The 57073-nt window shown below is 61.5% G+C and carries 54 protein-coding genes (2 of these 54 only partly in view); 44 read left to right on the top strand and 10 right to left on the bottom strand.

Annotated features, from left to right (window positions below; translation table 11 throughout):
- Positions 1–264, bottom strand: the 5' end (the start) of a protein-coding gene (locus tag ACWNZ3_RS20990) for a GntR family transcriptional regulator (RefSeq protein ID WP_496902500.1). It extends 492 nt beyond the left edge of the window; only the first 264 of its 756 coding nucleotides appear in the window; its start codon is at positions 262–264; the stop codon falls past the left edge of the window.
- 192 nt (positions 265–456) lie between these two features.
- Here ACWNZ3_RS20990 and ACWNZ3_RS20995 point away from each other — a divergent pair, with 192 nt between their 5' ends.
- From ACWNZ3_RS20995 to queF, 10 genes are all read left to right on the top strand, one after another.
- Positions 457–1644 (top strand): ABC transporter substrate-binding protein, encoded by a 1188-nt coding sequence (locus ACWNZ3_RS20995; protein ID WP_496902501.1) that lies wholly within the window; start codon positions 457–459, stop codon positions 1642–1644.
- A gap of 87 nt (positions 1645–1731) precedes the next feature.
- Positions 1732–2601, top strand: coding sequence for a branched-chain amino acid ABC transporter permease (locus ACWNZ3_RS21000; protein ID WP_114274340.1), 870 nt, complete (start codon positions 1732–1734; stop codon positions 2599–2601).
- A 4-nt stretch (positions 2602–2605) separates the two neighbouring features.
- The gene (locus ACWNZ3_RS21005) at positions 2606–3586 is read left to right on the top strand and encodes a branched-chain amino acid ABC transporter permease (RefSeq protein ID WP_496902502.1); all 981 of its coding nucleotides are present in this window, start codon (positions 2606–2608) and stop codon (positions 3584–3586) included.
- Positions 3583–4365 carry an ABC transporter ATP-binding protein gene (locus ACWNZ3_RS21010; RefSeq protein ID WP_269362921.1) on the top strand — a complete coding sequence of 261 codons (783 nt, stop codon included), beginning with the start codon at positions 3583–3585 and terminating at the stop codon, positions 4363–4365. The genes ACWNZ3_RS21005 and ACWNZ3_RS21010 overlap by 4 nt, the downstream gene beginning before the upstream one ends.
- A gap of 3 nt (positions 4366–4368) precedes the next feature.
- Positions 4369–5091 carry an ABC transporter ATP-binding protein gene (locus ACWNZ3_RS21015; protein WP_269362923.1) on the top strand — a complete coding sequence of 241 codons (723 nt, stop codon included), beginning with the start codon at positions 4369–4371 and terminating at the stop codon, positions 5089–5091.
- A gap of 6 nt (positions 5092–5097) precedes the next feature.
- Positions 5098–5781 (top strand): aspartate/glutamate racemase family protein, encoded by a 684-nt coding sequence (locus ACWNZ3_RS21020; protein ID WP_269362925.1) that lies wholly within the window; start codon positions 5098–5100, stop codon positions 5779–5781.
- Positions 5782–6072: 291 nt separating this feature from the next.
- On the top strand, positions 6073–6774 hold the full coding sequence (gene queC, locus ACWNZ3_RS21025) for a 7-cyano-7-deazaguanine synthase QueC (protein WP_496902503.1): 702 nt from the start codon (positions 6073–6075) through the stop codon (positions 6772–6774).
- Positions 6774–7127, top strand: coding sequence for a 6-carboxytetrahydropterin synthase QueD (gene queD, locus ACWNZ3_RS21030; protein WP_496902504.1), 354 nt, complete (start codon positions 6774–6776; stop codon positions 7125–7127). The genes queC and queD overlap by 1 nt, the downstream gene beginning before the upstream one ends.
- The gene (gene queE, locus ACWNZ3_RS21035; RefSeq protein ID WP_496902505.1) at positions 7124–7831 is read left to right on the top strand and encodes a 7-carboxy-7-deazaguanine synthase QueE; all 708 of its coding nucleotides are present in this window, start codon (positions 7124–7126) and stop codon (positions 7829–7831) included. The genes queD and queE overlap by 4 nt, the downstream gene beginning before the upstream one ends.
- A gap of 16 nt (positions 7832–7847) precedes the next feature.
- Complete coding sequence (gene queF, locus ACWNZ3_RS21040) at positions 7848–8312, top strand: preQ(1) synthase (protein WP_496902506.1); 465 nt, start codon at positions 7848–7850, stop codon at positions 8310–8312.
- 55 nt (positions 8313–8367) lie between these two features.
- On the opposite strand, the gene ACWNZ3_RS21045 is transcribed toward queF, so the two are convergent.
- Positions 8368–8763 carry a c-type cytochrome gene (locus tag ACWNZ3_RS21045; RefSeq protein WP_496902507.1) on the bottom strand — a complete coding sequence of 132 codons (396 nt, stop codon included), beginning with the start codon at positions 8761–8763 and terminating at the stop codon, positions 8368–8370.
- A gap of 167 nt (positions 8764–8930) precedes the next feature.
- Between ACWNZ3_RS21045 and pqqA the strand changes: the two genes are divergently transcribed.
- From pqqA to ACWNZ3_RS21085, 8 genes are all read left to right on the top strand, one after another.
- A complete protein-coding gene (gene pqqA / locus ACWNZ3_RS21050; RefSeq protein ID WP_114274330.1) occupies positions 8931–9038 on the top strand; it encodes a pyrroloquinoline quinone precursor peptide PqqA in 108 nt (35 codons plus the stop codon).
- A 13-nt stretch (positions 9039–9051) separates the two neighbouring features.
- Positions 9052–9939 (top strand): pyrroloquinoline quinone biosynthesis protein PqqB, encoded by an 888-nt coding sequence (pqqB, locus tag ACWNZ3_RS21055; protein ID WP_269362933.1) that lies wholly within the window; start codon positions 9052–9054, stop codon positions 9937–9939.
- Positions 9936–10679, top strand: coding sequence for a pyrroloquinoline-quinone synthase PqqC (gene pqqC / locus ACWNZ3_RS21060; protein WP_496902508.1), 744 nt, complete (start codon positions 9936–9938; stop codon positions 10677–10679). The genes pqqB and pqqC overlap by 4 nt, the downstream gene beginning before the upstream one ends.
- Complete coding sequence (pqqD, locus tag ACWNZ3_RS21065) at positions 10679–10957, top strand: pyrroloquinoline quinone biosynthesis peptide chaperone PqqD (RefSeq protein WP_496902509.1); 279 nt, start codon at positions 10679–10681, stop codon at positions 10955–10957. Before pqqC ends, pqqD begins: the two co-directional genes overlap by 1 nt.
- A complete protein-coding gene (gene pqqE / locus ACWNZ3_RS21070; protein WP_496902510.1) occupies positions 10941–12026 on the top strand; it encodes a pyrroloquinoline quinone biosynthesis protein PqqE in 1086 nt (361 codons plus the stop codon). The genes pqqD and pqqE overlap by 17 nt, the downstream gene beginning before the upstream one ends.
- A gap of 15 nt (positions 12027–12041) precedes the next feature.
- Positions 12042–12746 (top strand): vWA domain-containing protein, encoded by a 705-nt coding sequence (locus tag ACWNZ3_RS21075; protein ID WP_496902511.1) that lies wholly within the window; start codon positions 12042–12044, stop codon positions 12744–12746.
- A gap of 712 nt (positions 12747–13458) precedes the next feature.
- A complete protein-coding gene (locus ACWNZ3_RS21080) occupies positions 13459–15537 on the top strand; it encodes a 4Fe-4S binding protein (protein WP_496902601.1) in 2079 nt (692 codons plus the stop codon).
- Positions 15534–16406, top strand: coding sequence for an FAD:protein FMN transferase (locus ACWNZ3_RS21085; RefSeq protein WP_496902512.1), 873 nt, complete (start codon positions 15534–15536; stop codon positions 16404–16406). Before ACWNZ3_RS21080 ends, ACWNZ3_RS21085 begins: the two co-directional genes overlap by 4 nt.
- Positions 16407–16451: 45 nt before the next feature.
- On the opposite strand, the gene ACWNZ3_RS21090 is transcribed toward ACWNZ3_RS21085, so the two are convergent.
- Positions 16452–17327, bottom strand: a complete 876-nt coding sequence (locus tag ACWNZ3_RS21090) for a substrate-binding periplasmic protein (RefSeq protein ID WP_496902602.1) — start codon at positions 17325–17327, stop codon at positions 16452–16454.
- Positions 17328–17358: 31 nt separating this feature from the next.
- The gene (gene pedF, locus ACWNZ3_RS21095) at positions 17359–18057 is read right to left on the bottom strand and encodes a cytochrome c-550 PedF (RefSeq protein ID WP_496902513.1); all 699 of its coding nucleotides are present in this window, start codon (positions 18055–18057) and stop codon (positions 17359–17361) included.
- A gap of 140 nt (positions 18058–18197) precedes the next feature.
- Between pedF and ACWNZ3_RS21100 the strand changes: the two genes are divergently transcribed.
- The 6 genes from ACWNZ3_RS21100 to ACWNZ3_RS21125 all read left to right on the top strand — a co-directional run bounded on the left by ACWNZ3_RS21100 (position 18198) and on the right by ACWNZ3_RS21125 (position 24401).
- Positions 18198–19376: an ABC transporter substrate-binding protein gene (locus ACWNZ3_RS21100; protein WP_496902514.1), complete on the top strand. Its 1179-nt coding sequence runs from the start codon at positions 18198–18200 to the stop codon at positions 19374–19376.
- The gene (locus ACWNZ3_RS21105; protein WP_496902515.1) at positions 19373–20332 is read left to right on the top strand and encodes a YVTN family beta-propeller repeat protein; all 960 of its coding nucleotides are present in this window, start codon (positions 19373–19375) and stop codon (positions 20330–20332) included. Before ACWNZ3_RS21100 ends, ACWNZ3_RS21105 begins: the two co-directional genes overlap by 4 nt.
- 17 nt (positions 20333–20349) lie before the next feature.
- Complete coding sequence (locus ACWNZ3_RS21110; RefSeq protein WP_496902516.1) at positions 20350–20799, top strand: cupredoxin domain-containing protein; 450 nt, start codon at positions 20350–20352, stop codon at positions 20797–20799.
- Positions 20796–21512, top strand: coding sequence for an ATP-binding cassette domain-containing protein (locus ACWNZ3_RS21115; RefSeq protein WP_496902517.1), 717 nt, complete (start codon positions 20796–20798; stop codon positions 21510–21512). Before ACWNZ3_RS21110 ends, ACWNZ3_RS21115 begins: the two co-directional genes overlap by 4 nt.
- Complete coding sequence (locus ACWNZ3_RS21120; protein ID WP_269362955.1) at positions 21509–22300, top strand: ABC transporter permease; 792 nt, start codon at positions 21509–21511, stop codon at positions 22298–22300. Before ACWNZ3_RS21115 ends, ACWNZ3_RS21120 begins: the two co-directional genes overlap by 4 nt.
- A 325-nt stretch (positions 22301–22625) precedes the next feature.
- Entirely contained in the window at positions 22626–24401 is a 1776-nt protein-coding gene (locus tag ACWNZ3_RS21125) for a PQQ-dependent methanol/ethanol family dehydrogenase (RefSeq protein ID WP_496902518.1), read from the top strand.
- Between the two features lie 85 nt (positions 24402–24486).
- Here the strand turns inward: ACWNZ3_RS21125 and ACWNZ3_RS21130 are convergent, their stop codons facing one another.
- Entirely contained in the window at positions 24487–26829 is a 2343-nt protein-coding gene (locus ACWNZ3_RS21130) for a caspase family protein (RefSeq protein WP_496902519.1), read from the bottom strand.
- 509 nt (positions 26830–27338) lie between these two features.
- Positions 27339–28820 (bottom strand): caspase family protein, encoded by a 1482-nt coding sequence (locus ACWNZ3_RS21135; RefSeq protein ID WP_496902520.1) that lies wholly within the window; start codon positions 28818–28820, stop codon positions 27339–27341.
- A 21-nt stretch (positions 28821–28841) separates the two neighbouring features.
- Between ACWNZ3_RS21135 and ACWNZ3_RS21140 the strand changes: the two genes are divergently transcribed.
- Both ACWNZ3_RS21140 and ACWNZ3_RS21145 read left to right on the top strand, forming a co-directional pair.
- A complete protein-coding gene (locus tag ACWNZ3_RS21140; protein WP_269362961.1) occupies positions 28842–29045 on the top strand; it encodes a hypothetical protein in 204 nt (67 codons plus the stop codon).
- A 111-nt stretch (positions 29046–29156) separates the two neighbouring features.
- The gene (locus ACWNZ3_RS21145) at positions 29157–29783 is read left to right on the top strand and encodes a hypothetical protein (protein WP_496902521.1); all 627 of its coding nucleotides are present in this window, start codon (positions 29157–29159) and stop codon (positions 29781–29783) included.
- A gap of 291 nt (positions 29784–30074) precedes the next feature.
- Here ACWNZ3_RS21145 and ACWNZ3_RS21150 read toward each other — a convergent pair whose 3' ends face one another.
- Positions 30075–32177, bottom strand: coding sequence for a serine/threonine-protein kinase (locus ACWNZ3_RS21150; RefSeq protein WP_496902522.1), 2103 nt, complete (start codon positions 32175–32177; stop codon positions 30075–30077).
- Positions 32178–32317: 140 nt separating this feature from the next.
- Between ACWNZ3_RS21150 and tssH the strand changes: the two genes are divergently transcribed.
- The 5 genes from tssH to ACWNZ3_RS21175 are packed head-to-tail and all read left to right on the top strand — an operon-like array spanning position 32318 to position 39445.
- Positions 32318–35056 carry a type VI secretion system ATPase TssH gene (gene tssH / locus ACWNZ3_RS21155; protein ID WP_496902523.1) on the top strand — a complete coding sequence of 913 codons (2739 nt, stop codon included), beginning with the start codon at positions 32318–32320 and terminating at the stop codon, positions 35054–35056.
- Positions 35057–35070: 14 nt separating this feature from the next.
- Positions 35071–36186 (top strand): DUF2169 family type VI secretion system accessory protein, encoded by a 1116-nt coding sequence (locus ACWNZ3_RS21160; protein WP_496902524.1) that lies wholly within the window; start codon positions 35071–35073, stop codon positions 36184–36186.
- Positions 36183–37238 (top strand): 3-oxoacyl-ACP synthase, encoded by a 1056-nt coding sequence (locus ACWNZ3_RS21165; protein ID WP_496902525.1) that lies wholly within the window; start codon positions 36183–36185, stop codon positions 37236–37238. Before ACWNZ3_RS21160 ends, ACWNZ3_RS21165 begins: the two co-directional genes overlap by 4 nt.
- On the top strand, positions 37187–38521 hold the full coding sequence (locus tag ACWNZ3_RS21170) for a PAAR-like domain-containing protein (protein ID WP_496902526.1): 1335 nt from the start codon (positions 37187–37189) through the stop codon (positions 38519–38521). The genes ACWNZ3_RS21165 and ACWNZ3_RS21170 overlap by 52 nt, the downstream gene beginning before the upstream one ends.
- A 21-nt stretch (positions 38522–38542) precedes the next feature.
- Complete coding sequence (locus ACWNZ3_RS21175) at positions 38543–39445, top strand: beta propeller repeat protein (protein ID WP_496902527.1); 903 nt, start codon at positions 38543–38545, stop codon at positions 39443–39445.
- 310 nt (positions 39446–39755) lie between these two features.
- On the opposite strand, the gene ACWNZ3_RS21180 is transcribed toward ACWNZ3_RS21175, so the two are convergent.
- Together ACWNZ3_RS21180 and ACWNZ3_RS21185 are read right to left on the bottom strand one after the other, a co-directional pair.
- On the bottom strand, positions 39756–40106 hold the full coding sequence (locus tag ACWNZ3_RS21180) for a hypothetical protein (RefSeq protein WP_496902603.1): 351 nt from the start codon (positions 40104–40106) through the stop codon (positions 39756–39758).
- Positions 40103–40531, bottom strand: a complete 429-nt coding sequence (locus ACWNZ3_RS21185; RefSeq protein WP_114274305.1) for a DUF6484 domain-containing protein — start codon at positions 40529–40531, stop codon at positions 40103–40105. The genes ACWNZ3_RS21180 and ACWNZ3_RS21185 overlap by 4 nt, the downstream gene beginning before the upstream one ends.
- A 233-nt stretch (positions 40532–40764) precedes the next feature.
- On the opposite strand from ACWNZ3_RS21185, the gene tssA reads away from it, so the two are divergent.
- From tssA to ACWNZ3_RS21250, 13 genes are all read left to right on the top strand, one after another.
- On the top strand, positions 40765–41919 hold the full coding sequence (tssA, locus tag ACWNZ3_RS21190; RefSeq protein ID WP_496902528.1) for a type VI secretion system protein TssA: 1155 nt from the start codon (positions 40765–40767) through the stop codon (positions 41917–41919).
- 24 nt (positions 41920–41943) lie between these two features.
- The gene (gene tssB / locus ACWNZ3_RS21195; RefSeq protein ID WP_269362980.1) at positions 41944–42489 is read left to right on the top strand and encodes a type VI secretion system contractile sheath small subunit; all 546 of its coding nucleotides are present in this window, start codon (positions 41944–41946) and stop codon (positions 42487–42489) included.
- Between the two features lie 2 nt (positions 42490–42491).
- Positions 42492–44000: a type VI secretion system contractile sheath large subunit gene (gene tssC, locus ACWNZ3_RS21200; protein WP_269362982.1), complete on the top strand. Its 1509-nt coding sequence runs from the start codon at positions 42492–42494 to the stop codon at positions 43998–44000.
- A 29-nt stretch (positions 44001–44029) separates the two neighbouring features.
- Positions 44030–44515, top strand: coding sequence for an Hcp family type VI secretion system effector (locus ACWNZ3_RS21205; protein WP_496902529.1), 486 nt, complete (start codon positions 44030–44032; stop codon positions 44513–44515).
- A gap of 21 nt (positions 44516–44536) precedes the next feature.
- Entirely contained in the window at positions 44537–45262 is a 726-nt protein-coding gene (locus ACWNZ3_RS21210; RefSeq protein ID WP_269362986.1) for a type VI secretion system baseplate subunit TssE, read from the top strand.
- Positions 45262–47139 (top strand): type VI secretion system baseplate subunit TssF, encoded by a 1878-nt coding sequence (gene tssF, locus ACWNZ3_RS21215; protein ID WP_496902530.1) that lies wholly within the window; start codon positions 45262–45264, stop codon positions 47137–47139. The genes ACWNZ3_RS21210 and tssF overlap by 1 nt, the downstream gene beginning before the upstream one ends.
- A 26-nt stretch (positions 47140–47165) precedes the next feature.
- The gene (gene tssG / locus ACWNZ3_RS21220) at positions 47166–48164 is read left to right on the top strand and encodes a type VI secretion system baseplate subunit TssG (protein ID WP_496902531.1); all 999 of its coding nucleotides are present in this window, start codon (positions 47166–47168) and stop codon (positions 48162–48164) included.
- Positions 48161–49588 (top strand): type VI secretion system-associated FHA domain protein TagH, encoded by a 1428-nt coding sequence (gene tagH / locus ACWNZ3_RS21225; protein ID WP_496902532.1) that lies wholly within the window; start codon positions 48161–48163, stop codon positions 49586–49588. Before tssG ends, tagH begins: the two co-directional genes overlap by 4 nt.
- Position 49589: 1 nt before the next feature.
- Positions 49590–50048 (top strand): type VI secretion system lipoprotein TssJ, encoded by a 459-nt coding sequence (tssJ, locus tag ACWNZ3_RS21230; protein WP_496902533.1) that lies wholly within the window; start codon positions 49590–49592, stop codon positions 50046–50048.
- Between the two features lie 15 nt (positions 50049–50063).
- Positions 50064–51398 (top strand): type VI secretion system baseplate subunit TssK, encoded by a 1335-nt coding sequence (gene tssK / locus ACWNZ3_RS21235; RefSeq protein ID WP_496902534.1) that lies wholly within the window; start codon positions 50064–50066, stop codon positions 51396–51398.
- Between the two features lie 4 nt (positions 51399–51402).
- Positions 51403–52752, top strand: a complete 1350-nt coding sequence (gene icmH, locus ACWNZ3_RS21240) for a type IVB secretion system protein IcmH/DotU (protein WP_496902535.1) — start codon at positions 51403–51405, stop codon at positions 52750–52752.
- A 3-nt stretch (positions 52753–52755) separates the two neighbouring features.
- Entirely contained in the window at positions 52756–56301 is a 3546-nt protein-coding gene (tssM, locus tag ACWNZ3_RS21245) for a type VI secretion system membrane subunit TssM (protein ID WP_496902536.1), read from the top strand.
- Between the two features lie 80 nt (positions 56302–56381).
- The gene (locus ACWNZ3_RS21250) at positions 56382–56780 is read left to right on the top strand and encodes a hypothetical protein (protein WP_496902537.1); all 399 of its coding nucleotides are present in this window, start codon (positions 56382–56384) and stop codon (positions 56778–56780) included.
- Between the two features lie 9 nt (positions 56781–56789).
- Here the strand turns inward: ACWNZ3_RS21250 and ACWNZ3_RS21255 are convergent, their stop codons facing one another.
- A protein-coding gene (locus ACWNZ3_RS21255; RefSeq protein ID WP_496902538.1) for a type VI secretion system Vgr family protein crosses the window boundary here: on the bottom strand, positions 56790–57073 show its final stretch. The gene runs 2029 nt beyond the window's last position; only the last 284 of its 2313 coding nucleotides appear in the window; its start codon lies beyond the right edge, outside the window; its stop codon occupies positions 56790–56792.

Here is a 57073-nt window from a genome sequence, read left to right on the forward strand (position 1 = left end):
TGACTGTAGCTCGATGATGCCCTGACTTGAGAGCAGGAGAAGTGCGCGCCGAACGCGCATCCGTCCGACGCCGAATGTCTCGCACAGGCGCGCTTCGCTCAGCTTGGTTTTCGGGGCCAGACGTTGTTCCATCACCGCCTTGTAAATACGCTCTACAATAAAGTTCTCTTCCGGGCCCCCGGTCAGGTCGGATGTCGCTTGTCTGCTTTGCTGCGGCTTGGTGGACACAAGATTTCTTTCAGGATTGATGGGCTTTGCGGCCATGCTGGCTGCAAATGCTTAAACTTCAATCAGTGTAAGGCCAAGCGTTAGAATTTGTCGACCAAAATAACAAAAATGTTGACAGAGATTGTTAACAATCGTCAACTGACGCAGCGGCAACATGGGGAATCCATCAAAATGCTGGCCAAGAATGGCGCAAAACGCGTCAAAATTTGATTCAACGGGAGTTAAGACATGCAAAGAAGATCATTTGTGAAAACGGCCATGGCGGCTGTTGCAGTGACAGCGATCGGGGCAACCGTAGCCGTCGCAGAGAACCCGGTTCTGAAAATCGGTTTTGTCGGCGTGACCAGTGGCCCTGCCGCGGCATGGGGCATTTCCAACCAGCGGTCGATGGAAACGCGCGCCGCCTGGATCAACGAAACCGGCGGCTACACCATCGGTGATACGACCTATGACATCGAAATCGTGTCCTTCGACGATCAGAAAGATCCCAAGCGCGCCATCGCGGGCATGGAAAAAATGGCCCAGGAGGGCATTCACTATGTTGTTGGTCCGAACGTCGATGATGGCGCGGCCGCTGTTCGTCCGGTCGCTGAATCCAACGGGATCATGTATTTCCCTTATGCCTTCCCCAAATCGCTTTATGAGGCACCCGCCTCAAACGCGGTTCTGGGCATGGTGGCAAACTACCAGTCCGGCCCCGCAATCTACAAATATCTGATGGCGGAAGAGGGCGTCAAAACCGTTGCCTTTGTCGCGGCCAACGAATCCGACCCGCTCAGCCAGCGTGATGGCGGCGTCGAAGCGGCCAAAGCCCTGGGTCTGGAAGTGGTTTCCGACAATGTGACCTATCAGGTTGATACAACCGACTTTACCCCGGTGTTGACGCCGGTCATGCGCGCACGTCCTGATCTGCTGGTGCTCTCCGGTGTTTCCCCCGCGAATGCGCCCCAGTTGATCCGCTCTGCCCGCGAACTGGGCTATGAGGGCATCATTTCGACAGAAACCGCACAAGATGCCGGAGTTCTGGCCGAAGGCGCCGGTGATCTGGCAAATGGCTTCATCTCGGTCGGCGGTGCCTCCACACCAGAGCTTGCCTCGCCTGCAATGAATGAATTCGTGCAGCGCTATACCGATATGTTTGGCGAATACAACGACGAGTCCAACACCAAGGTTTACGCGCTTGAATACATCCTGGAAACGCTCAAGGCCGATCCTGCCGCGATCACCGATGTCGATGCTTTCCAGGCGACGATGGACACATTCGAAGCACCCAACCCCTTCATGAACGGCGACGCAAAGCTGCGCTATGTCGGCATGACATCCTTTGGCCAGAAACGGCAGGTGGCGGTGCCGCTGGTGGTGAATGTCTATCAGAACGGCACCTTTGAAACGCTGTTCGTCGCTGAAGTCGACTAAGGCGATCCCCTCCTGCTTTGGGTTCTCTCCCAAGCAGCACCTCCCCGGGCCGCAGCGGCCCGGGGCTTTTCCAGCAAAGGAAGCTCCATGGAACAGATACTTGCCAATGGCGTCTATCTGGGGTCCCAGTATGCGATGATCGCGCTTGGTCTGACCCTGATCTTTGCCCTGATGAACGTCCTCAATTTTGCCCACGGTCAGATGTATGTAATTGGCGGTTTCGTCACGTATACCTTCTACGGTCAGTGGGGCGTGCCGTTTGTCCTGGCGCTGGTGATGTCATGTGTCACGCTTGCCATACTTGGCGCCCTGATCGAAAAATTTCTCTTCGCGCCGGTGATCAAGGGATCTGCCCGCGAAGAAAGCACGATGCTTCTGGCTGCGGGTATCGCCTTCTTTCTCGATGCGGTGATCCTGCTGGTTTTCGGTGAGAAACAGCGCGGTGTTCCGAAAATCGTGGATGGCGTGTTCAACTGGGATTTCCGGATCATCATGCCCTACGACCGCATTCTGATCTGCCTGCTTGCGATCCTGTCGATCGTCGCCTTCATCGGCCTGATGCAATACACCAAGACGGGCCGCGCCCTGCGCGCCCTGGCCCAGGATCGAACCGCGGCCCAGTTGATGGGCGTGAACGTGGATCGCTATTCGATGATCGGTTTCGCGCTTGGTGCGATGCTTGCCGGTCTGGTCGGCGGTCTGCTGGTCACGATCACCGGTGTGAATCTTGGCATGGGCGGGCCGACCTCGATCAAGGCCTTCATGATGGTCATGATCGGTGGTGCGGGTGTGATTTCCGGCGCGATCTGGGGCGGTATCATCCTCGGCTTCATGGAGGCCATCGGCCTCGCGCTGCTCTATCAGTACGGCGATATCACCTATCTGCTGATCTTCGTTTCCCTGATGATTTTCCTCGCCATCAGACCGCAAGGCCTGATGGGCAAGCCGTGGGGTTGAACTGATGCCTGGATTTTCCTCAAAACAGCTTATCGGCGTCGGGATATTCCTGTTCGCGATCTTCATCGGCGTGCCGCTCGTCATCGGGGCAACCGGCCGCTGGGACTTCTACTTTACCCTCACCTCCGTTGCGCTGCTGGCCATTGCCAGCGCCGGGGTCTGGCTGACCTTCTACATCGGCCGGATCAATATCGGCCAAGGGGCATTTGCGCTGATCGGCGCCTATGTCTCGGCCATTCTGGTGGTCAAGGCGGGCTGGTCATTCTGGATCTCGCTGCCTGCGGCAGGTCTCTGCGCGGCTGTTGTTGCGGTCCTGATCGGCCTGCCGATCCTGCGTCTGCGCGGCGTCTATTTCGCGATGATCACGCTGGTCCTGACCCAGGTTGTGACACTGACAGCCCTGGCGCTGCCCGTCACCAACGGGGCCAAGGGTATCTCCAACATCCCGCTGCCTTCCGGCATTTCGGTTTTCGGCATTCCGATCCTGCCTGACTTTGCCGCTATGGAGAATACCAAGCTGGCCTTCTATTACACCGCCTGCATCATCATGATCCTGACCTATGCAGCACTTTACCGGCTGGTGAATTCCCGCCTTGGGCATCTCTGCCGCTCCATGCAGCAGAACGAGGAACTCGCCAGTTCCATCGGGGTGAACATCGCCTATATCCGCATCGTGATCTTTGCGATCTCCAGCTTTTTCGGCGGGCTTGGCGGGGCCATGTTCGGATCCATCGCGCAGTCGGTCTATCCCTCCAGCTTTCAGGTCGCGGATTCGGTCAACTTCATGCTGAACTGTTTTCTGGGCGGCCTTGGCTATGTCTTTGGTCCGATGCTGGGGACGCTGGTGCTCTACTTTGGCTGGGACCTGCTGTTCGAGTTCGGCAAATACCAGATGCTGATCTATTCCACGATCCTGATCGTCATCATCCGCTTTCTTCCCAACGGCCTGCTGAGCATCCGTTTCGGCAAAGGAGGTGACAAATGAGCCCGCTTCTTCAAGTCAGGAACGTGACCAAGAAATACGGTGGCCTGACGGCAAACAACGACATCAGTTTTGACGTCGCCGAAAACGAAATCCTGTCGGTGATCGGCCCGAACGGCGCGGGCAAATCCACGCTGTTCAAGATGATATCGTCCTTCACGCCAACGACCACCGGCGAAGTGATCTATCGGGGCGAGCGTATCTCCAACCTCAGGCCGCATATCGTGGCGCGCAAAGGGGTCGTGCGCACGTTCCAGGAAACCACGATCTTCAAAAGCATGACCGTGCGCGAGAGCGTTGTGGTGGCACAGCACCTGCGCGCCAGGGCCTCGCTTGCGGGATATTTCTGGGGGTCGAAAACGGCAAAGAACGATGTGGCCGCCTTTGAAAAATATGCCGACGAATTGCTGGAGTTCCTCGGCATGTCCGACATCAGCAATGAACAGGCCAGCAATCTGCCGCAGGGCAGCCTGCGCGCGCTTGGCATTGCAATCGGTTTGGCGACGGACCCCAAGGTGCTGCTGCTGGACGAGCCCTTTGCGGGCATGAACCATGATGAAACCATGAATATGGTCAATCTGGTGCGGTCCGTGCGCGACGAGCGCGGGGTGACGGTGATGCTGGTGGAACACGATATGCCTGCGGTCATGAGTATCTCGGACCGGATTGTCGTGCTGAACTTCGGTGAGAAAATCGCCGAGGGCACACCTTCTGAAATCCAGAACAACGAGAAGGTCATCGAGGCTTATCTCGGCAGTGTCGACGACGAGATAGGGATGTAGGCCATGACAGCCATGTTGGATTTCAAAGACGTCGAACTTTACTACGATCATGTTTACGCGCTGAAGGGCGTGTCGCTGAACGTGAACCAGGGGGAAACCGTTGCCCTGATCGGGGCCAATGGTGCAGGCAAGTCGTCAATCCTGCGCGCCATCACCGGTCTGGCCAGGCCGAAAAGCGGCTCTGTGACTTTTGAAGGCGCGCGTGTAGATGGCACCGATCCGTCGGACATCGTCAGGCGGGGCATTGCCATGGTGCCCGAAGGCCGCCGCGTGTTTCCCTTCATGTCGGTCAAGGACAACCTGATGATGGGGGCCTTCACCCGCAACGACAAAGCCGACATCCAGAACACTCTGGACAGCATTCTGACGCGATTTCCGCGCCTGAAGGAACGTTACTCTCAGGCCGCGGGAACCCTGTCGGGTGGTGAACAACAGATGATGGTGATCGGCCGTGCGCTCATGGCCAAGCCCAAGCTTTTGCTGCTGGATGAACCCAGCCTCGGGATCGCGCCCAAGCTGGTGCAGGACATTGCCCGCTCCATCGTGGCGATCAACCGCGACGAAGGCGTGTCAGTGCTGTTGGTAGAGCAGAACTCGCGCATGGCGCTGAGCATTTCGCACCGGGCTTACGCCATGGCGACCGGGAACGTCGTCATCGAAGGCAACTCCAAAGAACTGCTGCACGACGACCGGATCAAGGCCGCCTACCTTGGCGGTGAGGTGTGAACTGATATGAAAATCCTGGTCATCAACCCGAATACGACCACCTCAATGACGGACAAGATCGCGATTGCCGCGCGGGCCGTTGCCCGCCCTGACACCGAGATCATTGCCTCCAACTCACAAGACGGACCGGCCAGTATTCAGGGCTTTCTGGACGTTGCCACCTGCATCCCCGGCCTGCTGGCCGAGGTTTCGCGGCATCCGGATGTCGATGCAATCGTCATTGCCTGTTTTGATGACACTGGCGTCGATGCCGTGCGGACACTCGTCTCGGTGCCGGTTCTGGGCATCGGCGAGGCCGCCTATCACGCAGCCAGCATGATCGCCAACAAGTTCAGCGTCATAACAACGCTCTCACGTTCCGTACCCGGTCTGGAAAACAACCTTATGCGCTATGGGCTGGCCCAAAAATGCGCGCGCGTGCGGGCAACCGACATTCCTGTCTTGAAACTGGAAGAGGGCGATCCGGCAACATTGTTCAAAATCAGGTCTGAAATCCGCGAGTCAATCGAGCAAGACAATACAGAAGCAATCGTTCTGGGGTGTGCCGGGATGGCAGATCTCATGGCGCGGCTCAGTGAGGAATTCGGACTGCCGGTTATCGATGGTGTCGCAGCAGGTGTCACCTTCGCCGAGGCGCTCGTGAACAACCGGTTGTGTACTTCAAAGATCGGGGCGTACTCGGCCATTTGATTGCACCAGGCAAGCCCGGTGAAGGGCGCCTGTCCTGATTTTGATTTGGGCTTCCTGCTTTCCGGATCAATCACCTTGGGCATGAGTTGCGCGTCCCGCAGGGAGGGTCATGGCGCGCTCGGCCCAATGCCGCCGGTGCGGCGTTCCGCAGACAATAACCGGCCCCTACCCAAGGGTCCGCATCAAACTTTCGCGAAGGGTTCTGACGTCCCTTGCAACCTGCGCGGATTCTGAAATAAGGCCCGCCATCCGGTCGCAGCCTACCCGGACATCAAAACAAGGGCCCTGAAAATGAAAACTCTCGTCATCTGCTCAGGCGGACTCGATTCCGTGTCGCTTGCGCATATCACAGCCCGTGAGCATCAGCTGACCCGGCTTGTCTCCTTTGACTATGGTCAACGCCACCGCAAGGAGGTCGGTTTTGCAAAAGCTGCCGCCGAACGGTTGGGCGTTCCCTTTCACCTGATCGACATGCGCGGCATCGGTGCGGCCCTCTCGGGGTCAGCCCTGACCGACGATATCGACGTGCCTGACGGCCATTACGCCGAAGAGACGATGCGCATCACGGTCGTGCCCAACCGCAATGCGATCATGCTGTCCATCGGTTTTGGCATCGCTGCTGCGCAGGGAGATGACGCCGTCGCCACCGCCGTGCATGGCGGCGACCACTTCATCTATCCCGACTGTCGCCCCGGCTTTACCCGCGCCTTCGACGCGATGCAGCAGGCGGCACTGGAGGGCTATGCCGCGGTGCGCCTGCACGCGCCCTTTGTCGAACAGAGCAAGGCCGAGATTGTCCGCCAGGGCGCGCAGCATGGCACCCCCTTTGCCGAGACATGGTCCTGCTACAAGGGCGGCGAGATTCATTGCGGGCGTTGCGGCACCTGTGTCGAGCGGCGCGAAGCCTTCCATCTGGCCGGGGTCCCGGATCCGACGCTCTATGCCGATCCGGACTATTGGACCGAGGCGCTGGCCAGGCGGGGTGCAGCCTGATGTTTCGCATTCGCAAGGAATTTCACTTCTCCGCAAGCCATCAGCTGTGCCATCTCCCCCAGAATCACCAATGTGCCCGCCTGCACGGGCACAATTACATCGTCGTCGTCGAACTGGCTTCACCTACGTTGAACGAGGACGGGTTCGTGCGCGACTATCACGACCTCAAGCAGCTCAAGACCTATATCGACGATACCTTCGATCACCGACATCTGAACGATGTGATGGACGCCCCGTCCACGGCAGAGAACATGGCGAAACATTTCTATGACTGGTGTGCCGCCCGCTGGCCCGAGTGCTGCGCCGTGCTGGTAAGCGAGACCCCCAAGACATGGGCGGAATACCGGCCATGACCCTGCGCATTGCCGAGATTTTCGGGCCCACGATCCAGGGCGAGGGGGCGCTGATCGGGGAGCCGACCGTTTTTGTCCGCGCGGGAGGTTGCGATTACCGCTGCAGCTGGTGCGACAGTCTGCATGCGGTGGACAGCCAGTATCGTCACAGCTGGGCCGCCCTGTCCACCGAGGCAGTCTGGGACAAGGTGCGACAGCTCTCCGGGGACCGTCCTTTGACGGTGTCGCTGTCCGGCGGCAATCCGGCGATACAGGACTTTGGCCCGCTGATCGCATTGGGGCGGCAGTCGGGCTATCGCTTTGCCTGCGAGACCCAGGGATCAATTGCCAGGCCGTGGTTTTCCTGCCTCGACACGCTGGTGCTCTCGCCCAAACCGCCATCCAGCGGCGAGGAGGTGGACTGGACCGCCTTCGACGCCTGCTTGAAACTGGGCGCCTCGGCGCGCCAACAGGTGATGAAGATCGTGATCTTCGATGACATCGACTACCAATGGGCGCGCCAGGTTCACAGCCGCTATGCGCACCTGCCGCTCTACCTCCAGCCCGGCAACCCCGAGGTCGATCCTGCCACCCCTGTTGATCCGCAGGCCCTGGCCGACCGGCTGGGCTGGCTCACCGAAAAGGCGATGGCCGATGGCTGGTTCGCCCCCCGCATCCTGCCGCAGCTTCATGTGCTCATCTGGGGCAACAAGCGCGGCGTCTGACCTGACGGAGACTTCCATGACCCAAGATATCTACAGCAATCTCAAACAACTCGGCGGCGAGACCCGCATTCCCGCCAGCCCGGAGGATGCGGAACTGGAGCGCGTGCCCAACCCGCAGGCCGACGTTACCTATAACGTGCGTTTCACGGCGCCTGAATTCACCTCGCTTTGCCCGATGACCGGACAGCCGGATTTTGCCCATCTGGTGATCGACTATGTGCCCGGGCCGTGGCTGGTGGAATCGAAATCGCTCAAGCTGTTCCTGACATCTTTTCGCAACCACGGCGCTTTCCACGAGGATTGCACCATCTCCATCGCCCGCAGATTGGCCGACTTCCTTGATCCGCAATGGCTCCGGATCGGCGGCTATTGGTATCCGCGCGGAGGCATACCGATTGACGTGTTCTGGCAGACCGGCCCCATGCCGGACGGCGTGTGGATCCCCGACCAGGGTGTGCCGCCTTACCGTGGCCGGGGCTGACATGCGCGAACGGCCCAGTATTCAGACTTTGCCAAACGAGTTTGCAATATCCCCTTCAGTTCTCTGCCACGGCTTGTTGCCGGGCGAGATAGGCGATCACATTTGCCACGTCCGCTTCCTTGCGCAGTCCGGGAAAGGACATCTGGGTGCCCTTGAGGAAATCGCGGGGTTTGGTCAGGAAGGCGGCGAGTGACGCTTCGTCCCAGACCAATCCCGCCTCCGCTGCTTCTTTCATTGCGTTGGAATACCCGAAATCCGGCGATGCGCCCGCCGCGGCACCGACAATGCCGTTCAGGGCAGGGCCGGTCTTGTCCTTGGCTTCCGGGCCGACCTCGTGGCAGGAGCGGCATTTTCGAAAGACCTTTTCACCTTTCTCGGCGTCACCCTCGGCCAGAGCCGGCATGGGCATGGCCAGCAAAGCGGTGACCAGAAGACAGTTGATTGATTGCATGATCAGACCCTTTGTTGTGCGCTGTGTTTCTAGGTTCTGAAGCGGTCGCGATCCATTAGACCTTGGTCTTTTGGACTAAAGTGCCGGGTGCGATATAGTCCTAAAGTCGCATATTTTGCGGTGCCGATTCCCGATATGAAAAGACCATCAACAGGGAGGAATGCACAATGGCATGGAACAAACCAATGGCACGGGAAATCAAGTGCGGCATGGAGATCAACATGTACGGCCCCGGTGAAGACGATGACCGTGACGCCGGTCGTGAAGTGATTTGACCACTTCAATGACATGAAACTGGTGATACTCGGGGCAGGCGCCGGCGGCGGGCTGCCCCAGTGGAATTGCGGCTGCAGGAATTGTGCGGACGCGCGCGCCGGGCTGATCCCGCGGATGACGCAGTCTTCGGTAGCGGTTTCGCCCGACGGGGCAGACTGGGTGATTCTGAATGCCTCACCCGATATCCGCGGCCAATTCGAGATGACTCCGCAGCTGCACCCGCGCGGTCTGCGCGATACGCCGATTGCGGCCCTGGTGCTGACCAATGGCGACATTGATCACATCGCCGGTGCGTTGACCTTGCGTGAAAAGACGCCTTTTGCGGTCTATGCGACGGCCAGCGGCCTCGACATCCTGAACAGCAATTCGGTGTTCGGCGTTCTGGACCCTGAGCTGGTGAAACAGCAACGGATCGAGCTCGACGCCAGTTTTGAGCCCGTGCCCGGTCTGACCGTCACCCCGTTTGCGGTGCCTGGTAAGGTGGCGCTGTTTCTTGAAGGTGATGAACTGAACCTTGAAGAGGTTGGCGAGCAGACGGTGGGCCTGCTTCTGGAAAGCGGCGGGCGGCGGGTGGCCTATGTGCCGGGATGTGCTGCAATCCCCGATTGGCTGAAGCGGCGTTTGCAGGGGCTCGATCTGTTGCTCTTTGACGGGACGGTCTGGAACAATGACGATATGCAGCGCACAGGCACCGGCGAAAAGACCGGGGCGCGCATGGGACATGTGCCGCAAAACGGCAGGCTGGGGAGTCTCGAACGGCTGGCGGATATTGAGGGACGCAAGATGTACATCCACATCAACAACACCAATCCGGTCCTGCAGCCCGACAGCCCGGAACGGGCAGCGGTATTGGCCGCGAACTGGGAGTTCGCCAGCGACGGACTGGAGATTACGCTGTGACCGACAGGCCCGACAGCCCGGCAGATTTCGAGGCCCGCCTGCGCGCCATCGGTGACCGGCAGTATCACGACAAGCATCCGTTCCATGAACTGCTGCATTCCGGCGGCTGCACCCCGGATCAGGTGCGCGCCTGGGTGATCAACCGCTATTATTACCAGACCCGGATTCCGATGAAGGACGCGGCGTTCATGTCGCGGGTCAGTGACCCCGACCTGCGCCGCGAATGGCGGTCGCGGATCGAAGATCACGACGGCCGCGCGCCCGGAGAGGGCGGTATCGCGCGTTGGTTGAAGCTGGCCGCAGGTGTGGGGCTTGATCCCGATTACGTACGGTCGGAGGTCGGGATCCTGCCCGCGACCCGGTTTGCGGTGGATGCCTATGTGCGGTTCGTGCGGGACGAGCCGCTGCTGCCCGCGGTGGCGTCGTCACTGACCGAGCTCTTCGCCCCTGCCATCCACAAGAACCGTATTGCGGGCCTGCTCGAACACTACGACTTTGCAAACACCGATACCCTGTCCTATTTCCGGAACCGGCTGACCGAAGCCCCCAAGGACGTGGCCTTTGGCCTGCAATGGGTGATGGACAACGCCCGCACCCGCGCCGATCAGGACGCCGCCGTGCGGGCGCTGATCTTCAAGACCGAGGTGCTTTGGGCACAGCTTGACGCGCTGTGGTATGCCTATGTCGAACCGGGGCGCATTCCGCCTGGTGGCTGGCTGCCGGACCAGGGGCTGGCCTGATGCAGCGGGATGATGTGCCATTACTGCCCCGCGGAGTGCGGACCTGTTTCGACAGGGTGCGGGAGACCGAGGTCCTGCTGGGCCCGGAGCGCGTGCTGATGCTGGATCAGGTGGGTGTGGCGGTGCTGGGCAGACTGGACGGCGTTGCCTGCCTTTCCGAGATTTCCCAGGCTTTGTCGCAGATATATGACGCGCCGCTGGACGTGATCGAACCCGATGTGATGGCTTTTGTCCAGGACCTGGTCGAGAAGGGGATGGTGCATGTCAGACCGCATTGATCCGCCGATGGCGATGTTGGCGGAACTGACCCATCGCTGCCCGCTGGCCTGTCCCTATTGCTCGAACCCGACCGAGTTGACCGGCAAGGAGCGAGAGCTTTCGACCGAAGCCTGGGCGGATGTGTTCCGTCAGGCCGCAGCGCTTGGCGTGCTGCAACTGCATTTGTCGGGGGGCGAGCCCGCCTCGCGCCGCGATCTTGTCGAACTCGTTGCGGCTGCGCGTGAGGCGGGGCTTTATACCAATCTGATCACCTCGGGCATCGGGTTGACCGAACGCCGCCTGAAGGAGCTGGATGCGGCCCGTCTCGATCACGTGCAATTGTCCCTGCAGGGTGTCACCGCCGCGATGGCGGACCGGATCGGCGGCTACAAGGGCGGTTTTGACCGCAAGATGCATGTGGCCAGGGTAATTGCCGACATCGGCTTTCCGCTGACCCTGAACGCCGTGATGCACCGGGCCAACCTCGACGATCTTGAGGCCACGATAAGGATGGCGCAACACCTGGGAGCGCGGCGGATCGAGATCGCCTGCGTGCAGTTTCAGGGCTGGGCGCTGATCAATCGTGCGCAACTGCAGCCAAGCCGGGCGCAGGTCGACGTGGCCAAGGCGGCAGTGGCGAAAGCTGTGGAAGAGTTGCGCGGCGCACTGGTGATCGACTTCGTGCCGCCGGATTACTATTCCGACTTTCCCAAGGCCTGCATGAATGGCTGGGGGTCGACCGGCCTGAATGTCACGCCCGATGGCACGGTGCTGCCCTGCCATGCAGCCGAGACGATCCCGCATCTGAGTTTCGAAAAGGTGCTGGACCTGCCGCTGTCGGAAATCTGGTACAACAGCCCCGCTTTCAACGCCTATCGTGGCACCGATTGGTTGCCGGAACTGTGCCAGACCTGCGATCGGCGGGATATCGACTTTGGCGGTTGCCGTTGTCAGGCGATGGCGGTCCTGGGCGATGCCGCCGCGCCCGATCCGGTCTGCCGCAAGTCCGATGGCCGTTCGGTGCTGGATGCGCTGCTGGAGCAGGATGTACACGAGATTGCGGCACCCGAATACGTCTACCGACGATAGCGGGGGAGGGGGGCCATGGTGTTTTCCGGTGTCTGGGTCCGGACGGTTTCAGCGGCTGCGGCGCTGTCGCTTGCGGCGGTTCCGCTCGCTGCCGATTGTACCGAGGACGCGATGATCGTCTTTGACGGCTCCGGGTCGATGGCCGAGACCGGGTTCAACCAGATTGGCGAACCGCGCATCTTTGATGCCCGCCGCGCGATGCGGGCGGTCATGCCGCAGATTGCCCCGAACCGGCGGATCGGGCTCATCGTTTACGGGCCGGGCACGGCAACGGATACCTGTTCCGGCATCGACCTGAAATTTGCTCCTCGCCCGGAGGCCGCCTCATCCGTCATCGATGCCATCGAAGGGCTTCAGCCCGAGGGCAGGACCGCTCTGACCAATGCGGTTGGCCTTGCTGCCCGGACCCTCGATCACACCCGCAAACCGGGAACCATCGTGCTGGTGACCGACGGCAAGGAAACCTGCGGCGGACAGCCCTGCAGGCTTGCAACCGAGCTTGCCGCCAAGGGGGTGGCGACCACGGTGCATGTGATCGGTTTCAAGGTGCGGGGCGAACATTTCGGCTGGGATAACCAGGGCGTGAGCGGCTACAACAAGACGATCAGCGTCGCTGAATGTCTCGCGGCTGAAACCGGCGGGGAATATGTGAACACCGAGACTGTGGATGAACTGGTCGCGGCGATGGAACGGACATTGGGCTGCGCGCTGCTGTATTAGGTCGTGTTGACATTCATTGTCGCCCACCCGCGCGAGACGGATTTTGCCGCTGGCGCCCTGATGAGAGCGCAGCAATGTGATCATTGGAAGCGAACATCCGGGATGGCAGAGGCAAAATCCGCCGCGCCCCGCAGGGGTTTCGCCAAAATTGCCCATTTCTGCGTTAAGAGAGCTTGAAATAGCTGGCTATTCCTGCGCTCTCTTGCCTGGAACTGAGCAATTTTGGACTGAAACGGGTGGGCGGCAATGAATGTCAACACGACCTAGGGTCTGGACTCATTAAATTGCCGCCCGTCGCTCCGAAGGAGCGCCTTGTGATGTTGGCACGCCTTCGGCGTGACGGGTTTGACGGATTTTGCCGCAGCCCATTGCCCGGCAAGGCAATGCGACAGAGGTTCGCGCCCGCCCTGGGGGGCGGGGTCGGGCGCGAACCGGATCGCAAGCGATCCGGGGGCAAATGGCCAATGTAACGTATTTTGGGTTCAGGGGGACTAACCCTTCCGCGCCACGGCCCCAGCCACCACAGGGCGGCAAAGCCTGCCAGAGACATGCGCAGGGCTTTGATATCGGCATACGCGCGGTTCATTCCGGCTGCCAGCCCTGCATGAAATCGCGCAGGCCGCACAGGAATATTGCCCCGGATCAGACCAAGGTCGCATAGGTCGGGGCGCTGGCCCGTCTTAGGCTGCGAGGGATGAAAGTCTTGGGCAAGATATCGTCGGCGCTGCTGGCGGCGCTGCTTTGCTGTGCGGGTATCGCGGCCGCGCAGGATGGTCCTTTGCCGCGCGACGTTCTGGAATCCTACATCGGACCACCCATGAGCCTGGGTGAGCAGATCAACGACAAGGGTGTCTGGCAGTTGCTGAACTCGGGTGGGGCCGAAGCGGGATATGTCTTTGAGACTGAACCGATGGCACCGCTGCCCGGCTTCTCCGGCGCATCGATCAACATGCTTGTGGTGCTTGACCTCGATGGCAGGTTTCTCGACGTTCAGCTGATTTCGCACAACGAGCCGATCTTTGTATCGGGCCTGCCGGAGAAGTTGTTCTATGACTTCTTCAAGCAATACCGCGGGCATTCGATTTCCGACACGCTGGTCGTGGGGTCACCCTATGGCGGTGCTGCCGAGGGATCGGCGCTGGTCTATCTCGACGGGGTGACCAAGGGCACCGCTTCCGTTCGGATCGCGCACGAGAGCATTCTGGCCGCAACCTTGCAGGTCGCGCGCGAAAAGATGAGCGGGATTTCCACCGGCCCGCCGGCCTATCCGAACCGAGATTACCACGAGGCGCTGAGCTGGGACGATCTGGTGGCCCAGGGCATTGTGACGCGCAAGATTGTCAGCAACGCCGACGTCGACGCGGCCTTTGACGGCACGCTGTGGGCGGACGACGATCCGGAGGCGAAAGACGCGCCCGACGCGCCCTACCTCGACCTGTGGGTGATCGATATTGGTGCGCCTTCGATTGCGCAGGCGGTGCTGAGTGCTGGCGCTTTCGAAGAGTTGCAGAATTTTCTGGAGATCGCCGACACCGACGAGCCCGTGTTGTTGATCGAGACGGGCAGGCATGGGCTGGTGACGGAAGAATTCGTGCGCAACACCTCGCCGGATCTGATCAGTGCGGAACAGGGCGGTTTTCCCATCGCTTTTCGTGACAGCGACATCTACATCGAACTGAATGAGGATGTGCCCGACGCCCTGCACAACGGTGCCGCCCTGATCCTGCGCACCGACCGGCGGCTGGGGTTCGATCCGACGGCGGAATGGACGCTCAAGGTCGACGCCCTGCGCAAACACGGGAGCTTCCGGCCCGACATCGGTTCGGTCACCCTGACCACCACCCACATCACGCCGGAGCGGTTCTATTCCCGTCCCGAGGTGACCAAGCAGGCGCCGCCCTGGGTCGAGGCGTTGCGCAATCGTGCGGCGGATCTGTTGGTGCTGGCGGTGTTCCTGGCGGTTCTGGTCGGGCTACTTCTTTTTGGGATGAACCGGTTGGCCGGGCATCGCTTTTTCACGCCGATCCGGCTGGGGCTGCTGGCAGTCGTGCTTGGTTTCATCGGCTGGTGGGGGCAGGGACAGCTGTCCATCGCGACACCCTTGGCGGTGGCCCGGACCGCGCTGGATGGCGGCAGCTATGCATTCCTGCTCTATGATCCCTTCTCACTGTTGATCTGGGCGGTTTCGATTGCGGGTTTTGTGCTGTGGGGCAGGGGACTGTTTTGCGGCTGGCTGTGCCCGTTCGGGGCGATGCAGGAGTTTGCCCATCACCTGGGGCGGGTGCTGCGCTTGCCGCTGATTGAGCCGCGTGGTGTTTGGGACGCCCGGCTCAAGCTTCTGAAATATGTGGTGCTGGCCGGGTTGGTGGCGCTCCTCTTCGGCGCTCCTGCCGCGCTTGACAAGGCGATTGAGGTGGAACCCTTCAAGACCGCCATCACCACCTTTTTCATCCGCGAATGGTATTACGTGGCCTATGCAGTGGGGTTGCTGCTGTTTTCCATGGTGCTGTTCAAGGGCTTCTGCCGTTACCTGTGCCCGCTGGGTGCAGTGATGGCGATTGGTGGGCTGATCCGCGGCCGGGACTGGATCGCGCGCCGGGCAGACTGCGGATCGCCCTGCCAGTTGTGCAGGGTCAAATGCAATTATGGGGCGATCAGGAAGACCGGAGAAATCCAGTACTCGGAGTGTTTCCAGTGCCTCGATTGCGTGGCCATCCATGACGATCCGGCCCGCTGTGTGCCGTTGGTGCTGGCCGCCAAGGGGCGCAGGCAGAAGGTGGCGGCAGAATGAGCATGAACCGGCGACGCTTCCTGACCATTTCGGCGGCTTTTGCCGCGACCCCGGCACTGGCGCAGTCACAGAGTTGGAAAGGCCGCGCATTTGGTGCAGAGGTGGCAATCAGGTTGTCGGGGCCGGATGAGGCGGTGAAGGTAGCGCTGCATCAGGCGCGCAAGATCGTCAGCCAGATGGAGCAGCGGTTTTCGCTGTTCCGGCCCACCTCCGAACTGGTCCGGCTGAACCGGCAGGGGCACCTGCGACCCTCAGCACCTTTCCGGGCGCTTTTTGGTCTCGCGGACACGGCGCACCGGATCACCGGAGGGCTGTTCGACCCGACAGTGCAGCCGTTGTGGCAGGCCCTGGCCCTGGGCGGTGATACGGCGGAGGCACTTGCCCTGATCGGCTGGGACCGGCTGTCCTTCGACAAGGGCACGATCCGCCTGGCACCCGGGCAGGCATTGACCTTTAACGGCATTGCGCAGGGTTTTGCCACCGATGCCGTGGCCGACGCCCTGGCGGGTGCAGGGTTCGGGAACGCATTGGTCAACATTGGTGAATACCGTGCCACTGGCGGCGATTGGCGGTTGGCGGTGGAAGACCCGCAGCATGGCCTGCTGGCGACCCGCAGGCTGGGCCGGGGAGCCATAGCAACGTCAAGCCCGTTGGCAACACCTCTGGGCAGCGGCGGTCATATCCTGCATCCCAGGCAGCAACCGCAGTGGTCCACGGTTTCGGTCGAGGCTGAAAGTGCCGCAATGGCCGATGCGCTGTCGACTGGTCTGGTGCTGGCCGATATGGCCCTGATCCGGAAGGTTCGCCAGATGACGGGGGTTCGGCGCATAATATTGGTTGACTGGCAGGGCGATCTGACGACGCTTTGACCGCCTTTCTGCCAAGCGTGAAACCAGAGTGTCAGATGCGGATCATCAGCGCTCTGGCGCGCTGTGGGTCAGGCCATAGCTTTCATAGATCGCGGCAATGCGTCCGTCCTGCAGCGCGGCATAGATCGCATCGTCCACCGCATAGGCCAGCGGACGGTAGCGGAAGTTGACAGCCACCCCCAATGTCCAGCGGCTGACCGCAAAACCGGCCAGCGGCGGCTGGTGTACGGCGGACTTGTCGGTCAATCCGTGCTCAAGCTCGGCCAGCGGCCCCATCACCGCCTTGACCTCACCGGCGTCGAGGGCCTCCATCGCGGCACCGGTGGAGGGAAAGCGCCGCATGTTGGCGCGCAGCTGGCCGCCGACGAGGCTCGACAGGTAGAAATCCGAAATCGAGTCGTTCTCGACACCCACCAGGTCAAAGCGGAAATAGGCCGGAACCGGCTTTTCCTCGGGATATTCCGCCTTCGAATACGCAATGGCGATGCTTTCGCCTGCGTATTGACCTGTAAAGGCGACCTGTTCGACCCTGCATTTGAAGGCGCTGTCGTAGGGAATGCGCATCATCACATTGGAAACGCGCCCGCCGATCAGCGCGCCTTTCCAGATGTTATTGCGCAGATCGGCGTCGAGGTTCTCGCCTGCGGCAACAAAGTTGAACCGCGCTTCCACGCCCAGATCCCCGGCGATAAGACGCGCGATGTCGATATCGACGCCCCGCGGCGTGCCGCTTTCCTCCCAGGAATATGGGGGATAATCCTCGTAGACTGCGAAGAGCATATGGCCCTGTTCGACGATCTCGTCGAGGTCGCGGCCGACAATGTCGCGTCCGGTGTTCTGCGGTCTGGCCTGTGGGACATAATCCGCACAGGGGTCAGCCGCCCGGGTCTGCCCCGTCAGGAGCAGGCCCAGAACCAGCATAAAGGTCGGCAGAAAGCGTTTGGCCATGGGCCTAATGTGCCGCAGACAGACCAATCGTCAATGCCTCTTGAGCGGCCTTGTAGCCTGCGGGCGTGCCGTCGATCAGGTTGGCCGCGCGGAAGGCGACACTGTCAGCCACCGGTGCGCCGGAGCCGGTTTCGACCTCGGCCGCGATTTCGCTCAACCGGCCGACGAGGGCGTCCTTCTCGGCACCGGAGGCATCGTTGACATAGCCGGCAATCTGGTCACGCAGGTCCTTGAGTTCATCCGCGTAATCATCAAGCGCGCCCTCGTCCGGCCGCGCTTCGATGTAGGTCCGGATCGCCCAGGCGGCTTCCTGGCCCAGCAGCTCTCCAAAGGCAGGCATCTTGGTGGTGCCGTTCTGGGTATAGCCTTCGCGGAAACGCTGCACGAACCATTCGTCGCCGTATTCTTCTGCCTCCAGGAAGCGCAGGTCGGGTGCCAGCCCGCCCGAGACCACTTCGAGTCCATGACAACGTGCGCAGTTCTGATTGTAGCCCGAGGCGCCGATCTCGACCGCGCGCAGCCAGACATCATCGCCCACCTTGTCCGCGCGATAAGGGTTTTCGATCAGCCATTCTTCGCCCACCTCCGGCAGGCCGGTCGTGTCCACGGCCTGCGGGGCCACATCACCATGGGCCAGAACCAGAGTGGCGGCAGTGGCGATGGCCGTGCCCAGAGCCAGTGATTTACCAAATGTGCTAGTCATATCGCGATTCCCCGTTCATATCTGTTGCCACATCTCTAAGGCACGACCGGGAAGGGCGGTATTGGACTTTGGTTGTGCTTTGTTCAGACCCAGACCATCGTCGTACTTTCTGATCTGAGCGGCATGGGTAGGCTGGTTCCATGATCTTAACGAATCTCGTTCGTCAGCTGATTGCGATGGCCGTTGCCATACTGGTCCCGGCTGGTCTCTGGGCCGAGACCAGCCTGACAATTGGCTATCTGAAGATCGCGCAGCCCAGGCCACCAACCCTGTCGAACCTCGACCCGGTCCCGGAGGACAGCGGGTTTGCAGGCGCGCGAACCGGGTTGCAGGACAATCTGACCACCGGCAAGTTCTTGGATCAGACCTATGAGCTGATCACCGCTGCGGTGGGTGAAGGCGAGGACCCGCTCGCGGCAGCGCGCGAGATGTTGGCGGCAACCCCCTATCTGGTGATTGATGCCAGCGCTGCGGATTTGCTGAACATTGCCGATCTGCCCGAAGCCAGCACGGCGTTGCTGTTCAATGTGTCCGCCGGTGCGCCCGATCTGCGCAGTGGCAACTGTCGCGCCAACGTGCTGCACACCGCCGCGTCGGATGCCATGCGTACCGATGCGCTGGCGCAGGTGCTGGTCCAGAAACGCTGGGATGATCTGGTGATGATCGTCGGCACACATGCCGCCGACCAGAGCTATGCCGAGGCGATGCGGCGTTCCCTGACAAAGTTCGGCCTGCGTCTGGAGGGTGAAAAGACGTGGGTCTTCGACGCCGACATGCGCCGCAACGCGGCACAAGAAGTGCCGCTTTTCACCCAGGACTTCGGTGATTACGACGCGCTGATCCTGGCCGACGAGGTGCATGATTTCGGGCGCTACGTGCTATACAACACCTGGGCGGCGCGGCCCGTTGTGGGATCCGAAGGGCTGAGCGCCGTGGCCTGGTCGCCGGTGATCGAACAATGGGGGGGCGCGCAGCTGCAGTCCCGGTTCACCGCACAGAACGGGCGCGAGATGAACGCGCAGGACTATGCCGCCTGGGCCGCACTGCGCACGCTGGGCGAGGCCGTTACCCGTACCAATGCCAGTGATGTTGACACCCTGCGCGGCTACATCCTGTCAGATGAATTTGAACTGGCGGGCTTCAAGGGCCGCCCCCTGTCCTATCGCGACTGGAACGGTCAGCTGCGCCAGCCCATCGCCGTCGCGCATCCGCGCGCGCTTGTGGCGCAGGCGCCGCTGGAAGGTTTCCTGCATCAGGTCAATGAGATGGACAGTCTGGGCCTCGACCGCCCGGAAAGCATGTGTGAGGTTTTCGAATGATCAGAATTGCCGTCACCTTCGCCCTGATGGCCCCTGCCGCCTTTGCTGGTGAAATCTGGGTAACCAATGAAAAGGACGACACGATCTCGGTGATCTCGACCGAGACGCTGGAGGTCATCCAGACCTATGAAACCGGCGAACGACCCCGGGGGATCATCTTTTCCAGGGACTTTAGCCGCGTCTATATCTGCGCTTCGGACAGCAATGCGGTGCAGGTGATGGACCCGGAGACCGGGAAAATCCTCAACGATCTGCCGTCGGGCGATGACCCGGAGCAATTCGTGCTGCATCCCAACGACCGCCACCTCTATATCGCCAATGAGGACGACGCGATCACCACTGTCGTCGATACCGAGACCCGCAAGGTGATCGCGCAGATCGACGTGGGCGTGGAGCCCGAGGGCATGGCAGTGTCGCCCGACGGCAAGATCGCCATCACCACATCAGAGACGACCAATATGGCGCATTGGATCGACACGGAGACGCAAAAGCTTTTTGCCAACACGCTGGTCGACAGCCGCCCGCGTCATGCGGAATTCGTCAAGGACGGGACCGAGATGTGGGTCAGTGCCGAAATCGGCGGCACGATCACCGTGTTCAGTACCGCCGACCAGACCGAACTCGCCAAGATCGAATTCGCCGTGCAGGGTGTTCACCCTGACCGCATTCAGCCGGTGGGTTTCGAGTTCACCGCGGGTGACACCCATGCCTTTGTTGCGCTCGGACCGTCGAACCATGTCGCGGTGGTCAATGCCGAAACCTATGAGGTTGAGGATTACATTCTTGTGGGCCGCCGTGTCTGGCACATGGCGTTCAACGCGGATCGCTCGCTGCTGTTCACCACCAACGGTGTATCGGGTGATGTGACCGTGATCGACGTGGCTGCGCGCGAGGCGATCAAATCCATCAAGGTGGGGCGCTTCCCCTGGGGTGCCGCCTTCCGCCCGACCGACTGAACCAAAAGGAAATCCGCATGCGCTTTACAACATTGGTTACCGTCCTGGCTCTGGCCCTTCCCACTGCTATCTTGGCTGATGACGATAACGCACCGAGCTTTGGCGCGGCGGGGCTATTGTCAGGCAGCAACAAAGAGGACCTGCCGCCCATCATCCTGTCAGCGGGTGTTCCAATTGCCTCTGAAGGCGCGTGGGAGCTCAGATCCGGCACCTACTACGAATTCGCAATCCAGGGCGACGGCAGCCAGGAACTGGCGCTTGTCGGCCCCGAATTCTTTCGCGCGATCTGGATCGACGAGATCGTGGTGGAGGGGCTGGAGATCCGCCCGCTCGGCCTCGACAGTATCGAATTTGACGAGGCGGGCGAGATGGAAATCGGTTTTATCGCGATCAAGCCGGGCAGGTATTACATCAAGATCCCCGGCACGACCGGAGAAACCCAACGGCTCGACATCACCATCAAATGACCGGACTCCGTGCCCATGATCTCAGTTTTGCCTATGGCGCAAAAAAGGCGCTGGAGGAGGTTTCGTTTGAGGTCGGGGCAGGGCGGTTCTGCGCTTTGCTGGGACCGAACGGTGCCGGCAAGTCGACCTTGTTCGGCTTGCTGACGCGGCTTTTCATGGCCCCGCGCGGCAGCATCGAGATTGCGGGCCACGACCTTGCCCGCGCGCCGCGCGCGGCATTGGCCGAACTCGGTATCGTGTTTCAGCAAAGCACGCTGGACCTTGATCTGACCGTCCGCCAGAACCTGAGCTATTTCGCAGCCTTGCATGGGTTGTCCGGGCGCACTGCAGCAACCCGCATCGACGCTGCACTCGACCAGCTGGAAATGCGGGACCGCGCAGGCGAAAAGGCGCGCGCACTCAATGGCGGGCACCGGCGGCGCACGGAACTGGCGCGGGCGCTGTTACATGATCCTGCGGTCCTGCTGCTGGATGAGCCGACCGTGGGCCTTGATGCCGCCGCGCGGGCTTCGATCACCTTACATGCCCATCGGTTGGCGGAAGACGGAAAGACGATCCTGTGGGCCACCCATCTGACCGACGAGGTGGCGCCGGGGGATGATCTGATCATCCTGCACCGTGCGCGTATCCTGACCCGGGGCAAGGCCCGTGACATCGCGGGTGACATGACGTTGCACGAACGTTTCCTCACGCTCACCGGGGCTGCAGCATGACAGCCTATCTGACCTCACTGCGGGCCATCGTGCTGCGCGAGGCGCTGCGGTTTATTCACCAGCGCGAGCGGTTCATCGCCGCCCTTGTGCGCCCGCTGGTCTGGCTGCTGGTCTTTGCCGCCGGATTCCGTGCGGCTCTCGGCCTCAGCATCATTCCGCCCTATCAGACCTACATCACCTACGAGACATATATCGTGCCGGGACTTTGCGGGATGATCCTGCTGTTCAACGGCATGCAATCGTCGTTGTCGCTGGTATATGACCGCGAGATGGGGTCGATGAAGCTGCTGCTGACCTCGCCGCTGCCGCGGGGCTGGCTGCTGTTCTGCAAGCTGGCCGGATCAACGATTATCTCGATCCTGCAGGTCTATGCCTTTCTTGCCATCGCGGCGGCTTTCGGGATCACCATGCCGGGCTGGGGCTATGTGGCCGTGCTGCCCGCGCTGCTGGTGGCCGGGCTGATGCTTGGGGCGCTGGGGCTGGTGCTGTCGAGCCTGATCAAACAATTGGAGAATTTTGCCGGGGTGATGAACTTTGTCATCTTCCCGATGTTCTTTCTGTCGTCCGCGCTTTACCCGCTGTGGAAGATGGCGGAAAGCTCGGAGCTTCTGCATGACATCTGCGCGGTCAATCCCTTTACCCATGCGGTCGAACTGATCCGTTTTGCGCTCTATCTCCAGTTCAATGGTGCGGCTTTGGGGTGGACCTGCCTTGCTGCGCTTGTGTTTACCGGCGCGGCGCTGGCGGGCTATGATCCGGCGCGCACGCGTATGGGACGAAAGACCTGAACGCCGACCTTTGGCAGGCTGATGAAAAACGCCGGGCATTGCTGTTGAGCAGGGAAATTGTTCCTTGCGCAGGTGGTTGTTCGGATCAGAGAGGGCCTCGCCCGATCCTGGGAGGGCGCGTTCCAGACGTTTGAACAGGGCGCCACCGTGTTACCCGATGATTCAGATATAAGGTCGGGCGCTGTAAGTCGCAGGCCGAACATACGACCATTGTGCAATATCAATCGACCTCTTTTCCGCGAATAGTACTGGCAATGGAGGCTGTGCCGCGATTGCGCGCACTTAGCGGATGACGCCCAAAAACGGGCTTATGGGAGGAGAAGATATGAACAAATTCATGATCGCAGTCGTTGCCGGCCTGCTGGCGACATCCGCATTTGCGGAAGGCCAGGGTTCGGGTGTTACCGAAGACATGCTGGCGAATGATACCGCGTCCACGCAGGATGTGCTGACCAACGGCATGGGCCGTCACCTGCAACGGCACTCTCCGCTCGACACGCTGAACAAGGACAACGTCAAGAACCTTGTTCCCGCCTGGGCCTTCTCGCTGGGAGGAGAAAAGCAGCGCGGCCAGGAAACCCAGCCGCTGGTGCATGACGGCGTCATGTATATCACCGGGTCCTATTCGCGGCTGTACGCCATCGATGTGAAGACCGGCGAAGAGCTTTGGCAATATGACGCGCGACTGCCCGAAGGCATCCTGCCTTGCTGTGACGTGGTCAACCGCGGTGCGGCGCTCTATGGTGAGAACATCTATTTCGGCACGTTGGATGCGCGCATCGTCGCGTTGAACGCCAAGACCGGCGATACCGTATGGAACAAGAAGATCGCGGATTACAAGGCCGGCTACAGCTACACGGCCGCACCGCTGATCGTGAACGGTCTGGTCATAACGGGCAATTCGGGCGGTGAATTTGGTATCGTCGGGTCAGTGCAGGCCCGTGATGCGGAAACCGGAGAAATGGTCTGGGAGCGTCCGGTGATCGAAGGTCACATGGGCATGCTCAACGGCGAAGAGAGCACCATGACCGGCACGCTGAACGCGACCTGGCCCGGCGACATGTGGAAGACCGGCGGCGGGGCGACCTGGCTGGGCGGTTCCTATGACGCGGATACCGACACTCTGGTCTTCGGCACTGGCAACCCCGCGCCCTGGAATTCCTGGCTGCGTGACGCGGGTCAGAAAAACGACGGCACAGGCGATAACCTCTACGCGGCTTCGCGTCTTGGGATCGACCCGGCAACGGGCGAGATCAAGTGGCACTTCCAGACCACCCCCCGCGAAGGCTGGGACTATGACGGCGTGAACGAGGTCGTGGCCTATACCGACCGCGCCGGCAACAAGCGTTTTGCGACCGCCGACCGGAACGGCTACTTCTACGTGCTGAACCGCGAAGATGGTGCGTTTGTCTCGGCCACGCCATTCGTCAAGGATATTTCCTGGGCCAATGGCATCGACGATACCGGCCGCCCGATCTTCAACGAAATGAACCGCCCCGGCGATCCCTCCGGGGCAGCCGACGGCAACAAGGGTGAAGTTGTATTCGCCTCTCCGTCCTTCCTGGGTGGCAAGAACTGGATGCCGATGGCACATTCGCCGGTCACGGGCCTGTTCTATGTCCCGTCAAACGAATGGGGGATGGACATCTGGAATGAGCCGATCACCTACAAGAAAGGCGCAGCCTACCTCGGATCCGGTTTTACCATCAAACCGAACTACGAGGATCACATCGGCAGCCTCAAAGCGATCGACCCCGACACCGGCGAGACCAGGTGGGAATTCAAGAACGATGCCCCACTCTGGGGTGGTGTGATGACCACTGCGGGTGGTCTGGTGTTCACCGGCACGCCCGAAGGCAAGTTCATCGCTTTTGACGACGAGACCGGCGAGGAACTGTGGTCGTTCCAGACCGGGTCCGGCATTGTCGGCCAGCCGATCACCTGGGAACAGGACGGCGAACAATATGTGACCGTGATCTCCGGCTGGGGCGGGGCGGTGCCGCTCTGGGGTGGTGAAGTCGCCAAGAAGGTGAACTACCTCAACCAAGGTGGCACCCTCTGGACCTTCCGCCTGCCTGAGCAATTGGCCTCAGCCAACTGATCCGGACCAGAACCTGATTGCGCCCCCGAATTCGTTTCGGGGGCGCTTTTGTTTCGCGGGGCCTTTGTGGATTTATAGGTCCTGTTCAGAACAGGTCAGGCCGTGTCGGGCGTTCCGCCCAATAGATGCGCGCGGCGGTTTCAAGCTCGGACAAGCGGTCGTTCGATGCGGGCGGCAGGCCGTGGTCCTGCGCCATCCGGTCGAGGATGCGCCGCGTCATTGGGCCAATCGCGCCGTCGATCGGCATGGTCGCACCCAGTTCCACCAACAGCGTCTGCGTGGCCAGCGCCAGTTCTTTTGGCGGTTGGTCGGCAAGCAGTGCGGCAGCGGTTTCAGAGGCTTTTGTGTTCGACAGATGCCGCGCCTTGGCCAGACGTATCAGGGCGGAGGTGCGGGTCTGGCCCTGCACCGTGCCGTTCAGGATCAGCGCGGCGGCATTGACACCGCCCCATCCGTCACCACGGGCAAGGCCTTTATCGTACCACGCCACCGCCTGTTGCGGACCCTGGCCCGGCACCTGACCGTTGACGATCATCCGACCCAGTGCGGCGGGGCCGATGGGATGCCCGCCGTCCGCAGCTTTCACGAACCAGTCATAGGCGGCGGCAAGGTCGGTTCCGTCTTCGGTCAACCCGTTTTGCGCCACAAAACCAAGGTTGAAATATCCGTAGATGTCGTTTCGCGCGGCGGAGGCGCGCAGATAACGCATGCCCCGTTCGGGCAGGAAGTGTTCGGTGTCGGGCGTCAGGAAGTAGATGCCCAGTTCGTTCATTGAATAGGTATGGCCAAGTTCTGCCGCGCGGTCGAGCAGTTCGAACCCGTCCTGTCGCCCCTGATCGGTGTCGCTGTTGCGCAGCAGGTGCAGGCCTTTGGAGTGCATCGCAAAGGGATCACCCGCTGCGATCCCCCGATCATAAAGCGCCATTGCGCGGACCGGATCGGCGGCGATGTTCGCTGCTGCACGGTCGATCTTGTCGGTGATCAGCAACCGTGCGGTGCCGTTCAGCGCCCGGATGTGACCGGCGTCTGCCGCGGCGGAAAAGCTGTCGAAGCTGGCCTTGAACAGGCCGGCGGCCTGTTCGGCACGGCCCAGCTGATAGCGGAAACGCGGCGTATCGGGATTCTGCGAGACTGCAGCGCGGCATTCGGCCAGCGCGGGAGCGATTTCGATCTCGTTGGGAAGCCGGTAAAAGCCGACGCCGCCCGGGTCCAGCGCGTCACCCGCCGCCAGATCGCAACCATTGACCTCCATGTCCAGCGACACTGTCACGGGGGCGGGGCCATCGGGCAGATCGAAGGTGAGGGTGAAGCTGTCGGAAAGGTCGATTTGGCGCGTGGTCGCGCGCCGTTCGCTGAGCCGGGGGCGATAGATCATGCCGTTGTCCGCAACGCTCAGGGTGCCGTCGGACGGGGGTGTCGTGACGGCGAAATCCAAGGCCTCGGTCAGGTTCAGCGCCCGTGTGAGCGCGGCGGTCAGCGGTACGTCGCGATCATATGTCGCCGTGATCGTCACCGCGGCGGGCAGGGTGGCCGGTTCCGATGCTGTCCGGGTTTCGCTGCTGACACCTTCCTGCGCAATTTCCGCAGCGGCAAGGAGCACCGGCGGCACCGGGACGCCCTGCTTGCGCAAGCGGAACGGCTGCACCAGCGTAGAGCTTTCCCATGGCACCTGTTTCCCCTTGGTCGTCTTGTAGACGTTTTCGCGCACGCGGGCAAAGACCGACAGGATGTCGTCATCCGGATAGGCATCGACCGCCGCCAGGATCGCCGCGGTATAGGGGCTGTTTTCACCGCCCTGACCGTCGAAGGCGACCATGCCGGGAGCGGTTGAAAAGGCCACAAGCGAATTCAAAGGGGTCTGGAAGGCATCGAACCCGCTGCGGGTCTCGAACAGGCTGGCGTCGAGATTTCCCGCCATCATCTTGTCGGGAAAGGGATTGTCGCGGCAGGCGTCGATGATCGCCACATGCACCTCGCCCCGCGCGGACAGCACCTCAATCACCCGGTCGAGTGTCACGCTCTCCACTGGCAGGTCATAGATGCTGTCGAAGGCCACATCGACGGGAAGCAGATAGTTCCGCCGACCGATCTGAAGACCGTGACCGGCATAGAAAAACACGATTTCCGCCCCGTCGGAGACATTCAGGATCGAGGTGCGCAGCAGATCCTCGAACCCGCGACGGTCGATGTCATAAGCGTCAAAGACCGTGAACCCTTCGGTCCGCAACAGGTCTGCCATGCGTTCCGCGTCGTGGCGGGCGTTGCCCAGATCGGGGATTTCGGCGTAGTCCTGATTGCCGATCACCACGGCAAGGCGCGCAGGGTTCCGGGCCTCCTGTGACAGGGCGGGGATGGACATCAATGTGCCCAATGCCAGCCCCGTCAACAGATGGCGCAGACCTGCGTCCAGTGAAGGGGTGAGGGGCATCACCCGCCCCAACCACCGGCGCCGCCACCGCCACCTGCCCCTCCGCCGCCGCTTGGTTCCGGTATCTCAACAGGTGGCGGTACTTTCTTTTTCACCGGGGTTACCTGCGGTGCGGGGGCTTTGCGCGCATTTTTTTTGGTCGCGGCCTTTTGGGGTTGCGGCGTGGCTGTGGTGGCTTTTGCCGCCGGGGGGGCTTCCGGTTTCTGCGGTTCCGGGCAACCTGCAAGCGGCAGCGTGCAGAGCGACAGGGCGATGACCTTGAACTTCATGAGGTATTCCTTTTCTGAATAAAATTGACCCGCAGGCTGCGGCGTTCGAGAAATTCGGGTGGCGGCAATAATCGCCGGGATGGGTTCTACAGCGTCCCGCCTTTAACCTGATACAACCGGTATCGGCGATGTCCCGAGAGCGCGAAGCGCGGCAGGGTATCGGCGATTCATGTTCAAGGCCGGGCGCTTAAATCTATTGTGAACTAGAACATATTCCGGCGATTTTGTCCAATTTTTCAGCTATTCCGTCAGGCCATAAGCCCGGCGCAAACCGCGTTGTGTGCCGGGGCCAAAGTCGCCGTCGATGGAGCCCTGATAGAAATCATGTTGGGTCAATCGCGTTTGCAGGGCGCGACGGGTCGCAAGTTTGAGTTGGTCGGGATTGTCGGTCAGTACCTTCAGAACCGACCGGCTGCCTGCGCGCAGGGCCTGGTAGAGATATTCCGCCGCATCCTCGGGTGTCTTGTCGGGGATCAACCCGTCGTCGATCAGCGCGGCGTAGTTGTACATTGCCTGCGGATGCCGCAGGTCTGCCGCGCGTTCGAAATAGATCAGGGCCGTCTTGGGATCGGCGGGCAGGCCGAGCATGCCCTGGTAATAGAAAAATCCCAGATCGTTCAGTGCATCGGGGTAATCCTGCCGGGCCGCCTGACGGTAGAGTTCCAGCGCGCGGGCGGTGTCCTGCGGCACACCCTTGCCCGCTTCGTACTGGACGGCCAATTCGTATTGGGCTTCGGGCGAACCTGTTTTGGCGGCGCGTTCGATATATTCGGCGGCGGCGGATGGATCAAAGCGCGGATCTTGCGGGTTCAGCCGCATGTAGGCCAGGTTCATCATCGACCGGGTATCGCCAGCCTCGGCCAGTTTGATGAACTGGGCCTCGTCCTCGGGGCGCAGGGCGGACCATGCCAGTTTGGGATCTTCGGCGTTTACCTGTGCGGGCAGATCACCCGCGCCGGCCAGGAAAAATGGTATGCCCGACAGCGACCCGTAGGTGTGCGGTTCCTGTCTGTTGCCGGTGCGGCTTAGCACGTCGTCGCGCACCTGCCGGAACATCAGCGATATTTCGAGCCCTTCCTGTTTCATCTTGTCCATCAGGGCCAGCGCGAATGGGCTGTTGTTGCCGTTGCCGTCCAGGGCCACATTGCCGTCCTTGGCCGCGAATGCGACCAGCGTACCCCGGTCCGGTGCCGGTGGGGCCAATCCGCCCGCGCCGCGAGTGGCCACGTCGGAGGCTGTCGATTGCACCGGTTTGGACAAGTCGATGAAGTCGCCGAATGGATTGTCGCGGCATGAATCGAGGATCACGATCCGCATCTTGCGCGCACGGTCCACTGCGGCCAGCAGATCGTTGAGTGACAGGGCTTCCTTCTGGATGTCCGCGTTCGAAGTCACTTGTGCGTCTGCCGGGATCAGAAAGTTTTCGCCCTGCACTTCGACCCCGTGCCCTGCAAAATAGACCAGGGCGAGATCGGCGGTTTCGGCTTCGAAGGCAAAGGTGTCGAGGGCCGCGCGCATGTCGCTTCCGCTGGCATTGATCAGGGTGGTGACCTGAAATCCGATGTCATCCAACACGGCAGAAAGGGCAGTGGCATCGTTCGCCGTGTTCTTGAGCGGCGGTATCGACCGATAGTCGGACACGCCGATCACCAGCGCCACCCTGTCGGCGGCGGCAACGGGCCATGGCAGAACAAGCAGAAAGCAGATCACAAGCCAGCGCATCGCGTACCTCGGTTCAATGAAATGCAAAAAGGAATCAACTTCAATGTTGAGATGATAGCCCCGATTTCCCTGCTGAAAAAGCCGTACACTTTTCTGCTGATGCGAGAGGGCGTTCAGAATGGCAGTGGTATTCTGAACCATTTCGTGTTGTCATCGGGCATCTTTCCCACGTCTATTTCGACACCGGCGCGGGATTATGCAGCCGTTATTTTCGGCGGTGAATAATACGAAGCAGGTCAGGATGCGCGAGATCGGCGCGCAGGCAGATAGTGACCAATTCAGGGCGGAACCGACACCGCGCCATAGACATTGGAGGTAACGGAAATGTATCTCTCTTTGACACGTTTTGCTCTGCTCGTCATTGTGGCCTGCAGCATCGCGACGGCATCATCCGCACAAGATAACGAAAGCGGGTACGGCCCGGATAATCCCAATAACGAAACGTCGAATTTCCTGTTCCCTGCCGGCAGTCCGGAGGCGTTGCCGCGCAAGACCGCGAGGGCGCTTTCGGCTGCCGTCACCAATGCGGTCGTGACGGAACTGAAAGCCGCGAGTGCGTTTTGCGGCAGGATCAAGCAGCGGGAATATGTGATCGACTGTCTGGCCTATGAACACGCCAGGATTGCCGCCGCCTTGCCAAACACAGGTGAATACGCCGCGGTCAAGGAGGCGGTGGCCCAGACGGCGACCCGGCTGGAAAAGGTGGTGCGGCAGAACCGCAGCCGGACCTTGCCCGCAGCGCCAATCGCACAGGGCGGCTCCAAACCGCGCCGCACCGCACGGGCGCTGCGCCCGGTCGCCACCGAAGCCTTGCCAAAGGCCGCCGCCGAGGCGACCCGGATCATTCAGGAAACGCAGACGGTGCTGATCCGGTCCACGGAGAACTCACAGGAGCGGCGCCGTCAGTTCCAGCGCATTGTGTCGGCGATGGACACCGGGACGATCCTGTTGCGGTCGATTTGATCCAACGAAGAACCAGTACAGTTGCTAGGTCGTGTTGACATTCATTGTCGCCCACCCGTTTCAGTCCAAAACTGCTCAGTTCCAGGCAAGAGAGCGCAGGAATAGCCAGCTATTTCAAGCTCTCTTAACGCAGAAATGGGCAATTTTGGCGAAACCCCTGCGGGGCGCGGCGGATTTTGCCTCTGCCATCCCGGATGTTCGCTTCCAATGATCACATTGCTGCGCTCTCATCAGGGCGCCAGCGGCAAAATCCGTCTCGCGCGGGTGGGCGACAATGAATGTCAACACGACCTAGGGACGCGCGTCGATGATCCGTGACGCGATGCCCAGAATCTCGTCTTCGCGGCCCTTCAGGGTTTCGACAAGTGCCCCGGCGACCGAGGAGACACTTTCGTCGCGCGGGCGCCGCATGTCGAACAGCGGAGTTCGGGACAGGATCGCGATGACCTCGCTCTTGCCGTAATCGTCCTCGGTCACCTGAATGGCCAGCCGCGTCGGATCCTCGGCAAGCGCCGCGATGGGCCAGAGAATCCGCACCCGGCGCAGGCCGTTTTCGATCACGCCCAGATCGTCGATCATATGTGCGGTGCTGTTGATGTTGGGCAGGACGTGGAACACCTTTCCGGTGTTGTCCACGACCATCACCCACAGGGATGCGCCTGTCAGGGTGGCCGGCATCTGGATGTCGACGACGGGATTCTCGCCGGTTGTGAAGACGCCGGTCAGCGCCGCTTCGCCGGTTTCGCCCTTGCCCAGCCAGATCGACACGGTGTCGGCGACCAGCGGTGGCAATGCGGCGCGGATGGCACAGAGATCTTTGTTCAGCGTGCGGGTCTCGACCCTCAGATCGCGGTCGCCAAGGTGCGGTTCGATACCGGCGCGAATGGTCTCTACGTCGGTATTCGCGGCGACATCGCCGATAATTGTGACGGTATCGAACAGGGCATAGTCGCTTTGCGTGCCGTCCAATTGCTTAAGCGGGCCGCAGCTTGCCAGTTCGGTGAGATAGGGTTCGAGTGCGGCAGCGGGCAGTACCCTTGGCCCGGCGACAAGATCCGTACGAACGTCCAGCCCCTCTTCAGTGCCGTAGGCTGTCAACCTAGTGTGCACGGCGTCGCGCGCCGCACGCGACGCCGCCAGGCCGGAGATGTTTGCCGACAGATCCGAAAGGGTCACCGTCCAGTTTTCCAGTTCCGATGCAAGCGTCATCAGATCAGCCGCATTGTCGGGCCAATCGGGGGCGGGCATGCCGACAGCCAGTGTGACTTCGCCAGGATTGGCAAGCGTCCCGGCCGCACTGGCATATGCATTGCGCAACCCGGTAGCGGTTTCGGAATCCGGCGCGTTGGCGATCAGCGATTGTTCACCATCGGGATCGAAAGTCGCCGTCATTTCATAGGGGGAGGCAATCTGCAGGGCGGGGGCAAACAGATCGTCCAGCATCCCGGTGAACCAGGCAGCACCCACAGCTACCGCGCAAAATGCGACAAGACCCAGAACCAGTGGCGCGCGGCTGCGCTTGCGTGCCTTGCCGCCCGGGCCTTCGGTCTGGGTCCCGGTGTCGGGGCGAAACTGGCTGTCCAGCCAGGCGACCGCTTCGGCGGCATCTTTCGGACGGTCCTCCGGGCGCAGTTGGGTCAGCCATTCGATGAGCGGTCGCAACGGGTCGGGCACACCGTCAGTGTCCAGTGCGGCGGCCTTGCGGCGCATGATTTCGCCGGGCGTGGTGCCCAGATCAGGTACGTCGCGCCGCCATGCCGCCAGCAAGGTCGCGCCCAATGCATAAAGGTCGGCCTGAGACGTTGCCTTTCCGTCCAGTTGTTCAGGCGCGGCATATTCGTATTTTCCGGCAAACTGGTTGCCGACAATGGTGCGTGCGCCCGCGGCGGTATCCTTGGCAATGCCAAAGTCGATGATGGTCGAGCGTTCCGGTTTGCCGCCGCGCAAGATGATATTATCGGGGCTCAGATCGCGGTGGACGATGCCGTGCGCATGGGTGGCGACCAGTCCTTCCAGCACACGGTGCGCCACGATCAGCAATTCGCGCGGGGTCAGCTTGCGGTCTTCCATCACGTCGCTCAGCGACGGACCTTCGACGTAATCCATCACCAGAAACACATGGCCCGCATCAGAGCGTGACACCTCGGTATAGCGGACCACCGCATCGTGCTGAATCGCGCGCATCTGGTCTTCGCGGCGCATCAGGTCGATGTATTCGGCATTGTCCGAGAACTGAGCGTTCAGCGCCTTGATCGCGCAGTCGCGTTCGTTGATCTGGTTGCGGGCGAGATAGACTTCGCCGGTACCGCCGCGGCCCAACACGCCGGCAATTTCATAGGTGTTGTTCAACACCTGTCCGGTCTTGAAGATATCCGTCGGCAGCGGCGTTTTCATCAAATGCTCCAGTTGGCGGGACATCGCCCGCCAAAGTTGTCGATTCAAAATCAAATTCGGTCTAGTATAGAAGACTATAAAACGACTTTGATTATTTCATCAGTACCCCGTTACGACAACATTTTTTGGAGGATATTGATATGTCCGCACGCGGATCGCAGGAAACGATCAAGCGCAAAGAGCTTGTGGGCAAGCTGAATCCGGCATGTCTGAAGGCATTTTCAGAGGCCGCGCAATCCGCAAAACGACGTGGCAACCCCTATGTGGAGCTGATCCATTTCGTCACGGCCCTTGCCGACGCGGAGGGCACGGATTTTGCGCTGTTGCTGGAATCGGCCGGGGTGGACCGGCACAAATTCGACGGTGACGTGTTGCGCGCCACGGATGCGCTGCGCCACGGTGCCGGGTCGGTCGAGGAGTTTTCCGACCATATCTTTCGCGCCATTCAGGAAGCATGGAGTTTCGGATCGCTGGAATTCGGGGATGATACCGTGCGGTCGGCTTATGTGCTTCTGGGCGCGCTTCAGGTGCCGGTGCTGGAAGGGCTGCTGTTCAAGATCAGCCTTGAGTTCGACAAGATCGATCCGTCGGCGATGGCGGCCCAGCTGGACGATCTGCTGGTCGATTCCATCGAGGCGCCCGCAAAACCGGCCGAGGACGGGGCCAGGCCCGCGCGCAAGGCGCCGGGTGGCAAGTCGGCGCTGGAACAGTTCGCGACCAACCTGACGGCGCGTGCGCGCGACGGCAAGATGGATCCGGTCGTGGGCCGCGATGCGGAGATCCGCCAGATCGTCGATATCCTGCTGCGGCGCAAGCAGAACAACCCGATCCTGACGGGCGAGGCGGGGGTGGGCAAGACCGCGGTCGTCGAAGGCTTCGCGCAGCGGCTGGCGCGGGGCGACGTGCCGCCGCAACTGCGCAACGTCGATTTGCAGATGCTCGATATCGGGTTGATGCAGGCGGGGGCTTCGGTGAAGGGCGAGTTCGAAAAACGCCTGAAATCGGTGATTGAAGAGGTCCAGTCCAGCGACACGCCGATCATCCTGTTCATTGATGAAGCGCATACGTTGATCGGCGCGGGCGGTGCCGCCGGAACAGGTGATGCCGCGAACCTGTTGAAACCGCCGCTGGCACGCGGAGAGTTGCGCACCATCGCGGCGACGACATGGGCCGAATACAAGCAGCATATCGAACCCGATCCGGCACTGACCCGCCGCTTTCAGGTCGTCAAGATCGAGGAACCGGATGAGGAAAAGGCGGTGCTGATGTGCCGCGGCATCGCCGGGGTGCTGGAGAAACATCACCGCGTCGAACTGCTGGACGAGGCAATCGAGGCGGCAGTGAAGATGTCGCACCGCTATATCCCCAGTCGCCAGCTGCCGGACAAGGCGATCAGCTTGCTGGACACGGCCTGCGCCCGAGTGGCGGTCAGCCAGCACGCGACCCCGGCAGAGGTCGAGGACATTCAGCGACGGCAGTCCGCCCTTGAGATCGAACAGGGCATTATCGACCGTGAAGAGGCGATCGGGATTGATGTGACAGAGCGCAAGGCCGAGGTCGAGGCGCGGCTGGCACAGGCAGCGACAGCGCTGGAGGCGGCAAGCGCCCGCTGGGAGGCCGAAAAGGAAATGGTCGCGGAAATCCTTGATCTGCGGGCACAGTTGCGCGGTGCGGGTGCTGCGCTTGATGACACCGGCGAGATCGGCGACGCGGTGCCCGAAGAAGATGCGCCGGACGCCGACATGAAAGCGGATCCTGAAGGTCCGGCAGAGATGGCCGAACCTTTCGACCGCGACGGCGCGTTGGCCACGCTGCGGGAACGGATGCTGGCGCTGACCACGGCGCAGGGGGAAACACCGCTGATCCTGCCTGCCGTGGACAAGCAGGCTGTTGCCTCGGTCGTGCAGGACTGGACCGGCATCCCGATGGGCCGGATGATGTCGAGCCAGACAGAACGCGCGCTGGCACTGGCAGCGTCGCTGGCGGAACGTGTCGTCGGCCAGGATCACGCGATGGAGATGATCGCGAACCGCATTCAAACATCCGCGGCCGGGCTGAAACCTCCTGAAAAGCCGGTTGGCGTCTTTATGCTGTGCGGGCCGTCCGGTGTGGGCAAGACGGAAACCGCGCTGGCGCTGGCCGACCTGATGTATGGCGGCGAGGACAATGTGATTTCGATCAATATGAGCGAATATCAGGAAGCACATACGGTCAGCACCCTGAAAGGGGCGCCGCCGGGATATGTGGGCTATGGCAAGGGCGGCGTTCTGACCGAGGCCGTGCGGCGCAGGCCCTATTCGGTGGTGCTGCTGGACGAGGTCGAAAAGGCACATCCGGATGTGCACGAGATTTTCTTTCAGGTCTTCGACAAGGGCATGATGGATGACAGCGAGGGGCGGCGCATCGATTTCAAGAACACGCTGATCCTGCTGACCTCGAACGTCGGATCGGAAGAGATCATGGCGATGACCGAGGATGGCAAGACCAAGGCCGATGCCGAAGAGTTGAACAACGCCCTGCGCGCGCCCTTGTTGGGGGTCTTTCCGGCGGCCCTGCTGGGGCGGGTTGTCACGATCCCCTATTATCCGCTGTCCGATACGATGATCGAGGTGATTGCGGGCCACAAGCTGCGGTCGGTGGCCAAGCGGCTGCTCGAAGGGTACGGTGCGGAACTGGTGATCGGCGACGGGGCGATGGATGTGATCAAGGCCCGCGCGACCGAAATCGAATCCGGCGGGCGGATGATCGACGCTATTCTGACAAATACGCTGATGCCCGAACTCAGCCGCCGTATCCTGACCTACAGTCTGGACGGAGCCACCCTGCGCAAAGTCACAGTGACGGGCGGCGCAGATGGTTTTGATTACGCGTTCGAATAGGTGGGAAGCGCGGCATGATTGTGTATAACCGCCTCGGGCTGCGCCACCAGCACATCGTTGCGATGGACGTGGCCGGGCGCGAGTTTTTCGTGATGGTCGTCAAGGGCAGCTGGGCCTTTCCCGACCGCGATGGCGGCCAGATGACCCTGCTTCCCGAAGCCGACCAGATGCCGCTTGTCTATGCCGATGAGGCTACGGGTGAGCCGGGTTTTTCCGCAACGCGGTGGGAAACCGATTTCGCCTTTCGCAAACCCGCCTGCGACGTGGTGCTGCAGGGCGCGGCCTATAGCCCCGGGGGCCGCAAGGTGCCGCGCGTGCAGGTTGGTCTGCGGGTGGGTGGCTGGCACAAGACGCTGATGGTCGTCGGTCATCGCGAATGGCGCGTTGTGGGCCCTGCGATCATGGCAACCGATCCGTTTCCGTTTACACGGCAAGCCTTTGGCTATGACACCGCATTCGGCGGCACTGACCGGCTGAACGCCGATGCCGCAAATCCGCACGCCTACATGATGAACCCCGTTGGGCGCGGCTACGCGCATCCGCGCAACCGCGATCGGCTGACCGGCGCGCCGCTTCCGAACACCGAAGAAGTGGGTGTCGAGGTCACCTCGCCCTTCGAAGACTATCGCCCGATGGCGCTGGGACCGATCTGGCGCGGGCGGGCGGACCGGTTGAAATATGGCGGCACCTACGACCAGAAATGGCAGGACGAGGTGTTTCCGTTTTTGCCGGCCGATTTCGACGAACGCTATTACCAGCAGGTCGGGCAGGATCAGCAGATCGCGCCGCCCGCGTCCGGCACAGAGGTGACGCTGCTGAACCTGACGCCAAAGGGGCGCGAACAATTTCGCCTGCCGCAGACCGAACTGCCGATGCAGATATTTCGCGGTTGGGAAAAGGCCTGGGAGGGTGTCCTGCGCCCCGATACGCTGATTTTTGACACCGAAGCGCGGCAGATGTCGATGGTATGGCGCGTCGACGTGCCGATGCGGCGCGTGATCACCGAATTCACCGAAGCCTGGATCGGGACACCGCCACGCGGGCTGGTGCGCGCCAAATCCAAAGGCAAGGCCTACCGGTCATTTGGCAAGCGCTTCGGTCGTCCCGGGGACAGCGAGGCCGCCGCATGAGTACAGGGGTGAACATCCTCTCGGCAGGCATGGTAACGGCCGTCGGGCTGGACCGGGCTTCGGCCTGTGCCGCCATGCGCGCCGGTCTGGATGGATTTTGCGAAACACAGTTTGTCGCGCCGGGTGGGGCATGGCTGCTGGGCGCGCCCGTCCCCTTGCCGCGCAACTGGATCGGGGAGAAACGGCTGGCGCATCTGGCGGCGGGTGCGATTGTGGACGCGCTGCAGGGGCAGGGCGGGGCACAGGCGGATATGTCCTTGATCCTGTGTCTTGCCGAAACCACCCGCCCCGGCCAGGTGGTACGCAACGTAGACCGTTTTGCCGCCCGCGTGCTGGAATTTTCAGGACTGTCCGAACGGACCAGGATGCAGGTGGTCTCGCATGGCCGTCCCTCCGGTTTTATTGCCCTTGAACGCGCCCGGCGCATGTTTGCCAGGGACGAGGCCCGGCATGTATTGATCATCGGTGTCGACAGTATGCTGAACGGGCCTGCGATTGCGCATTTCCTGCGGGAAAATCGCCTTTTGACCGGTGACAATGCCAATGGTTTCCTTCCCGGAGAAGCCGCCGCGGCCATCCTGTGCGCGCCGGGCAAACCGACGCATTTTGCCCTGACGGGTCTGGGGCTGACCCGGGAAGAGGCCTATATCTATAACCGCAAGGCCGAGGACGGGTTTGACCTGCCGCTGCGCGGCGATGGCATGACGCAGGCCTATCGCGATGCGCTTGAGATGAGCGGGCTTCAGGACTTTGGCCGTATAGATTTCCGCATCACCGACCTGGCAGGCGAGGCATTCTTTTTCAAGCAAAGCGCGCTGGCGATGCAGCGCATGATGCGCCTGCACCGCGATCCCCAGCCGATCTGGACCCCCGGCGATTGCCTGGGCAACATCGGTGCCGCGTTTGTGCCGCTGATGGTGGGCTGGGGCCTTGAAAGTTTTGAAAAAGGCTATGCCGACGGTCACCGCATCATGGTCGAAGCCTCGGGCGACGACGGCACTTGCGGTTCCGCGATCTTTCAGACGGCAGAACGAAAGCGGGCCGCCGCATGACAGTTTTTGCAAACAAGCTCGAAGTGTCCTGCAAGGCACAGGCCAACAAGGTCATCGCGGCCTTTCCCGATGTCTGCATGACGCCCCCGGAAAATCCGGCGACACCGCCCGGCGTGCCGATCCCCTATCCGAACTTCGGCTTTGATACGGACACCGACAAGGGCACAGGCACGGTCAAGATCGGCGGCAAGACCGTCAATCTCAAGAACAGTTCCTATTTTACCAAAACCAGCGGAGACGAGGCGGGCTGCGCCGCCAAGAAAGGTGTCATCAGTTCCAAGAACACCGGCAAGGCGTATTCGCAAGCCTTCTCGATGAACGTCAAAGCCGAGGGCAAGAACCTGACCCGCTTCTCTGACATCCAGACAAACAATCATGGATCGCCTCCGAATGTGCCCCCCTTTCCAAAAATCGGAAGCCCGAACCCGCCGAAAGACGGAGACCCCTGCAAGAGCGACTATGACAAGGCCGAAGAGGCGTGTGGCGACCAGGCAGGCATTGACGAAGCATGCAGAAAAGCGGCGCTGGACCTGTCGATCGGCGAACGCGGCGATATTATGGGAACCAGAGACGGCTACAACACGACGATCCCGGTCATGGGGTCGAGTTTTCGCGACAACGCTGACCTCATGGAAATGGCGGACACGGCGCAGATGGATCCATGTCTCGCCGCGCTGGCGTGCCGGTTGCCACCCAAGGGCACCAGCAACCAATGCCCCTGTCCGGGACAGACCGGTCACCATATGGTGCCCGCGTCCGGTTTTTACAATAACGGACGGGGTGAAGGTAAGATCGGGCCCGATGACTTCCCGATTGATATCTGCCCGGCACCTGTTCCAGCGCCTGCCGGACATGTTCAACCGCCGCCCTACAGTGCCACCGACGCGCCATGTGTGTGCGCCGAGGGATGTTCCAACACGACCGGATCGCACGGCATGATGCACACGGAGATGAGCGCTTTCGTGTCGGATAACGCGTCAGCCGTTGACCTGCCCGTTCTCAAAAAGACCGAACCGTTCATCGTCGTGGAAATGGAGAGCAAGCAAAGCCTGACCTATGAAGAGATGCGTGATGAATCGATCCGCTCACACAAGGTGGTCTTTCCCTGTTCGGATTGCAGTGATGCCTGTCTGAAGGCGCAATTGGACTCGTATCACTGCGATGAACTGGGCATGGCGCCTGACCAGCCGCTGAGGGCCGACCGATGTGGCAAAGGACCGGCAGAGGAAGGTCCCGCGCGGGTCTATGCGTCATTGCGATCTGACTGGCTCGCATCAGCCTAGATGCTTTTTGGGAGATGACAAATGAGGCCAATCCTTGAATCAACGTCTTTGACGCGGGCCGCCGTGCGCAACGACGATGAGGCCTTCTTCGGACTTGTCGTCGATGAATTTGCGCTTGATTTCGAGAACCCGCATGCCGTGATCTATGAATTGACCCCAACGCAGGCGACGGAACTGGGTTACTTTGATTTTGAGGTCTCTGCCCTGACCTATGCCAACGCCGGAAAGACGCGCATCGCGGTTGGTCAGTATGCCGAAGCAGTGATATTCGAAGATGGTGCCACAACGCTTGAAACCATTGATCCGGATGAAAGACCCGTGCGGGGCGTTGCAGCGGCGGGAGCAGATATCGTGGCCTGCGGTGCCAACCTTCGTGTTTACCGGCGTCAGGGTCCGGACAATTGGGTTGAATTCGGACCAGGCGACGGCATGCGCGACGAATTTCCCAAGAACCATCTCGAAGCGATAGCAGGATATTCCGGGACCGAGATTTACGCGGCGGGCCGTGATGGCGTGATCTGGTGGTATGACGGGTCCGTCTGGACACCGGTCCAATGCGCGACCAACCTGGCTTTCATCAGCATCCTCTGCGCCGATGACGGTTTTGTGTACCTGGGCGGCATCAGCGGTATCATGGCGAAAGGCCGCCGCGACGAATTTGTCCTCTTCACGCCGCCAAGCCCGATCAGGGATATCTGGGGGCTTCAGGATTTCCAGGGTGAAATCTATTGCGCCATGACCCGCGCTTTGCTGACCTGGACACCCGAAGACGGATTTGTGCCAGTGCCCGAAGCGATGATGCTGGCGAAGACGTTTTACAACCTCGGCAAAGGAGAGAACGTGCTTTGGAGCCTTGGCGAGAAGGATGTGCTGCGCTTCGATGGCGAAGCCTGGACAAGGATCAACCAGATCGCGGTTGCCTGATGATGCTTAGGCTTGGTCCCCTGAGCCAAAAATACGTTACATCGGCCATTTGCCTCCGGATCGCTTGCGATCCGGTTCGCGCCCGACCCCGCCCCCCCAGCGCGGGCGCGAACCTCTGTCGCAATGTCGCGAACTTCGCTTCCGGGTGATTACAGCGTTTCGGGATAAACTTGAAACATCCAACATCACTTTTCGCGTTCGACCGAAGGGAGAGGCAGCGAACAAGTGGTTCAGGTATATCCCGAAACGCTCTAGGCTCTGGACCTATTAATCTCATATGCCCGGTTTGACAGGTTCTTTACATGGCGCTTTAGCTGGCTGACGGCAGCTTCGACGCCAGATAACTCCGCACCGCATCCAGATCCAGCGTTTCAACGGTCATCTTTGCCGCTGCCGGTTGCAGCATGCGCAGGACGAACAATTCGCCCGCTTCGGGAAATTCCTCATAGCGGTCCTGCGCGATGCGCTGGCCGTGCTTGCCCGCCACGCGCAACCCGTCCAGATGCGCGTTCAGTCGGTCCACCAACCGCGCCAGCCGTTCCTCATCCATGTCGGGGTTTTCGTCCGGGTGCAGCAGGTGCCAGTCATAGACACACCACAGATGCGCCGCCTCTTCGGCGTGCTGGCGCAGGATGTCCTTGAGGACGGGGACCGACATCAGTTCAGGTTGACGGACCCGCCGCGGATCCTGTTGCTGGCCGAGGCATGGCTGACCAGATGGGTGCCACGAATGGTGATGTGGCCGTCCTTTTCCATGATGATCGCGGCCTTGCCGACCCGCAGCTCGATCCGTTCCTGAGCCTGGATGCGGACGGTCTGCCCGTCATGGATCACCCTTGGCGTGCTGTCTTCGGGGGCGCGGACAGGTTCGACGATGCGCCCGACAATCAGCGGACGGTCGCGCGCGCCATCCTCGAACAACAGCGCTACTTCCGATCCGGCGTCATCTGCACCCAACTGGGTCAGACTGCGTGCCGGGGTGGCATGGTCCGCCGGATTGCCGGCATAGACGACCAGCGGCCTTCCGTCCTCGAAGCCCAGCAACAGGCCGATCACGACACCGTCGACTTGTTCCTTGAGTTCCATGGGGTTCTCCGGTTTTGAATGACGTCGATCCGCGACAGAGGACAGAATGGCCAGCGGCGACAAATGCCAAAGCACACCATGATCGTAACACGCCAACGGCCGATTTGTCGATGGAAACAAGGCTGCCACCACCCCGCTGCCGGTTGTGATGTGACCGGCACCGCAATCGTTGCAAGAATCGAAGTAATCTGTAACACTCTTGTGAGTTTATTAATTTTTTTGAGGTCCGAGGCATGGATATTACACGCCTCCTCGAACCGCTTGGGGAGGATACTCCTTCCGGCATCGAGCTTAGAAACGAGGCCGGATTCCATTCATTGGAGCGATTGATCGAGCCTGCCGCGCGCGAAAACCGTCTGAACAGCGACGGTTCGATCAACGAAGCTGCTCCGGATGTGGATTGGGACGCGGTTTTCGACGGTGCGCTGGCGCTGGCGGCCAAGGGCCGCGACCTGCGCCTGCTGTGTGTTGTGGTGCGTGCGCTTTATGCCGAACAGGGGTTCGCCGGGCTGAGGGATGGCCTTGCGCTGCTGACCGATACGCTGGACCAGTATTGGGACAGCCTGCACCCGGAACTGCGCGAGCGCGACGATCCGGTGGCCGCGGCCCTGCCGCGCACCAATGCACTGCGCCAGCTTGATAACGACGACAACGGACTGTTGGGCGATATCAAGTTCTCGGTCGTGCTGAACCCGCGCGGCATCGGGCCGATCCTGAACGACGATCTGGCCAAGGCAGCCCTGTCCGATTTCGAGGTGTTGAACAGGGCGGCATCGGGATTGGGGCAGGCGGAAAAGGATGCCTTGGTCGCCCGGCATGGTCAGCGGGTGAACCGGGTCAAGGCGGCCGGGCGTCAGCTGGCAGCAGAAGAACCCGAACGCGCAGAGGAACTGATCACGGCGCTGCACGATTGCCAGAAGGCGCTGGCGGCGCTGATCGCAAAGCTGGCCGAAAAGGCTGGTCTCGGTGGCGCGCCGGGGCTGGCACTGCCGGAACTGACCGAGCTGCTGGCGAAGGCGCGCGAAACGCTGGAGCAAGCGCGCGCCGACACCGGCAAGGATACCGGCAAAGATGCCAAGACCGTCGAGGACGCGCCAGCCGATGTCATATCAACGGGCGCATCTGCCGCTCAGACAGGTAAGGAATTCATGACTGGCGCGGGTGGTGGATCAGGAGACATAAATTCAAGGACTGATGTTGAACGGGCCCTGGATCGGATCGTGGCCTTTTACGAACGCACCGAACCGTCCAGCCCGATACCGCACCTCGCACGCCGGATGCGCCGGATGGTGGCGATGGATTTTCTACAGCTCATGGAGGAAATCGCGCCCTCCGGCCTCAAGGAATTTCGCAGCATCGCGGGTGTGGAAGACGAACGCAAGAAATAGCAGCAACAGAAAGGTAATCTCGATATGGCCGACAGTAAGCAGAAAGTGATCGAGCGAAACCGGGCGCCGCGAGTCCAGATCGCCTATGACGTCGAACATTACGGCAGCCCCACGACCATCGAACTTCCCTTTGTGATGGGTGTGATGGCCGATCTGGCCGGTGATTCCGAAACCCGCGAGGCTAAAAAGCCTTTGGAAGAGCGCAGTTTCGTCGAAACCGATGCGGGCCGGTTCAACAAGTTCATGGAAGCGCTGAGCCCGCGGGTCAAGGCGCGGGTGCCCAACACGCTGCCCGTCGCGGAAGGGGAAGAGAAAGACGAAGAGATGTTCGTCGATCTTGAGTTCAAGAACATGGGTGATTTCGCGCCCGACAAGATCGCCGAACAGGTGCCGGCGCTGGCCGAACTGCTCAAGATGCGGCGGCAGCTGGAAGAATTGCTGGGCTATATGGACGGCAAGGTCGACGCCGAAAAGCGCATCGCGCAGTTGCTGAGCAACGAACCGCTGCTGCAACAGGCCGCGGAGGCGGCGATGGAATCCTCCAAATCAGATGACAAGGAAGGGGCATAAGCATGGCTGACGACAAGCTCAAGCAGGGTGGCGCAGCCGCCGAAGCCGAAGCGCTTGATCTGGGAGAATTCAGCGAACTGCTGGAAAAGGATTTCCGGGTCAAAGACAGCGATGGCGAAAAATTGCAGGCGCTGGTCCAGAACCTCGCGCTGGCCGCCAGGGAACGCTCCGGTACAACGGCGATTTCCGGCAATGCGGTCAAGTCGATCAAATCTCTGATCGCAGGCATAGATTCGATCCTGACCACCCAGATGAACGAGATCCTGCACGCGCCCGAAGTCACCAGGATGGAAGGCACATGGCGGGGGTTGCATTATCTGCTGAACAACACCGAAACGGACCAGAAGCTGAAGGTGCGTGTGCTGAACGTCCGCAAGGACGATCTGGCCGACCATCTGCAGGACTTCGAAGGGCAGATGTGGGACCAGTCGCCGATCTTCAAGAAGATCTATTCGGATGAATACTCGATGTTCGGCGGCGAACCCTTTGGTGCGATCATCGGGGCCTATGAATTCAGCCAGCACCCCAAGGACGTCAGCCTGCTGCGCAATATCTCGGGCATTGCCGCGGCGGCCCATGCACCGTTTATCGCAGCCGCGGCACCGCAGTTGTTCCGCATGGAAAGCTGGCAGGAACTGCCCAATCCCCAGGCGCTGGAACAGATCGTGTCCAGCCCCGAATATGCAAGTTGGCAGTCGCTGCGCGAATCCGAAGATGCCCGGTACATCGGACTGGCGATGCCGCGCGTTCTGGGCCGATTGCCCTATGGCGCGGATACCATCCCGGTCAAGGGTTTCGACTTCGAAGAGGACATCGCGGGGAACCACGACAATTACGTCTGGATGAACGCGGCCTTTGCGATGGGCGTCAACATCAACCGCAGCCACAAGATTTCAGGCTGGGGCACCCAGATCAGGGGTGTGGAATCCGGTGGTACGGTCATGAACCTGCCGGTCCATACCTTCCCGACCGACGATGGCTCCGTGGCGATGAAATGCCCCACCGAAATCGCCATCGACGACCGCCGGGAGGCCGAACTGGCCAAGCTGGGGCTGATGCCGATCCTGCACCGCAAGAACACGGATGTGGCCGCCTTTATCGGGGCGCATTCCTTGCAGGACGATGAAACCCGTGCCGGACGCCTGGTGGACCCGGACGCGCAGGCAAACGAACGGCTGTCCGCCAACCTGCCCTATCTCTTTCCGGTCAGTCGCTTTGCCCATTATCTCAAGGCAATTGCCCGCGACAAGGTGGGGACCTTCAAGGAACGCGCCGACATGCAGGTATGGTTGAGCGAGTGGATCAACCGCTACGTGCTGGCGAACCCGGCCATGGCAGACGACAAGGCCAAGGCGAAACGACCACTGGCCGCCGCCGAAGTGCAGGTGGACAGTGTTGAAGGGCGTCCGGGCTATTACAACGCTCGTTTCTACTTGCGCCCGCATTACCAGTTGGAAGGGATCAACGCGAGTTTGCGGCTGGTTTCAGAGCTTCCTTCCGTCAAGACGTAAGACCAACTTGAACCAAGTGGAGAACCAACATGCCTTTGACAGGATATATGAAGATACCGGATATTGCCGGTGAATCCCAGCGCGCCGATCACGAGGACGAGATCGACATCCACGATCTGATGTGGTCCATTGAACAAGCCGCATCGGCGCAGGTCGGCAAGGGACGGTCACGCAGCCGTGCGCAGATCGGATCGATCTACGCACGCAAGTTTTATGATGCGTCGTCTCCCTATCTCGCGCTTGCCGCCATGCAGGCCAAATCCTTCGACGAGATCGTGATCTATGTCCGCAAGGACAGCGGTGAGGCGCATCTTGACTATCTGGAGATCACCCTCACGAACACCATCATCTCGAAATACGAGGTTCTGGGCGTCGGTGCGAATGATGGCCAGGTGATGGAGGAATCTGTCGGTCTGGCGTTCGAGGAGGTCAAGATCAAGTACACCGTTCAGGCTGATGATCACTCGGCTGGTGACGAACACGAGATCGAATACGACCTGGCGGCAGGAGTCTGACGCTGAGACCTGGGATCGCGCATGTCTGTTGAACGTGACCCGCCCCGTGCAGCGTTGCAGGAAGCGGTTCAGCCCTCGCTCTGGGATCGGCTGGTTGACGACCTGCCGGGTCTTCAGGCGGAAACCAAAGGACTGAACGCTGAACTGATGCGCCGCGCGGGGCTGAGCGCGACAGACGTGGATGCGTTGATCGCAGGAGGGCCCCGTGCCATCGCGGCGCATCCCGATCTGGATGACGACAGCCGCGCATTGGCGCATCGTCTTATCACGCGGGATGCGCAACGGCGCAGGCTTGCCGATGGCGGTATCGTGGTGACGCCGGAGGTCCTGCGCGAAGCGGTTCGGCGTGACATCGAAATGCTGTTCAACATCGAACGGCTGGAGGCGGAATTCTTGCTGACCGAACGCGAAGCACTGGACCATCCCAATCCGGCCAGCGTTCTGGCCGATTTTCCGGAGGTACGCGCCAGCGTGGTCAACTATGGCGTGCCCTCGTTTTCGGGACGCATCGGGTCGGATTTCGACACTGATGCGCTGGCCCGGACCATCCGCGAGGTGCTGGCGGTCTTTGAACCGCGCCTGCGCAAGGACGGGCTGCGCGTGCGTGTTCGTGTGGGCGACAAGACCGGCATGCGCATCGAAATCGACGGTATGCTGTTGATGTCACCGGTGCCCGAACGATTGCGCCTGTCCACTTCCATCGACCTGGACAACGGACAGGCCGTCACCGCGCTGGAGGACCGTTGATGGATCAGGCGTTTCTACAATATTACGAGGATGAGTTGACCCATATCCGGTCGCTGGCCGGTGAATTTGCGGCACTGCATCCCAATGTGGCGGGCAACCTGTCGATCACCTCGGTGCCCTGTCCTGACCCCTACGTCGAACGCTTGCTGGAAGGTGTGGCGTTTCTGGCGGCCCGCACCCGGCTCAAGATCGACGTGGAAAGCTCTCGCTATGTGCGCAACCTGCTGGATGCGCTTTATCCCGATCTGGCCGGACCGGCCCCGGCAATGACGATGGCCACGCTGACCCCCGGGCCGCAGGTCGACAGGATGCTGGACGGCCATCAGGTGCGCCGCGGTACCAGGCTTGTCGCATCGCTGCGCGAGGGGTTGCAGACACGTGCGACCTATACCACGTCCCAGACCGTGCATCTGTGGCCGATCATGCTGGCAGGTGCGGAATATCTGCAGGATCGCGGTGCGCTGGCACAGGCTGGTGTGCCCGAGACGCAGTTGCGCGATCACGAAGCTGGACTGCGCATCACCATCAAGCGGCGCGGGGCGGGCAGCCTGTCGGAACTGTCGCTGAAGAACCTCGACCTCTATTTTGGTGCAGGCGCAAGAGGCGGTGCGATTTTTGATGCCCTGTTCGGGTTCGGCGGGCCGATATTGGCGCGCCCGGCCGACAAGAAAGCGCCGTTCGATGTCGGCCCGGCGCCTGCCATGATCGGGGTGGGGGATGACGATGCGCTCTTGCCCCGAGTACGCAGTTCATTCGAGGGCTACCGCCTGCTGCGCGAATATTTCCTGATGCCGGAACGGTTCTTTGCAACCCGGCTTGCCGGACTGGGCGACACGATCAGGCGTTGCGAGAAAAACCAGCTTGAGGTGATCGTGCTGCTGCGGTCCAGCGATGCCTCGCTGTCCGGGGTGAAGGCCAGTGATTTTCGGCTGTTCGCGGCCCCCATCGTCAATCTGTTCGAACATGAATGCAATCTTGTCGACCTGTCGCCGCATCGGCCCGGCCATCTGGTACATGCCGACCGTACCCGGCCCTGGGATTTCGAGATTTACCGGCTGCTGCGCGTCGAGGACGCCGATGCGCAGGGGCCGGGCGCGCGGGTCACACCGCTGTTTTCAGTCGAGCAACAGTCAGACAGTGGTCATGTCTATGCCTTCGAACGCCGACCGCGCAGGCCCAATACCGACGAGGTGCGCCGGGGTCAGACGCGGTCGAGCTATGGCGGTGACGATTTTTATGTTTCCGTCGCGCGCCCGGCGAACCGCCGCGATGCGAAACCGATCCGGCGGCTGGATATCCGGGCCCTGTGCACCAACCGCGACCTGCCGATCCTGGACGACACGCCACGACTGACTCTTGAAACAGGCGACCCGGTGACCGAGATCGACCTGCTGCGCCCGATGCGCCGACCGCGTCCCAGTCTGCGCGCCACGCTGCCTTCCGGTGCCGCAGGCGAATCTCAGCTGGACGATCTGACGTGGCGCTGGATATCGCAGCTGTCGTTGAACCACATCTCGCTGGCCGCCGACGAAAAAGACGCCGAACCCCTGCGTGCGCTGATCCAGCTATACGCAAGGCGTGGCGATCCGAACCTTGCGCGGCACGGGCAGTCGGTGACACGGGTCTCTTCAACACGTCTGATCGAACGCATCGCCCGGCCCGGCCCGGTTTGCTTCGGGCACGGTACGCAGATCACGCTGGACATCGATGACACCGTCCTTTCAGGGGGCAGCCGCCTGTTGCTGTCAGCGTTGCTGGCGCAGCTGTTCACGCGCCATACTGGCATAAATTCGTTCGTGCGCACCCGCACGCGGCTTTCACAGACCCAGACGGAGATATCATGGCCGATGACGCCCGGCACCCGCGCGCAGATCTGACTGCGCTGGCCAAAGCAGCCAACAGAATGGATTTTTTCGAACTGTTGCGGCAGTTGGAGACTGAAACGCTGCGCTTTGGCCGGGCCGGGGGGGCGGAGAATGAACCTGCACGGCTGGGCCAATCGCCGCGCCTTGGCTTTGCCGCGGGCGATGTCATCGGCCTGATGCCCGGTACTGACGACATGCCGACGCAGGTACAGGAAAATGTACTGGGTCTGATCGGCCCCGAGGGACCGATGCCGTTGCACATGACCCGCTGGATCATGATGCGGATGTCGAACCGCTGGTTTGCGGGCGACAGCGAAGGGGCGACATCGGACACCGCTTTTCTCGATTTTATCAACATGCTGCAGCACAGGCTCATCGCATTGTATTGGCGGGCCTGGGCCGATGCGCGGGCCGAAGTCCATGTGGCGCATGGCGATGGCGGACGTGTCACCGCGCTGATGCGCGCCCTTGCCGGGTTGGGGCTGCCGGGTACCGTGACCGGCGATCAGCGGCTGGACGGGGCCAAGCTGCACCATGCCACCTCTCTCGCACTTGAGGCGCGCAGCCCGGAACGGCTGTGCGCATTCCTTCAAACCGTGCTGGGCGTTCCTGTGGCGCTGGAGGAATTTGTCGGCCTTTGGGTCGAGATCCCGCCGCATCTGCAAACCCGGATCGGATCGGCCCACGCCGGGCTGAATGTCGCTGCCGTTGCGGGGGCGCGTTTCTTTGACCGGGCCGGACAGGCAGAAATCAGGCTTGGCCCTTTGACCTATGCCCAGTTCGCCACCTTTCTGGATGACGCCGCGGCCTGGGAGCGGTTGCGCCATGCCGTCCTTTTCGCGGGGGGTCGTGAAACGGCCTATTCCGTACGGCTGGTTCTGGCGGCGGGCGAGGTCTCCGCAGCGCAGCTTGGCGTCACCCGGCTGGACCGGACATCCTGGCTGGCACCCGACGGCGCAAAGGATGCCGAAGACCTGACATTCAGCAACATTGGCGACCGCGAAGCGCCCGCACTGAACGAAAGGGGGGCGGCATGACGCTTCGACTGGTTCTTGAAAACGCGCCCCATGCGCAGGCCGAAAGGGAAAAGATCTACAACGGCGGCAAGCTGATGGTCGGGCGCGGCGACGATGCGGACTGGCAATTGGTCGATCCTGACATGTTCGTGTCGCGTCAACATGCGATCCTGACCGAAGAAGACGGGCGCGTCATGGTGACGGATGCCTCGTCGGGCGGGTTGTTCATCGACAATGCGGCCAACCCTCTGGGTGCCGGCAACTCTGCCCCGCTGGAACCGGGGATGCGTCTGCATCTGGGCAATTTTGTGCTGCGTGTCGAAGCGGTGACCACGCGGGACAAGACCCCTGCCGAACCGACAAAGCGCTCCGGGGCCGGGGTGTTCTCGTTTGAGTTCGGGGCGGATGAGACACCGGAAGAGCCGGTGCGCGAACGGCCCGCCGAGCTGCCGGATGTGTTCGGCGTCCGGTCAGACAACCGCGTGACCGAACGGTCGCGTGAACCGGTCCGCGAGCCGCCACCACTTGACCGCCGCGACCCGTTCGAACTGGACCTGCGCGGTGCGCGCGATGATGCGCCAAGGCAGGCAGGCAAAGCCGACGGATCCAATGCGCCGCCCCGAAAATCCGGTAGCTATTTCGACGTCGATACCCCACGCGATAAAACAACCGAGGCCGATAGCTGGATGCCGGAACTGGACAGCGTCAAACCGGCAATGGAAAGATCCGACCCCGCTGAAGAGCAGCTTGCACGCGATCCAGTTGCCCGTGACGAGGCCGCTGCGCCTGAGACGCCGAGACCGCCCGTCGCCGCCGCCGGACAAGCGCCTGAGCCCGGCAAACCGTCCGTCGCACCCGGCGCGGATGACACCGCTCTGCGCGCGGCCTTCTTTCGCGGCATGGGCCTGGATCCATCGCGCCTGCCCCCCGGCGACGCGGAGGAGGAGATGGAGCGAATCGGACACTGCCTGCGCGGTCTCGTCGAAGGGGTGATGCTGCTCCTGCGGACGCGCGCACAGGAAAAACAGCGGGTTCGCGTCGCCCAGACGGTGATCGCCAGCGCAAACGTCAATCCGTTGAAGTTTCTGGCGACAACTGACGATGGTCTGGTATCATTGCTGCAACCGCGCGGCGAAGGCTATCTGTCGCCCGAGGATGCGGTGGCATGGGCATTCCGCGATCTGACTGATCACCAGGTGCGGACATGGACGGCGCTTCAGACCGCGCTTCGCCGGATGATCGACAGCTTTGATCCCGCCGAGATTGAAAAAGAAATGGAAGATACCGGCCTGCTGGAAACACTGATTGCAGGCGGGCGCAGTGCCAAACTCTGGCAACTGTACAAGGAGCGCTACAAGGAAATCGCCGAGGCTGCAGAAGAACGGTTCCTGGGCGAGGTGGGCGCTGATTTCAGGGATGCTTATGAAAACGAAGGGAGATCGTGACATGATTATCGAACGCCGTACTTTCCTGCTGAGCGGCAGCGCGCTTGGGGCATTGTCCCTGTCGGGCTGCATGGAATCCGCTGCCCCGGTGCTAAGCATCAGTGCCCAGGCGCAGGCAGGCATGAACACCGGACCGGACGGATCGGACCGTCCGGTGACGCTGACCGTGCTGCAAATGTCCGGGTCGGGCAATTTCGACAAGGCTGATATCTTTGCGCTGCAAAACCCGCAGGCCGCGATCGGTGGAGAACTGATCAAGGCGGATCAGATTGTTCTGGCCCCCGGTGCCGTCGTGTCCAAGATGATAGCGGTGCAGCCGGGTACGACTGTGATCGGCGTTACCGCCGGATTCCGATCCCCCACCGGCAAATCCGTGCGCAAGAAGATCGCCGCACCCGTTGCCGATCAGGGACTGATGATCAGTGTCGGGTCGGGCGGCATCGCGATGAACACCGTTTGAAAGGCATGACCGTCAATGACTGACAGAAACAAGGTCGTCTGGTCCGAAGGATTGTTCCTGCGTACCCAGCACCTGCAACAGCAGGACCGGCATACCGAATGGCTGGTGCGCCGGGCCGTCGATGCCATGCCGCTGCAAAGCGTCGGCTTTGGCCGGATCGAAATCGACCCTGTTGCGCTCGAAGCGGGGCAGGTCGCGCTGCTGGCAGCAGAGGCGATCCTGCCGGACGGCACCTTTCTCTCGGTTCCGGATCACAGTGTCGAAATTGCGCCGGTCACCGTCACGGCGGACACGGCGACAGGCCTGGTGTTGTTGGGCCTGCCTGCCGAACGTGCCGGGGCGGCGGAAATCGACGCAGCCCATGCGACGCCATCCGGCATGCGGTGGCGCGGTGGCTTCATCACGGCACGCGATGCGATCCGCGAGGGGGCGGAACCGTCAGAGATCGAGGTTGCCCGTGCGGCGCCGCGCCTGTTGTTGCCTGGTGACGAGACGGCCGGATATGCGACCCTGCCGATCACCCGCATCGAAGGGCTGACGGCGGAAGGGGCTGTTGCCATAGACCCGGGGTTTCTGGCGCCCGCTTTGCGGATCGAAGCGGTGACCTGGTATGGGCAGCTGCTCAAGGAACTTGTTACCGGACTTGACCGTATCGCCGAAGCACATGGTGCGATGGTGCTGGGTGGATCGGGCGCGTCGATGGAGAACCTGCTGATCCTGGAGGCCGCCAATCGCGCCAGACAACGGCTGGCACATCTGGCCGAGCAGGATAACATACATCCCTCGGCGTTGTTTCTTGAACTGGCCGGGCTGGCCGGACAGCTGGCCACCTACGGCGCGTCCGCGCGCAGGCTGGGTGATCTGCCCCGCTACGACCACCTTGATCCGCAGGTCGCCTTCACCGCGCTGGCCGACACCTTGCGGTCCCTTGTCCTGAGCCTGCGGCATGTCGAACCCAAGGCCCGCGCGCTCAAGGTCAGCCGCCATTCCGACAACATCTGGACGGTCCGGATCGACAACCCGAACATCATCGCAAAAAATCGCATCGTGCTGCGCATCGGTGGCGACATGTCCGAGGCGATGCTGCGCAAGATTTTCGTAGATCAGGCGACCGTCGGGGCCGCCGACGAATTCGATGCGCTCTGGACATCCAAGCTCACGGGCATACCGCTCAAGCCGCTCAATTCGCAGCCACGCGAAATACCCTACGACGGCGACCGGCTGTGCCTGGAACTTGACCGGACGTCCGAACATTTCGCATCCTTGGCCGAGGCACCGGGTTTCGTGCTGGGTGTCGCGGGCAATCTGGCGAAGGAACCTGAAATCGACTGCTATGCGGTAAGCCGGTGACGCTATGAATGGTGATGATCCCTTTGGGCTGGAAAACGACGCGGGCCGCACGCGGGTACGGCCGGTCAAGCGAGACCCGCAGCCCAGGAGATCCGCTGCCAATCCGGGATCAGCGCCAGGTATCGAGGCGCGACTTCGCGATCCGCGTGCCAATGATAATCCCTTTGTTAACGCCTTTGCGCCCTTGCTCGGGCTTGCCCCCGAACTGGAAGGCGCGATCGCGCCGGAAGAGCCGGACATCCTGCGGGCGCGGCTGCTGGACAACCTGACCTATGCGCGCGACAACGCGGTGTCCTCGGGCGTACCGCTGTCGCGCGCTGATCAGGGTGCGTGGTTTGTCGCCGCACTGCTGGACGACATCGCATTGAATACACCTTGGGGCGGCAGGTCGGGCTGGCCACGCATGCCGCTTGTCGTGTCGCTTTATGGTAATGTGGACGCGGGCGAGCGGTTCTTCGATCTGATCGAGGACCTGATGCGATATCCCGAACGCGACCCCGAATTGTTGGAGCTGGCGTTTTTGTGCCTGTCGCTGGGGTTTCGCGGCAAACACCGGGTTTCGGGTGCCGGGGGCGAAGCGGCGCTGTCTCAGCTGCGCACGCAGATGGCGCGTCTGCTGCGCGACCGCGACGCAGAGGATGCACCGCTTGCGCCGCATTGGCGCGGCGTTGTCGCTGACGATACCCCCGCTCGGTTCATCGTGCCGTTGTGGTCGATCGGACTGATTGCCATCGCGCTGATCACCGCCATTTATGTCGGGCTCAGCATGCGGCTTTCGGCGCGGGGCGAACAGCTTTATACGCTGGCAGGCGTTCTGCCACCGCCGGAACGGGCGGATATCTTTCGCCCGGTGATCGAAACGCTCGACACGCCGAAACTGACCATCGAACCGCTGGTGCTGGAACTGCTGCCGCTCTTTGCCGAAGCTGCGCCCAGGGACACCGCCTCGGCCCTGACCGGGCGCGAGGACGTGTCCATCGCCGTCGTCGTCGTGCAGGGTTCCAACCCCGAGGTTTTCCGGTCCGCCAAGGCGGAACTGAACGACGGCTACGGGCCGCTGATCGCGTCCATTGCCAAAGTGATTATCGAAAATCAGGAATTCATCGGACAGGTCCGGGTTATCGGCCATACTGACAGCGTCCCGGTTCAACGGTCCAATCCGTTCCAGTCGAACCAGGGGCTCAGCGAAGCCCGCGCCAAAACCATCGCTGACATCCTGGTGCAGGCCGGGGTCCCCGCCGCACTGGTCGCTTCCGAAGGCAAGGCGCATCACGAACCCATCGCCGGCAACGACACCAAAGAGGGCCGCGCCCGCAACCGCAGGGTAGAGATCGTCCTGCAAAAGAAGGTCTGAGCGATGGGATTTCTGAAAAAGATACTGAGCATCCTGTTTTCCCGTATGCTGTGGACCTTCATCGGCATCGCTGTCCTATGCACATTGATCTGGCTCTATGGCCCCCTGATCAGTGTTGGCGATGCCGCCCCGCTGGCATCTGACATGGTGCGTATCGTGGTGATCGGCGTGATCATCATCCTTTGGCTGCTGTCGATGCTGATCCGCCAGTTGCGCGCCGCGCGCGCCAACCGCGCCTTCGTGTCGGAACTGGCCGCGCCGCCACCCGAAGCGCAGGCGGCCCCGGGAGAGGAAAACATCGCCGAGGTAAACGCCAAGTTTCAGGACATCCTTGAACAGATGAAGCGCTCGAAACTCGGCGGGCGCAAGTTTCTGCGCGACATGCCGTGGTATCTGATCATCGGGCCTCCCGGCACGGGCAAGACGACCGCGTTGCGCCAGTCCGGCCTGCATTTCCCCATCGACCTTTCTGACGATCTGAAAGGCATTGGCGGCACGCGCAATTGCGATTGGTTCTTTACCGAGGACGCGGTGCTGATCGACACCGCCGGGCGGTACGTCCAGCAGCAAAGCGATCCGGATGCGGATGCGGCGGAATGGAAGGGCTTCCTGAAGCTGCTTGAAAAACACCGCGGGCGTCGGGCGCTGAACGGGGTTATCCTGACGCTGTCGGTGCAGGAACTGGCAGGCGACGACGTGTCGATCCGCGAACACGGCCGCGAGATACGCAAACGCCTGACCGAACTGCGCGAAGAACTTGAGATGAACCTGCCGGTCTACCTCATGATCACCAAGGCTGACCTGGTGCCGGGGTTCGAGGCGTTCTTCGGCGATCTGAACTCGCGCGAGCGCGAACAGGTCTGGGGCGCCACGCTGCCTACGGCCGACCGGGTCGATACCGTCACGGTCGAACGCGAGGCGCAGGTGCTGCAAGTGGCGATGGAGGAACGTCTGGTTGCACGCATATCGGATGATCTGCCGCTTTCGGGACGCGCCGAAGTGTTCCGTTTCCCGTCGCAGATGGATCAGTTGACCGGCCCGCTCAAGGTGCTGATCGAGGCCGTATTCGGCGAAAGCCGCTACGAGGAAAGCCCGTGGTTGCGCGGCTATTACTTTACCTCCGCCACGCAAGAAGGGTCGCCCATCGACCGGATGCTGGCGGGCATTGTCACTTCGCTGGGCCTGAAACCGCCACAGGCCGAGACGCGGCGCCACGGCGAAAAGCGGTCATTTTTCCTGCGCAATCTGCTGACCGACGTGATCTTCCCCGAGGCTGGTCTTGGCCGCTTTGACCCGCGCGCCGAGGAGCGCCGCCGCTGGGTCTGGCGTGGCACCCTGGCCGGAGCGGTGCTGATTACAATGATCCTTGGCACGTTGTTCCTGTTTTCCTACCTGCGTTATTCCGGTGGGCTGACAGACCAGGAACGGCAGCTGACGGCGCTCTCCGCGCGTCTGTCCAACGTCGCCGCGCGGCAGGCCCCCACCGATCCACTTGACCTCAACCTGGCGCTTGAGGCCGCGAACGAAACGCTGGTGGCATCGACGGATGTCGCAGGCGGACCGTTAACCATCCTTGGACCGACGGCGGAGCCGGAACTGGCACAAGTCCAGCGCATGACCTACGATCACACGCTGCGCAACATCCTCGAACCGCGCATGGTCGCCTTGTTGGAAGCAACCATGTGGCGGCACAGCCGGGATCCCGAATTCCTGCTGGGCGCGCTGAAATCTTATCAGATGCTGACCGGCAAGGCCCCTTATGACGAGGAATTTCTGGGGCTCTGGTGGCAGACCGTGTTGCCCGACTTTGCCCCGATCAACCCCTTTCCGACCGACGAGGCGATCGACCACCAGTTGAGCGCACTGGCCCGGATGGCGCGTGAAGAGAACAAGATCGAACCCGATCCTGCGCTGATTTCGGTCGCCCTTGAAAGCATCTGCACCATTCCTCTGGCCGTGCGCGCCTACCGCAGCCTCCGCGCCGATCCCTCGGTGGCCGGATTGCCCGACTGGATTCCGGCCGAAAAAACCGGCCCGAACGGCACGCGTGTCCTGACCCGTCTGTCTGAAAAGACCCTGCGCGTTGGCCTGCCGGGTGCCTTCACCTACAAGGGATTTCACGACGCCGTCCTGCCTTTGGTCCCGGTTGTGGCGGGGCAGGCGACGCTGGATCGCGCCGTATTCGCCGGCGGCTGCGCCGAAAGCAGCGAAGCCGATACCGAGACCCTGGAGACGGATATCCTCAAGCTCTACTACGATGATTTCATTGCCCAATGGGACGGTTTCCTGCGGGACATCCGCCTGACGCCAATCGGCAACCTGGTGCAGGCGCGTCAGAACCTCAAGGATCTCTCCTCTGCCGACAGCGCTTTGAAACGGCTTTTGTTGGCGGTTGTCGAGGAGACCCATCTGGCACGGGTCGTGCAGGAAGGTGAGGGGGGCAATGATGCCGCCAAGGCCGCCGGATTGCGGGCGGCGTCGAAACTCGGGAAAATCGGCAAGCTGGTGAAAAAGGGGAACCGGATTCTCGGCGCTGGTGGCGGTGACGCCGGGCCGCCGCCTGATCCGCCCGGAACACCCGTGTCACAGCATTTCGCCCCGATCCGCAACACTGTGGAAGAAGTCGATGGCCAGCCACCATTGCTGGACGATGCCGTTGCCGCCCTGACGGCGCTGTCGAACGAAATGCAGACCGTCGCGGCCAGCCCGGATCCGCAGGCGGCGCTGCTGGCACGGGGTGGCCTGCCGCAACTGACCGGGGCCATCGCGAACGAGGCGGATGGCCTGCCGGACCCTATCGACGACTGGATCGCGGGGATTGCGGGTGACACAATCAGCGTGACCCGCGAGGCGGTGATTGCCCAGCTTAACGCCAGGTGGCGGGCCGACGTCATGCCGTTCTGCGTCTCTGCCACGTCAGGGCGGTATCCGTTTGATCAATCCAGCCAGATCGACGTGAACACGCTGGATTTCTCACGCCTGTTCGGTCGCGGCGGGCTGATCGACGCCTATATCGACAGTCATCTGCTGGCCTATGTCGACACGACCGTGCGCCCCTGGCAGTGGCGATCGGATTTCGGGCTGGACGCCAGTCTGTTGCAGCCTTTTGAAAACGCCCGTTCGATGCGCGATGCGCTGTTTCCGGGGGGCGCGGGTCCGGTCATGGCTTTCAACCTTGAACCCAAGGATCTGAGCGGCAATGCCAGCCGGGTCACGCTGAACGTCGATGGTCAGGTGCTGAGCTACTTCAACGCGGCGACGCGGCCGACGCCGATGACCTGGCCGGGGCCGGACGGGACCAACATGATCACGTTGACCTTCGCGCCGGTTGATGGAACCTCGGAACTGATTACCTCCGAAACAGGCAGCTGGGCCTTCCTGCGGCTGATCCGCAAGGGGCGGCTGTCAAAGACAGCCCTGCCGGAGGTGTTCAACCTGTCGCTTGGTGCGGGGCAATTTTCGGCGCAGTTCAACCTGCGGGCCAACTCTGTCGAAAACCCGTTCGACCTGACGATGTTCTCGGGCTTCACCTGCCCGCGCGGATTTTGAAGGCGGTGCATCCGGAAACCGGATTTTTCGGCAAGCTGCCCACTGCCGGAGATTTCATAGGGCGCGGGCTCAGGCCCGGGGTGCGGCCTGTTATGGACCGGTTCCTTACCGCGAAACTGTCGCAACATGCGGCGACGCCGGATCTTTGGCCCAGCGAAGGGTTGCGGGGGGTCATCAAGGGGCCAAATGGCGATTTGCTGCTGTGTATTCTGCCAAGCCGGGATTCGGCTGATCGTGCCTTTCCGATTGCGGCATGTGTCGGTTTGAATGCCGCGGCCCTGGCTGAGGCGGACCGTTGGGCGGATCAGACATATCCCGTGCTGCTGAATGCCAGGTCTGCCGATGACATGGTTGCGGGCCTGTCCAACATCCAACCGCCGGAACCCGGGGCACCTGCCTTGGCATCGCCCGCCCTGTGGCAACGCGGGACCCTCCCGGAAGGGCCGGAAGCGGTGATCACGCGCCTTTTCGGGGCCTGATGGCAGGCATCAGTTCATGTTGATCTTGCTGCCTTTCTGGGTGATATCACCGCCCGCCTTTTCAACGATATTGCCGCTGGCCTTGATCGTGATATCCTTGCCTTCGATCACGATGGTTCCGTCCTTTTTCATCTGGAACTTGGCATCGCCGCAGACCAGAGTGATTTCGTCCCCCGCTTTGATCGATATGGTCTTGCCGACCTCGATGCTCAGGTTCTCCCCGATCGTGGCGGATTTATCCTTGGCAATCGCCTCGGCCATGCTGCCGCCCACCTTGACCGATTGGTCCGCCG

The organism is Sulfitobacter sp. IGS-18, from assembly GCF_059628195.1.

Coding starts and splice junctions, on each gene's coding strand:
- tssH (WP_496902523.1), top strand. CDS start 32,318: ATGTCCGCACGCGGATCGCAGGAAACGATCAAGCGCAAAGAGCTTGTG.
- ACWNZ3_RS21165 (WP_496902525.1), top strand. CDS start 36,183: ATGAGTACAGGGGTGAACATCCTCTCGGCAGGCATGGTAACGGCCGTC.
- ACWNZ3_RS21015 (WP_269362923.1), top strand. CDS start 4,369: ATGACAGCCATGTTGGATTTCAAAGACGTCGAACTTTACTACGATCAT.
- queE (WP_496902505.1), top strand. CDS start 7,124: ATGACCCTGCGCATTGCCGAGATTTTCGGGCCCACGATCCAGGGCGAG.
- ACWNZ3_RS21085 (WP_496902512.1), top strand. CDS start 15,534: ATGAGCATGAACCGGCGACGCTTCCTGACCATTTCGGCGGCTTTTGCC.
- icmH (WP_496902535.1), top strand. CDS start 51,403: ATGAATGGTGATGATCCCTTTGGGCTGGAAAACGACGCGGGCCGCACG.
- ACWNZ3_RS21135 (WP_496902520.1), bottom strand. CDS start 28,820: ATGCGCTGGCTTGTGATCTGCTTTCTGCTTGTTCTGCCATGGCCCGTT.
- tssJ (WP_496902533.1), top strand. CDS start 49,590: ATGATTATCGAACGCCGTACTTTCCTGCTGAGCGGCAGCGCGCTTGGG.
- ACWNZ3_RS21010 (WP_269362921.1), top strand. CDS start 3,583: ATGAGCCCGCTTCTTCAAGTCAGGAACGTGACCAAGAAATACGGTGGC.
- ACWNZ3_RS21000 (WP_114274340.1), top strand. CDS start 1,732: ATGGAACAGATACTTGCCAATGGCGTCTATCTGGGGTCCCAGTATGCG.
- tssK (WP_496902534.1), top strand. CDS start 50,064: ATGACTGACAGAAACAAGGTCGTCTGGTCCGAAGGATTGTTCCTGCGT.
- ACWNZ3_RS21020 (WP_269362925.1), top strand. CDS start 5,098: ATGAAAATCCTGGTCATCAACCCGAATACGACCACCTCAATGACGGAC.
- tssB (WP_269362980.1), top strand. CDS start 41,944: ATGGCCGACAGTAAGCAGAAAGTGATCGAGCGAAACCGGGCGCCGCGA.
- pqqB (WP_269362933.1), top strand. CDS start 9,052: ATGAAACTGGTGATACTCGGGGCAGGCGCCGGCGGCGGGCTGCCCCAG.
- ACWNZ3_RS21115 (WP_496902517.1), top strand. CDS start 20,796: ATGACCGGACTCCGTGCCCATGATCTCAGTTTTGCCTATGGCGCAAAA.
- ACWNZ3_RS21175 (WP_496902527.1), top strand. CDS start 38,543: ATGAGGCCAATCCTTGAATCAACGTCTTTGACGCGGGCCGCCGTGCGC.
- pqqD (WP_496902509.1), top strand. CDS start 10,679: ATGCAGCGGGATGATGTGCCATTACTGCCCCGCGGAGTGCGGACCTGT.
- tssG (WP_496902531.1), top strand. CDS start 47,166: ATGGATTTTTTCGAACTGTTGCGGCAGTTGGAGACTGAAACGCTGCGC.
- tssF (WP_496902530.1), top strand. CDS start 45,262: ATGGATCAGGCGTTTCTACAATATTACGAGGATGAGTTGACCCATATC.
- ACWNZ3_RS21140 (WP_269362961.1), top strand. CDS start 28,842: ATGCAAAAAGGAATCAACTTCAATGTTGAGATGATAGCCCCGATTTCC.
- pqqE (WP_496902510.1), top strand. CDS start 10,941: ATGTCAGACCGCATTGATCCGCCGATGGCGATGTTGGCGGAACTGACC.
- queD (WP_496902504.1), top strand. CDS start 6,774: ATGTTTCGCATTCGCAAGGAATTTCACTTCTCCGCAAGCCATCAGCTG.
- tagH (WP_496902532.1), top strand. CDS start 48,161: ATGACGCTTCGACTGGTTCTTGAAAACGCGCCCCATGCGCAGGCCGAA.
- ACWNZ3_RS21075 (WP_496902511.1), top strand. CDS start 12,042: ATGGTGTTTTCCGGTGTCTGGGTCCGGACGGTTTCAGCGGCTGCGGCG.
- ACWNZ3_RS21100 (WP_496902514.1), top strand. CDS start 18,198: ATGATCTTAACGAATCTCGTTCGTCAGCTGATTGCGATGGCCGTTGCC.
- ACWNZ3_RS20995 (WP_496902501.1), top strand. CDS start 457: ATGCAAAGAAGATCATTTGTGAAAACGGCCATGGCGGCTGTTGCAGTG.
- ACWNZ3_RS21185 (WP_114274305.1), bottom strand. CDS start 40,531: ATGGAACTCAAGGAACAAGTCGACGGTGTCGTGATCGGCCTGTTGCTG.
- ACWNZ3_RS21110 (WP_496902516.1), top strand. CDS start 20,350: ATGCGCTTTACAACATTGGTTACCGTCCTGGCTCTGGCCCTTCCCACT.
- ACWNZ3_RS21005 (WP_496902502.1), top strand. CDS start 2,606: ATGCCTGGATTTTCCTCAAAACAGCTTATCGGCGTCGGGATATTCCTG.
- tssM (WP_496902536.1), top strand. CDS start 52,756: ATGGGATTTCTGAAAAAGATACTGAGCATCCTGTTTTCCCGTATGCTG.
- ACWNZ3_RS21105 (WP_496902515.1), top strand. CDS start 19,373: ATGATCAGAATTGCCGTCACCTTCGCCCTGATGGCCCCTGCCGCCTTT.
- tssA (WP_496902528.1), top strand. CDS start 40,765: ATGGATATTACACGCCTCCTCGAACCGCTTGGGGAGGATACTCCTTCC.
- ACWNZ3_RS21160 (WP_496902524.1), top strand. CDS start 35,071: ATGATTGTGTATAACCGCCTCGGGCTGCGCCACCAGCACATCGTTGCG.
- ACWNZ3_RS21120 (WP_269362955.1), top strand. CDS start 21,509: ATGACAGCCTATCTGACCTCACTGCGGGCCATCGTGCTGCGCGAGGCG.
- queC (WP_496902503.1), top strand. CDS start 6,073: ATGAAAACTCTCGTCATCTGCTCAGGCGGACTCGATTCCGTGTCGCTT.
- ACWNZ3_RS21045 (WP_496902507.1), bottom strand. CDS start 8,763: ATGCAATCAATCAACTGTCTTCTGGTCACCGCTTTGCTGGCCATGCCC.
- ACWNZ3_RS21150 (WP_496902522.1), bottom strand. CDS start 32,177: ATGAAAACGCCGCTGCCGACGGATATCTTCAAGACCGGACAGGTGTTG.
- ACWNZ3_RS21130 (WP_496902519.1), bottom strand. CDS start 26,829: ATGCCCCTCACCCCTTCACTGGACGCAGGTCTGCGCCATCTGTTGACG.
- ACWNZ3_RS21205 (WP_496902529.1), top strand. CDS start 44,030: ATGCCTTTGACAGGATATATGAAGATACCGGATATTGCCGGTGAATCC.
- queF (WP_496902506.1), top strand. CDS start 7,848: ATGACCCAAGATATCTACAGCAATCTCAAACAACTCGGCGGCGAGACC.
- tssC (WP_269362982.1), top strand. CDS start 42,492: ATGGCTGACGACAAGCTCAAGCAGGGTGGCGCAGCCGCCGAAGCCGAA.
- ACWNZ3_RS21090 (WP_496902602.1), bottom strand. CDS start 17,327: ATGCTGGTTCTGGGCCTGCTCCTGACGGGGCAGACCCGGGCGGCTGAC.
- ACWNZ3_RS21125 (WP_496902518.1), top strand. CDS start 22,626: ATGAACAAATTCATGATCGCAGTCGTTGCCGGCCTGCTGGCGACATCC.
- pqqA (WP_114274330.1), top strand. CDS start 8,931: ATGGCATGGAACAAACCAATGGCACGGGAAATCAAGTGCGGCATGGAG.
- ACWNZ3_RS21210 (WP_269362986.1), top strand. CDS start 44,537: ATGTCTGTTGAACGTGACCCGCCCCGTGCAGCGTTGCAGGAAGCGGTT.
- pedF (WP_496902513.1), bottom strand. CDS start 18,057: ATGACTAGCACATTTGGTAAATCACTGGCTCTGGGCACGGCCATCGCC.